Consider the following 54,585-nt stretch of genomic DNA (forward strand, 5'->3'; position numbering starts at 1 on the left):
ACCCCTGCCGCTCTGGGCTGAAAACCGATAAGATCGCCGTAACCTGTCAGGAAAACTCACAGATGAGCCGAGACCTTCCACCACTCAATGCGCTGCGCGCCTTTGAAGTCACTGCCCGCCTCAGCAGCGTCAGCCAGGCTGCGGAGCACTTGCATGTCACCCATGGCGCAGTCAGTCGCCAATTGAAAGTGCTGGAAGAACACTTGGGCGTCAGCCTGTTCGTCAAGGAGGGCCGCGGCCTTAAACTCACAGATGCAGGGGCAAGGTTACGCGATGCCAGCGCCGAGGCGTTCGAGCGTCTGCGCGATGTGTGTGCCGAACTCACCCAGCGCAGCGCCGACGCGCCCTTCGTACTGGGATGCTCGGGCAGCTTGCTGGCGCGCTGGTTGATACCGCGTCTGGGGCGCTTGAATGCTGACTTGCCGGACTTGCGTCTGCACCTGTCTGCCGGTGACGGCGACCTCGACCCCAGGCGCCCCGGCCTTGATGCCCTGCTGGTATTCGCCGAGCCGCCTTGGCCGGCGGATATGCAGGTATTCGAGCTGGCCAGCGAGCGCATCGGCGCCGTCATGAGTCCACGCTTCGCCGGCTATGAGCGCCTGCGCCAGGCACCGGCCCAAGCCTTGCGTGGCGAACCTCTCTTACACACCACGTCGCGTCCGCAAGCCTGGCCCAGTTGGGCGCAGCAACACGGGATCGAGCCCGACGCGCTGAAACTCGGCCAGGGTTTTGAACATTTGTATTATTTGCTGGAAGCGGCGGTGGCAGGACTGGGCGTGGCGATTGCGCCACAACCGCTGGTGGCGGAGGACCTGCGTGCGGGTCGCCTGGTGGCGCCGTGGGGCTTCAGTGAAACCCCGGCGCACCTGGCGTTGTGGCTACCCAAGCGCGCCGCAGATGGGCGCGCTGGGCAATTGGCGCAGTGGCTCAAGGCTGAGCTGGCGCGCCAACCTGTTTAGTCGCCGCGTTTGCACAGCAGGTAGGCTGCCAGCAGACCCAGAGCACCGACGGCAACGCCGGCGGTGGTCCATGGGTGCTCTTGTGCGTAATCGCGAGTGGCAACGCCGGTTTCGCGGATTTTGACTTTGCTTTCTTCGTACGCGTCGCTGATCAGGTGGCGCGAGTGCTTGAGGGCATTCTCGGCATTGCTTTTCAGGGCCTTCAGCGTTTTGCGCGACTCATCGGATGCGTCGTCCTTGAGGCTCTCGAGGGATTTGAGCAGGCTCGAAATCTCGGCTTCCATGCTTTCCAGCGACGCTTTGCGTAAAGAAGTGTTGGCCATTTGGACATCTCCTGAAGTGATTGAGTGGCGTGTGTAGATACCGACTGCGGCCGTTTCAGAAAGTGCATTAAATCTGAACTTTCGTGGCCGAGCGGTCGCCTCAAGCAGTACGAATATTCACTGCTAGTCTTGATTGACGACCTACAGGAGAAACACCATGAGCGAACATCACACCTACAAGAAAGTCGAATTGGTGGGCTCATCCACCACCACCATCGAAGATGCGATCCAGAATGCCCTGGCCGAAGCCAGCAAAAGCCTCAAGCATCTGGAATGGTTTGAAGTGACTGAAACCCGTGGGCATATCGAGGATGGCAAGGTCGCGCACTATCAGGTCACCCTGAAGGTGGGATTCCGAATTGCCAGTAGTTGATCGGGCGCGCGGAACTTTGACCGCTGGCCGATTGCCATAACCTGCGCTACACCCAATGCATGCCGACGCCCTGAGCGTCGGCATGCTCTTTTCGACCAGCGCAAGGAAAGTATCGGATGAAGAAGTTTCTGTTGGCGGTAGGTTTGTTGAGCATTGCAGGCACGGCCCTGGCGGCGGGCAAGCCTTGTGAAGAGCTCAAAGGCGAACTCGCGGCAAAGCTTGATGCCAAGGGCGTTCAGCACTATTCGCTGGATGTTGTGGATAAAGGCGCTGCCGCCGATGGCCAAGTGATTGGCAGTTGCGAAGGCGGCACCAAGGAAATCGTCTACAAGCGCGGTTAATCCCGTGTTGCAGACATAAAAAACCGACGCAGGCGCGTCGGTTTTTTTTCGCCTGGGGTTTAGCCCTTCATCACCTGCGCCAGCAGCTCGTAGGAATGAATCCGGTCGGCGTGCTCATACAGGTCGCAGGTAAAGATCAGTTCGTCGGCGCCGGTCTGTTCGATCAGCACCTCCAGTTTGGCGCGGATCTTCGCCGGGCTGCCCACCATCGCCAGGCCGAGGAAACTGCCCACCGCTTCTTTCTCGTGGGGCAGCCACAGGCCGTCCATGGTTTTTACCGGTGGGCGCTGCACCAGGCTTTGCCCGCGCATCAGCGCGAGGATGCGCTGGTACACCGAGGTGGCCAGGTAGTCGGCCTGTTCGTCGGTGTCAGCGGCGACCAGAGGAATGCCGAGCATCACGTAGGGCTTGTCCAGCACCGCCGAAGGCTTGAAGTGATTGCGGTACACCCGAACCGCCTCATGCATCAGGCGCGGTGCGAAATGTGAGGCGAAGGCGTAGGGCAAGCCACGTTCACCAGCCAATTGCGCACTGAACAGGCTCGAGCCCAGCAACCACACCGGCACATTGGTGCCGGTGCCCGGGACTGCGATCACCCGCTGATCGGGCGTACGCGGGCCGAGATAGGCCATCAGTTCGGCCACGTCTTGCGGGAAGTCGTCCGCGCTGCCGGAGCGTTCACGGCGCAGGGCGCGGGCGGTCATTTGATCGGAACCGGGCGCGCGGCCCAGGCCCAGGTCGATACGGCCAGGGTACAGGCTCTCCAGGGTGCCGAACTGCTCGGCGATCACCAGCGGCGCGTGGTTGGGCAGCATCACCCCGCCGGAGCCGACGCGGATAGTCGAGGTCCCACCGGCCAGGTAACCCAGCAATACCGAGGTAGCCGAGCTGGCAATACCGTCCATATTGTGGTGCTCAGCCACCCAGAAACGGTTATAGCCGAGCTTTTCCACGTGCTGGGCAAGGTCCAGAGAATTGCGTAACGATTGCGCCGCACTGCCGTTGGCGCGTACGGGCACCAGGTCGAGGGTCGAGAACTTCACGTCGGACAGCGATTTCATAGCCTGCTTCTCCAATAGGGGCGCAGGCTTCTTAGACGAACCAAAACCTGCCGCTTCATGTGCATGGTCTATGCAATGAGGGCATATACCCGAGATTCAATAGCAGCCATGAAATTTCCTACTTATTTGGTAGGTCTTTCCGACAAGATGAACTTTGCGACGGCGTCTATCCTCAGAACCTTACTGACGCAAAATCACCGTTCGAGGAGAAAGCTATGAGTATCGTTAAAAAGGCATCCGCGCATTGGGAAGGCGATCTGAAGACTGGCCTGGGTTCGATTTCCACCGAGACCGGCGTGCTGCGCGAAGCGCCCTATGGCTTCAAGGCCCGCTTCGAAGGCGGCAAGGGCACCAACCCTGAAGAACTGATTGGTGCGGCCCACGCCGGCTGCTTCTCCATGGCGTTCTCCATGATTCTCGGCGACGCAGGCCTTAAGGCTGACAGCATCGACACCGAAGCCCAGGTGACGCTCGACCAGGTCGAGGGCGGTTTTGCGATTACCGCTGTGCACCTGGTGCTTAAAGCCAAGATTCCAGGCGCCAGCCAGGCGCAGTTCGACGAACTGAGCAAAAAGGCCAAGGAAGGGTGCCCAGTGTCCAAAGTGCTGAATGCAACCATCACCCTGGATGCCACGCTCCTGAACTAACCCCTGGACAGTGTGGAAGGGGGCTTGCCCCCGATAGCGGTGGGTCAGCCGAAGAAATTTAGCTGATCCACCGCTATCGGGAGCAAGTCCCCTCCTACATTTTGTTCTGCGTTAAATCAGAACTCGTGTTTCATAAATGTGGTCCTATAGCCTATGCAGCCTAGACGCACACCCGTGCGCAATGCATTCAGGGAGCTACACACATGAAACGTTTTGCTTTGGCGGTCATCTGCGGCGTATTGGCCACTTCGGCCATGGCCGCGCCAAAAGACTGCGAAGAGCTGCGCAAAGAAATCGAAGTCAACATCCAGGCCAAGGCGATCCCGTCCTACACCCTGGAAATCATCACCGCCGAAGAAGCCAAGAATCATGACAGCGCCATGATTGTCGGTTCCTGCGAAAACGGCACCAAGCGCATCATCTACCAGAAGAACAACGACTGATCAGATGCAGTTCACGCTGCGCTCTTCGGCCAGCAATTGCCGCGCCGGGTCGTACAGGCGGATGTTGGGCGTGAAGGCCAATGAGCGCCCTTCCAGTATGTAGCGTTGGCCGGCCTGGAAATGGTCGTACTGCAAGGTCATGAAGCAGGTTCGATACATCATCTGGCTCAGCCCCCCCAGCCCTCCTCCGGCGGGCACTTCGAAGTCGAAGCGCACCATCAGTTCGTGGGCCCCGGGCGGCATTTGGAAATAGCGCCCGTCTTCGAGGTATTTCCCGTCCAGGCGCTGAGCCATGACCAGTTTGGCGCCCGGGGTTGGCGTGGTGAAATCGACCCAGGCCTGTTGCGGGTCGACGGGCGGGATCGGCGTCGATGCGCAAGCGCTGAGCAACAGGGCGGCGACGGGGTACAAAAGCTGGCGCATGGCAGGAACTCAACGCGAGAAGATATTTTGAGTATAAACACGCCATCACGTGGAACCTTCAAATTCGATTCAAGCGTACCCAGGAGCGGTCGCGGCATGATCAGGCGTTTTCTTCCTGGGTTGCTGGTGATGCTGCTCAGCGGCTGCTCCAGCGTCAGTTACTACGGCCAGTTAGCCAGTGGCCAGTGGCAACTGCTGCGGGCGCGGGAACCGGTGGCCGAAGTCATCGCCGATCCGGCTCGTCCTCAAGGGTTGCGTGAGCATCTGCTTCAGTCCCAGAAGGCCCGTGCGTTCGCCAGCGAACAGCTGCACTTGCCCGACAATCAAAGCTACCGGCTGTATGCCGATATTGGTCGACCCTATGTGGTGTGGAATGTCTTCGCCACGCAGGAATTTTCTCTGTCAGCGCAAAACCACTGCTTCCCCATCGCCGGTTGCGTGGCCTATCGCGGCTACTACAGCCAGGGCGCCGCGCGTGGCGAAGCGGCATTGCTGCGCCAACAAGGCATGGACGTGTCGATTGGCGGCGTCGAAGCCTATTCCACACTGGGCTGGTTCAATGACCCGATCATCAGTTCGATGATGAACTGGGGCGATGAACGTCTGGCCACCCTGATCTTCCACGAGCTGGCGCATCAGCGCTTCTATGTGAAGGACGACACCGAGTTCAATGAGTCATTTGCCAGCTTTGTCGAGCAGGAAGGTACGCGACAATGGCGCGCCGCCCGTGGCCTGGCGCCGCTGAGCGATGCGACGTTGCAGCAGCGCGACCAGTTTACCCAGTTGATTCTCGCTACCCGCAAACGCCTGGAAAACCTTTACGCCCAGCCATTGGCGGCTGAGGTGATGCGCCAGGCCAAGGCCGCGCAGTTCGAGCGCCTGCGCCGTGAGTACCGTCACCTGCGCGACAGCCAGTGGGGCGGTGACAAGCGTTATGACGCGTGGATCAACCAGCCGATGAACAACGCGCGGCTGCTGCCGTTCGGGCTGTACGACCAGTGGGTGCCGGCGTTTGCGGCGTTGTTTGCGCAGGAAGGGCGGGATTGGGTGAAGTTCTATCGGGCGGTGGAGACGTTGGGAGGGCTGCCGGTGGAGCAGCGCAGGGCGGCGTTGAGGCGGTTGGAGAAGGTTGACCAGTAGGGCCTCATCGGGGCATAGGTATCTACACAACTCTGTAGCGCTCAACCGTAACCACGATGCGAAGCGAGTCGCTCTTGATCTGCTTTTGATCTTGATCTCAGGCGCCCCGTTAAACCACGCTGGCCGAACGCAGGCTTGAATCCGTGGGTAACCCGGCAGGACGCCGGGTTAGCCGCACTGGGCCATGGATGGCCCATTGCGGCGGCCCACGGATTCAAGCCGGAGAGAGGGCACACCGAGCCCAAGCGAGGTGCCGAGTGGTGGGGCAAGAGCCCTTTGGTTACTTTGGGGCTTTTCCAAAGTGACCCGCCGTCAGGGCGGAACCCTAAGTGGCCGTTACCGCAGAAACGGATATGTACTCAATCTGATCCAACATCCTGGTCGGCCCTGAGGCCGCCATCGGGGGCAAGCCCCCTCCCACATTTTGAGCGGTGTACACAGGTCAATTGTGGGAGGGGGCTTGCCCCCGATGGCGGCCTCAAGTCCGCCGCAAAAACGCCTGATGCATTTCTGCCAACGTCTCAAAATGCCAGGTCGGCGCTTCGGCATTCAGCTCTTCAAAGCTGCCAAACCCATAACCCACTGCCACCGAGTCGAGCCCATTGCTGCGCGCGCCGGTCAGGTCATGCTTGCGATCACCGATCATCAAGGTGGTGTCCGGGTCCAGCCCTTCTTCACGCATCAGGTGGGCGATCAGCTCGACCTTGTTGGTGCGTGTGCCATCCAGCTCGCTGCCGTAAATCACCTTGAAGTGCTTGGCAAAGTCGAAATGCCGCGCGATCTCACGGGCGAATTCCCACGGCTTGGAGGTCGCCACATACAGTTGGCGGCCCTGGCTGTTCAGTTCTTCGAGCAGTGGCATCACGCCGTCGAATACCTGGTTTTCATACAGCCCCGTGACCTTGAAGCGCTCGCGATAGAAATTCACCGCTTCCCAGCCTTTGGCCTCGTCGAAGCCATAGAACTGCATGAACGCTTGCAGCAACGGCGGGCCGATGAAGTGTTCGAGCCGGGTCAGGTCCGGCTCGTCGATGCCCAGTTTGCCGAGGGCGTACTGGATCGAACGGGTAATGCCCTCGCGCGGGTCGGTGAGGGTGCCGTCCAGGTCGAACAGCACGGTCTGGTGGTGCAGGGTCATTGGTCGAATCCTTGCGCGATGTGCAGGTCTTTTAGCTTCACGTAGTTCGCCGCGCTGTAGGTGAAAAAGGCACGCTCCTTGTCGGTCAACGGGCGGACCTGTTTAACCGGACTGCCGACATACAAAAAGCCGCTGTCGAGTTTCTTGCCCGGCGGCACCAGGCTGCCGGCCCCGATGATCACGTCATCCTCCACCACGGCGCCGTCCATGACGATGCTGCCCATGCCGATCAGGATGCGGCTGCCCACGGTGCAGCCATGCAGCATGACTTTATGGGCGATGGTCACGTCGTCACCGATCAACAGCGGGAAACCGTCCGGGTTGAACGGGCCGGCGTGGGTGATGTGCAGCACACAGCCGTCCTGCACGCTGGTGCGCGCACCGATACGGATGCGGTGCATGTCGCCGCGAATCACCGTCAATGGCCAGACCGAGCTGTCGGCGCCGATTTCGACATCGCCGATCACCACCGCCGAAACATCGACAAACGCCCCGGTGCCCAGGGTTGGCGTGTGATTCTGATAGGTGCGAAGGGTCACGATAGCCTCTCTCTGTTGTACTGATAGCTGCGGTGGGTGTTGATTGTAATTAAGATGGCCCCATCTTTGTCTTATCTGTTTCTTCAGCCAAGGTGCCAACCGTGAGCGCGAACAACCCTCTTCTGCAGCCCTACGACCTGCCGCCGTTCTCGGCGATCCGTGCCGAGCATGTCCAGCCGGCCATCGAACAGATCCTGGCCGACAACCGTGCAGCGATCGCAGACATCCTGCAAAGCCAGGGCAAAAATCCGACATGGGCGGGCCTGGTCCTGGCCATGGACGAGCTTAATGATCGCCTGGGCGCGGCCTGGAGCCCGGTCAGCCACCTCAACGCCGTGTGTAACAGCGCCGAGTTGCGCGAAGCCTATGAGGCTTGCCTGCCGGCATTGAGCGCCTACTCCACCGAGATGGGGCAGAACCGTGAACTGTTCCAGGCCTTCGAAGCCCTGGCCAACAGCCCCGAAGCCGCCGGTTTCGATGTGGCGCAAAAGACCATTCTGGAACACGCCCTGCGCGACTTCCGCCTGTCGGGTATCGATTTGCCGCCCGAGCAGCAGAAGCGCTACGCCGACGTGCAAAGCAAGCTGTCGGAGCTGGGCAGCAAATTCTCCAACCAGTTGCTGGACGCCACCCAGGCCTGGACCAAACACGTCACCGACCAGGCCACCCTCGCCGGCCTGACCGATTCGGCCAAGGCGCAAATGGCCGCCGCCGCCCAGGCCAAAGGTCTCGATGGCTGGCTGATCACCCTCGAATTTCCAAGCTATTACGCGGTAATGACCTACGCCCAGGACCGTGCCCTGCGTGAAGAAGTCTACGCAGCCTACTGCACCCGCGCGTCGGACCAGGGCCCGAATGCCGGTCAGAACGATAACGGCCCGGTGATGGAACAGATCCTCGACTTGCGTCAGGAACTGGCTCAATTGCTGGGCTACGCGTCGTTCGCCGAACTGAGCCTGGCCACCAAAATGGCCGAGTCGAGCGATCAGGTGTTGAGTTTCCTGCGCGACCTGGCCCGGCGCAGCAAGCCGTTCGCCACCCAGGACCTGCAGCAGCTCAAGGCCTACGCCGCTGAACAAGGTTGCCCTGATCTGCAAAGCTGGGACAGCGGTTTCTACGGCGAAAAACTGCGCGAGCAGCGCTACAGCGTGTCCCAGGAAGCCTTGCGCGCCTACTTCCCGATCGACAAGGTATTGGGCGGCCTGTTCGCCATTGTGCAGCGCCTGTACGGCATTGAAATCGCCGAACAGAAAGGTTTCGACGCCTGGCACCCGGACGTGCGCCTGTTCGAGATCAAGGAAAACGGCCAGCACGTCGGCCGCTTCTTCTTTGATTTGTATGCCCGCGCCAACAAGCGTGGCGGTGCCTGGATGGACGGCGCCCGCGACCGCCGCCGCACCATCGATGGCGTGCTGCAAAGCCCGGTGGCCAACCTGGTGTGCAACTTCACTCCGGCCGACAGTGGCAAGCCTGCCCTGCTGACTCACGATGAAGTCACCACCCTGTTCCACGAGTTCGGTCATGGCCTGCACCACCTGCTGACCCGCGTTGAACACGCCGGCGTATCCGGTATCAATGGCGTGGCCTGGGATGCGGTGGAGCTGCCGAGCCAGTTCATGGAGAACTGGTGCTGGGAGCCTGAAGGCCTGGCGCTGATTTCCGGTCACTACGAAACCGGTGAACCGCTGCCCCAGGACCTGCTGGAAAAAATGCTCGCGGCGAAGAATTTCCAGTCCGGCCTGATGATGGTGCGCCAGCTCGAGTTCTCGCTGTTCGACTTCGAACTGCACGCCACCCACGGCGACGGACGCAGTGTGGCGCAGGTACTCGACGGTGTGCGCGATGAAGTCTCGGTGATGCGTCCGCCGGCCTACAATCGTTTCCCCAATAGCTTTGCGCATATCTTTGCCGGCGGTTATGCGGCGGGTTACTACAGCTACAAGTGGGCCGAAGTGCTCTCGGCGGATGCCTTCTCCAAGTTCGAAGAAGACGGCGTGCTCAATGCCCAGACCGGTCGCGCCTTCCGGGAAGCGATCCTGGCACGGGGCGGTTCCCAGGAGCCGATGGTGTTGTTCGTCGACTTCCGCGGACGGGCGCCGTCGATTGACGCACTCTTGCGCCACAGCGGCCTGAGTGAGGACGCGGCAGCATGAGTGAAGGGCCTGTGATTACCAAAAAGCAATTTATCGCCGGGGCGGTCTGCCCGGCGTGCAGCGAGCCAGACAAGCTGAAGATGTGGACCGAGGACAACGTGCCGCACCGCGAATGTGTGGCCTGCGGCTATACCGATACGCTCAATGATCAGGGGCTGTCAGTGCCCAGGGAGTTGGGCACGCGGGTCAATACCTCGGCGTTGAAAGCGCCGGCGGACCCGAAGGTGCAAGCGGTGCAGTTCTTTCCTAACCCGAAGCTGAAAAAAGACTAAAGCGGCACTTAACTGTAGGAGCGAGCTTGCTCGCGAAAAACGTTAACGATAACGCGTGTTTCCTGGATAAACGTGGCGTAATCGAGTTTTTCGCGAGCGAGCGCGCTCCTACAATTCTTTCTCTTCCTTGCCCGTTGTGGTGATCCAATCTTTCATCGAGCACAGCGCAAACGCGCTGGTGCTGCAATCGCCATTCGCCAAGGCTGTGCGCAACTTGTCGATATCGGCTTTCATCATGTAACGAACGCCATCCTTGAAGCCGTTACTGCTGCCATAGCCGCCCAGAGTCATCTCGTTGAGTGCGTCTTCCTTGCTCCATCCCTGAATCACTACCCGATACATCGCGGCCATCAGCCCGGTGCGGTCAGAGCCGTGTTTGCAATGCATCAACACCGAGCCGTTGGCCTGAGCCTCTTGAATCGCTCGCAGTGCCGCCAGCACATCGGAATCGTCGACATGGTTGGTACGATAAATAATTTGCACCTGCTTTATATCCGCTGACTTCAGCCAAGCCGAATCGGACTCCGGCAAAAAGTTGATCACCGTGCCAATCTTCAGTTTTTCCAGCACGGGCACTGCATCACTGTCTGGCAACGCGCTGCGATAGAGCGTGGGCGTCATCTGGTGCAGATTGTATTGATCACCCACTGGCTGGGCCCACTCAGGCGAGCGAATGGAAGAGGTGGTGCTATCGGCGTGGACATTAACGGCAGTGATCAGGGCCATCAGTGCCAAGCCGAAGGCCGGCAACAGTCGAATCTTGAACATTTTTAACGTAACCGAATTGGGCAATGTGGATGATGTCCAGAGTCGTACGCACGGGGTGAATGGGGCGTGAGGTGCTCGTCAAAGAATTGTGAATCATCAGATCTGATCCGCTGTTTTTGTTATTGAAGAGATTCTTCCCAATTCTTAGCCTGCTATCATTTGTAAATATTGTTTGCGAAAGTGTTCTGTCTTTGGATCCCACTCGTTGGCAAACCTTCACGCTGCTCCCAGAAGCGGCTGATATACCCGTGACCACATGATGAGGTGCACCCATGTCTGATCAAGATCAAGACAACCCCCGGCGTGATTTTTTGCGCAAATCCTTGACCTTGATCCCGGTGGTCACGGTTGCCAGTACCGGCCTTGGCGGTTCGATGCTGATGGCCACGCCCGAGCCTGTCCAGGCCGCGCCAGTCCAGCCGGCTCCCAGTGACAAGGCGTATGAACCGACTTATTTCACCGCCGAGGAATGGGCGTTTATCAACGCTGCCGTCGAGCGTTTGATTCCCGCCGATGCCCAGGGCCCAGGCGCTCTGGAAGCCGGTGCGCCGGAATACATCGACCGTCAGATGAACACCCCGTACGCCAGTGGCGCGCTGTGGTTCATGCAAGGCCCCTTCAATGCCGACGCCGCGCCGGAGATGGGCTGGCAGAGCAAATTGGTGCCCAAGGAGATCTATCGCCTGGGTATCGCCGCGACGGATGCCTGGTCGAAGGCGTTCAACGGTAAAGCTTTTGCTGCGCAAGACAGCGCTACCCGAGACGACATGTTGCGCCGCCTTGAGGCGGGTGGCAGTGAAGTGAGCGCTCACTTCGCGGCAGTGCCGCCAAAGATGTTCTTCAACCTGCTGTTGCAGAACACCAAGGAAGGCTTCTTCTGCGACCCCATCCACGGTGGCAACAAAGGCATGGTCGGCTGGACCATGATCGGTTTCCCCGGCGCCCGCGCCGATTTCATGGATTGGGTGGAGCGCAACGAGCAATACCCCTTCCCGGCTGTTTCCATTCGCGGCGAGAGGGCATGAGCGTGGCGACCATCATGAAGAAAGTGGACGCGGTGATCGTGGGCTTCGGCTGGACCGGTGCGATCATGGCCAAGGAACTGACCGAGGCCGGCCTCAACGTGGTAGCGCTGGAGCGCGGCCCGATGCAGGACACCTACCCGGACGGCAACTATCCCCAGGTCATCGACGAATTGACCTACAGCGTGCGTAAAAAGCTCTTCCAGGACATTTCCAAAGAAACCGTGACCATTCGCCATAGTGTGAATGACGTCGCCCTGCCCAACCGTCAGCTCGGCGCCTTCTTGCCGGGTAACGGCGTCGGCGGTGCAGGCCTGCACTGGTCGGGCGTGCATTTTCGCGTCGACCCCATCGAGTTGCGCATGCGCAGCCACTACGAGGAACGCTATGGGAAGCACTTCATTCCCAAGGACATGACCATCCAGGACTTCGGCGTCAGCTACGAAGAACTGGAGCCGTTTTTCGACTACGCGGAAAAAGTCTTTGGCACTTCCGGCCAGGCCTGGACCGTCAAGGGTCAATTGGTCGGTGAAGGTCGCGGCGGCAACCCCTATGCACCGGATCGCTCCAACCCCTTCCCGCTGGAGGCGCAGAAAAACACGGTCTCCGCGCAGTTGTTTCAGAAAGCGGCTGCTGATGTGGGTTACAAACCCTACAACCTGCCGTCGGCCAATACCTCCGGGCCCTACACCAACCCTTACGGCGCGCAGATGGGGCCGTGCAACTTCTGCGGCTTTTGCAGTGGCTACGTGTGCTACATGTACTCCAAGGCGTCGCCGAACGTGAACATCCTGCCGGCGTTGCGCCAGGTGCCGAATTTCGAGTTGCGGCCCAATTCCCATGTGCTCAAGGTCAACCTCGACAGCACCGGGAAGAAAGCCACCGGTGTGAGCTATGTCGACGGCCAGGGTCGGGAGTGCGAACAACCGGCGGACCTGGTGATCCTCGGCGCATTCCAGTTCCACAATGTGCGCCTGATGCTGCTGTCGGGCATCGGCAAGCCTTACGACCCGATTACCAATGAAGGCGTGGTCGGCAGGAACTTTGCCTACCAGAACATGGGCACCATCAAGGCGTTCTTCGACAAGGACACCCACACCAACAACTTTATCGGCGCGGGCGGCAATGGCGTGGCCATCGACGACTTCAACGCCGACAACTTCGACCACGGCCCCCACGGCTTCGTGGGCGGCTCGCCGATGTGGGTCAACCAGGCGGGCAGCCGGCCGATTGCCGGCACTTCCAACCCGCCGGGCACGCCGGCCTGGGGCAGCGCGTGGAAGCGTGCCACCGCCGATTACTACACCCACCAGGTGTCGATGGATTCCCACGGTGCGCATCAGTCCTACCGCAGCAATTACCTGGATCTGGACCCGGTTTACCGCGATGCCTACGGCCTGCCGCTGTTGCGAATGACCTTCGACTGGCAGGAAAACGACATCAAGATGAACCGCTTCATGATGGAAAAAATGGGCAAGGTCGCCCAGGCGATGAATCCCAAGGCAATTGCCGTTCTCGGCAAAAAGGTCGGTGAGCATTTCAATACCGCGTCGTACCAGACCACGCACCTCAACGGTGGCGCGATCATGGGCACCGACCCGAAAACCAGCGCGTTGAACCGCTACCTGCAGAGCTGGGATGTACACAACGTGTTTGTCCCGGGGGCGTCTGCTTTCCCACAAGGTTTGGGCTACAACCCTACCGGTCTGGTGGCAGCTTTGACCTATTGGTCGGCTCGGGCAATCCGCGAGCAGTACCTGAAAAACCCCGGCCCGCTGGTTCAGGCATAAGGAGCGATGACCATGAAAGCACTCGTTATCGCCTCTCTGGCGCTGCTGAGCAGTTGCTCGGTCAGTGCGGCTGAAACCGACCTGATCAAGCAAGGTGAATACCTGGCCCGCGCCGGTGATTGTGTGGCTTGCCACACCGCCAAGGGCGGCAAGCCATTCGCCGGCGGCCTGCCGATGGAAACCCCCATTGGCGTGATTTACTCCACCAACATCACACCGGACAAGACCGGCCTGGGTGACTACAGCTTCGAAGACTTCGACAAGGCCGTGCGCCATGGCGTCGCCAAGAGCGGTAGTACGCTTTACCCGGCAATGCCCTACCCGTCTTACGCACGCGTCAGCGACAGCGATATGCAGGCGCTATATACCTACTTCATGAAAGGCGTCGAGCCGGTCGCCCAGCAGAACCGGGACAGTGATATTACCTGGCCGTTGAGCATGCGCTGGCCCCTGGCGGCATGGCGCTGGATGTTCGCGCCATCGGTCGAGGAGCATCAGGTACCGACCACCGCCGATCCGGTGGTCAGTCGTGGCGCCTACCTGGTCGAAGGCCTCGGCCATTGCGGTGCGTGCCATACACCGCGCGCCCTGACCATGCAGGAAAAAGCCCTGAGCGCCGCCGACGGCAGTGCATTCCTGTCCGGCAGCGCGCCGCTGGAAGGCTGGATTGCGAAAAGCCTGCGCGGCGACCACAAGGACGGCCTCGGCAGCTGGAGCGAAGAGCAACTGGTGCAATTTCTCAAGACCGGTCGCAGTGATCGCAGCGCGGTGTTCGGCGGCATGAGCGATGTGGTGGTCCACAGCATGCAATACATGTCCCAGGACGACCTGACCGCTATCGCTCGCTACCTCAAGAGCCTGCCGGCGGTGGACCCCAAGGACCAGCCGCACCAGTACGACCAACAAGTGGCCCAGGCGCTCTGGAAAGGGGATGACAGCAAGCCGGGCGCCTCGGTGTACATCGACAACTGCGCGGCCTGCCACCGTACCGATGGGCATGGCTATACCCGGGTGTTCCCGGCGCTCGCGGGCAACCCGGTGCTGCAGACGGCGGATGCCACGTCGTTGATCAACATCGTGCTGAACGGCGGCACCTTGCCCGCCACCCACGCTGCGCCATCGACCTTCACCATGCCGGCATTCGCCTGGCGCTTGTCGGACCAAGAAGTGGCGGATGTGGTCAGTTTCATCCGCGGCAGCTGGGGCAATCAGGGCGCACCCGTGAGCGCAAGCGACGTGGCCGACCTGCGCAAGAGCGATATGCGCACCACCTCGGGTGACGATCTGGGGCAGGTCACGCAAAAGCACTGACCGCCAAACGGCACTGGTCAGATAGCGCGCGCCTCGATACTGTATATAAAAACAGTATCGAGGCGTTTTCATGACCACTGCACTGCCACCCCGTGGCCGGGGCACGGCCACCAACCTGCACAACCGTTTCGCCCCCACCGTCAGCGTGGCCGAGGACGACGGCTGGTTCCAGGAAGTGCCGCCCACCCAGGGCACCGAAGTGCGTATCGAAACGGCCAAGACCATCATCACCCGCAATAACTCGCCGGACTTGCCGTTCGATCGCTCCATCAACCCCTATCGCGGCTGCGAACATGGCTGCATCTACTGCTATGCACGGCCCAGCCATGCCTACTGGGACATGTCACCGGGGCTGGATTTCGAAACCCGGTTGATCGCCAAGAGCAATGCCGCCGACGTGCTGGAGCAGCAACTCTCGAAGCCGGGATATGTGTGCGCGCCGATCAACCTGGGCTCCAACACCGACCCGTACCAGCCTATCGAGCGTGAATACAGGATCACCCGGCAAACCCTCGAAGTGCTGCTGCGCTATCGGCACCCGGTGACTATCATCACCAAGGGCTCATTGATCCTGCGCGACCTGGACCTGCTCGCCGAACTGGCCCGCCAACGGCTTGTGGCGGTGATGATCAGCCTCACCAGCCTCGACGATGAGCTCAAGCGCATCCTGGAGCCGCGTGCGGCGGCACCCAAGGCGCGGTTGCGGGCGATACGGGTGATGCGGGAGGCGGGTATTCCGGTCGGCGTGCTGTGCTCGCCGATGATTCCGATGATCAACGACAGCGAGTTGGAAAGCCTGCTCACCGAGGCCCATGCCGCCGGTGCGCAAAGTGCCGCGTACATGATGCTGCGCCTGCCGCTCGAGGTGGCGCCGCTGTTCGAGGAGTGGCTGGCGGCGCATTACCCGCAGCGCGCGGCGCATGTGATGAGCCTGGTGCGTCAGGTGCGTGGTGGCGAGGTGTATGACAGCCGCTTCGGGGTGCGCATGCGCGGTGAGGGCCCGTTTGCCGATCTGCTGGCACAGCGTTTCAGCAAGGCGATCAAACGCCTGGGGCTCAATCGCCGGGAAGGCTTCAATCTCGATTGCACCGCATTTTGCCCACCGGGCAGGCAAATGGCATTGTTGTAGGAAGAAGACAAATGGGAAACTACCGTAGGAATAGTCGCGTTTTAATATCACTGAAACCCTCGATCTAGAGCGGTTCATTCAGTTTGAGTTAAGTTTCGACGGGTACCTTGTTCGACGAGTGACTAATGAGTCGGCGCCCTGGTCGGTGGAGTTTCCCAACTATTTCACCGCCCGAGCGTCGAACTGACTTGAACACTTCCCCTGCATTGATCAAGAGGTTGAATCATGAGTGATAAGGATAAACAGCCGTTGGCTGCGTCGGCTTCAGCCCCTCAAGTGGCGGAAACCGCCGATGCAGCGCTGCAGCACATCGTCGACGGTTTTTTGCATTTTCATCACGACGTCTTCCCCCAGCAGGAAGAACTCTTCAAGAAACTCGCCACGGCCCAGAGCCCGCGCGCGATGTTCATTACCTGCGCCGACTCGCGCATCGTGCCCGAGTTGATTACCCAAAGTTCGCCCGGCGACCTGTTCGTGACCCGCAACGTGGGTAACGTGGTCCCTCCTTATGGTCAGATGAACGGCGGTGTTTCCACGGCCATCGAGTACGCGGTACTCGCCCTTGGCGTACAGCACATCATCGTGTGCGGGCATTCCGATTGCGGCGCCATGCGCGCGGTGCTCAATCCCGACAGCCTCGAGAAGATGCCGACGGTCAAGGCCTGGTTGCGTCATGCCGAGGTCGCCAAGACGATGGTCCACGACAACTGCGACTGCGCCAATGAAGGCGAGAGCATGAAGGTACTGACCGAAGAAAACGTCATCGCCCAGTTGCAGCACTTGCGCACCCACCCTTCCGTGGCTTCGCGCATGGCCAATGGCCAATTGTTTATTCATGGCTGGATCTACAACATCGAGACCAGCGAAATCCGGGCTTACGATGCGGATCAGTCGGCGTTCCGACCGTTGGGCGGCGAAGGCCCGATTCCATCCGCGACGCCTAAAGCGCGCTTCTAACACACTTCCCTGCCGGGTAATGCGGTGGCTGCCATGGATGCAGCCAGGCTTTACCGCGCCCGGCGAATGCCTCGGGAGAGTCATCATGCGTGCTGCTCAATTAAAAGCTGTTCTGCCTCGGGAGCTGCTTGCCTCCGTGGTGGTGTTCCTGGTCGCCCTGCCCTTGTGCATGGGGATTGCAATCGCGTCCGGCATGCCGCCGGCCAAGGGCTTGATCACCGGTATCATCGGTGGTCTGGTGGTGGGCTGGTTGGCGGGGTCTCCGCTGCAAGTCAGTGGCCCGGCAGCGGGCTTGGCGGTGTTGGTGTTCGAGTTGGTGCGCCAGCACGGCATGATGATGCTGGGACCTATCCTGCTGCTGGCGGGTTTCCTGCAATTGGTGGCCGGGCGTCTGCGCCTGGGCTGCTGGTTCCGCGTGACGGCGCCGGCGGTGGTATACGGCATGCTGGCGGGGATCGGCGTATTGATCGTGCTGTCGCAGATCCATGTGATGCTCGACGGTGCCCCCAAACCGTCGGGGTTGGATAACCTGGCGGGCTTTCCGGCCGCGTTGGTCGACGCGATTCCCACCCTCGGCGGCGGGCTCGGCTGGCAGGCGGGCCTGCTCGGTGTGTCGACCATGCTGGTGATGTACCTGTGGGATAAATTCCGGCCGCAAAAACTGCGCTTTGTGCCAGGCGCTCTGCTGGGCGTGGGCCTGGCGACGGTGACCAGCCTGGTGCTGGCATTGCAGGTCAAGCGTGTGGAAGTACCGGCGAACCTGTCCGATGCCATCGATTGGTTGCGCCCCAGCGACCTGCTCAACCTGGCTGACCCGCAACTGCTGATCGCCGCATTTGCCGTCGCGTTTATCGCCAGTGCCGAGACGCTGCTGTCCGCCGCAGCGGTCGACCGCATGCACAGCGGGCAGCGCTCGGATTTCGATAAGGAGTTGTCCGCCCAGGGCGTGGGCAACATGCTGTGCGGATTGGTCGGTGCCTTGCCGATGACCGGTGTGATTGTGCGCAGTTCGGCCAACGTCCAGGCGGGCGCCACCACGCGGTTGTCGGCGATGTTCCATGGCGTGTGGTTGCTGGGCTTCGTGCTGTTGCTGTCGAGTGTGCTGCAAAGCATCCCGGTGGCGAGCCTGGCCGGCGTGCTGGTGTATACCGGGATCAAGCTGGTGGACGTGAAGGCGTTCAAGGCCTTGGGACGTTATGGCCGGATGCCGATGTTCACCTATGCCGCCACGGCGTTGGCGATCATCTTCACCGACCTGCTGACGGGGGTGCTGGTGGGCTTCGGGCTGACGCTGGTCAAGCTGGCCTTCAAGGCATCACGGCTGAAAATCAGCCTGGTCGATTTGCCTCAGGACGGTGAGATGGAGTTGCGCCTGACCGGAGCGGCGACGTTCCTCAAAGTACCGGCGTTGACGCAGGTGCTGTCGACCGTGCCGACCGGAACCACCGTGCATGTGCCGCTCAATAACCTGAGCTATATCGACCATTCCTGCCTGGAGTTGCTGGAGGAATGGGGACGGGCCAATGCGGCCAAGGGCTCCAAGCTGGTGATCGAAGCGCGTGGTTTGAAGCGTCGGTTGGAAGGTCGGGTAAGGACAACGGTGGGGATTGGCTCGGCGCCGTCCACCACCTGACGAAACCGGGTAAAAAAATGTGGGAGGGGGCAAGCCCCCTCCCACATTGGAGTTTTATCGGACTCGAGATTCAGGCAGGCTGATCCAGTGCCAGCTCAACGCCCAACTGGCGCGACAGGCATGGCCAGCGCTTCCACGCGGCTTCTGTGTTCGGGCTTTTGAGCGTTTCGCGATAAGCCTCGACCGACTCCAGCGCAAAGCTCTCCTCGTTAAGCATCTCATCCACCGCCAGGTGCACGGCTTCATCCAGCTGGTTGGCGAAACCTTCACCGATCAATTGATGGGCAATCAGGTTGGCGACGGTGGTATCGGCCGGAATCAGCGGCTGGCCGAAATGCTTGATGTACAGATCGTTGACCTCTTCCACCAGACGATGGGCCAGGTAGGCCTCGTCCAGCAGGCCGTCCAGGCCTTCGTGGCCGGCCAGAATCGCCGGCGGCTGCAGGAAGAAATGCTCGGCGATCTTCAGCACGGGCTTTATCTGGCTTTCGATCCCGGCTTCGCGTGCCACGTCATTGGCAGCGTCGAGCAACTCGGGGACAAGGTTGATGTAGGCGGTGACAAAGCGGGTCATGACAATGTTGCGATCACCGTCAGCCAGGGAAATGGCCGAATGCAGGTGCGGCAATTGTTTTTCCAGTCGCCGGGCAAGCTGGCCCGTCGTGGCTTCGTGTTGATGGGCACGGGAAATCTGCTCGCGCAATGCGGCGGTGTTCATGAAGGCTCCAGTCATGCAGGTGTAGGAAAAGGGAGAGGATAAGGTAGCTCGTTTATACGAGCGCCTAAGACGCATTTGTCATAATTATTTCATGGTTATACGTAGACGTTATATCGAAATACCAGCCTTGGCCGGATAAACGATTCTGCCGCCCATTGCATTGGGCCTCGGTCCGTCTGTTTTCACTCATTTGCCCCTACACATTGCGGGGTCGCTACGGCTGTCTATACTCGGATCTGTACGCAATTAGCTGATGACGCCCAACTGCAGAAGCAGGCAAGGCTTGGCGGTTGTAAGCAGTCTGGAAGCCGCTCCCTTGGCCGCAGGTGCAAACCGGCGGGATAACAAGAAACATAAAGGGGAACCCGCAATGACGCGACATCCACACGTTTGGATGGGCTTACTGTTGTGGTCGGTATTCGGCCAGGCCCACGCGGCCTGGACAACGAATATGGCGCCAGGGGCCACTGAAGTCAGTCACGCTGTGTTTGACCTGCACATGACCATTTTCTGGATTTGTGTGGTGATCGGCATCGTCGTGTTTGGCGCGATGTTCTGGTCGATGATTCTGCATCGCCGGTCCACGGGCCAGGTAGCGGCCAAATTCCATGAGAGCACCACCGTAGAAATTCTTTGGACCGTGGTGCCATTGCTGATCCTGGTGGCCATGGCCATTCCAGCGACCAAGACCCTGATCAACATCTACGACAGCAGTGAGTCGGATATCGATATCCAGGTCACCGGCTATCAGTGGAAGTGGCATTACAAATACCTGGGCCAGGACGTGGAGTTCTTCAGCAACCTGGCCACGCCCGCCGAACAGATCCATAACCAGGCCACCAAGGGCGAACATTACCTGTTGGAAGTCGACCAGCCGCTGGTGTTGCCGGTGGGCGCCAAGGTGCGCTTTCTGGTGACCGCCGCTGACGTGATCCACTCCTGGTGGGTGCCGGCCTTTGCCGTCAAGCGTGACGCCATCCCCGGCTTCGTCAACGAGGCCTGGACCCGTGTCGAGAAGCCCGGCATCTATCGCGGCCAGTGCGCCGAATTGTGCGGCAAGGACCATGGGTTCATGCCCATTGTGGTCGAAGTCAAATCCAAGGCTGACTACGACACCTGGCTCGGTGAGCGCAAACAAGAGGCGGTCAAGCTCAAGGAGCTGACCTCCAAGGAGTGGACGCTGGAAGAGTTGGTCGCGCGCGGCGACAAGGTCTACCACACCACCTGTGTGGCCTGTCACCAGGCCGAAGGCCAGGGCCTGCCGCCGATGTTCCCGGCGCTCAAGGGCTCGAAAATCGCCACCGGCCCGGCCGCCGATCACCTGAACATTGTCTATCACGGCAAACCCGGCACCGCGATGGCGGCCTTCGGCAAGCAACTTTCGGAAGTCGATATCGCCGCTGTCGTGACCTACGAGCGCAATGCCTGGGGCAATAACAAAGGCGACATGGTCACGCCCAAAGACGTGCTGGCTCTGAAACAGGCGCAAAGCAAATGACTACCTTCATTGCACATGCACTGAATCGCCCCGCTTACTCGCTTGCAGGAGAACGGCCATGAGCACTGTGATCGATGACCATGGTCACGCCGACCACGCCCACGGCCCCGCCAAAGGGTTGATGCGCTGGGTGCTGACCACTAATCACAAGGACATCGGCACGATGTACCTGTGGTTCGCCTTCACCATGTTCCTGCTGGGCGGTTCGTTCGCCATGGTGATTCGCGCCGAACTGTTCCAGCCCGGCCTGCAGATCGTGGAGCCGGCGTTCTTCAACCAGATGACCACCATGCATGGCCTGATCATGGTGTTTGGCGCCGTAATGCCGGCCTTTGTCGGCCTGGCCAACTGGATGATCCCGCTGATGATCGGCGCGCCGGACATGGCCCTGCCGCGCATGAACAACTTCAGCTTCTGGCTGCTGCCGGCGGCGTTCCTGCTGCTGGTGTCGACCCTGTTCAGCCCCGGCGGCGGGCCGAACTTCGGCTGGACCTTCTACGCCCCGCTCTCCACCACCTATGCGCCGGAAAGCGTGACGTTCTTCATCTTCGCCATTCACCTGATGGGCATCAGTTCGATCATGGGCGCGATCAACGTGGTCGCAACCATCCTCAACTTGCGCGCACCGGGCATGACCCTGATGAAAATGCCGCTGTTCGTGTGGACCTGGCTGATCACCGCGTTCCTGCTGATTGCGGTGATGCCCGTGTTGGCCGGTTGCGTGACCATGATGCTGATGGACATCCACTTCGGCACCAGCTTTTTCAGTGCGGCGGGTGGTGGTGATCCCGTGCTGTTCCAGCATGTGTTCTGGTTCTTCGGCCACCCCGAGGTGTACATCATGATCCTGCCGGCCTTTGGCGCCGTCAGCTCGATCATCCCGACCTTCTCGCGCAAGCCGTTGTTTGGCTACACCTCGATGGTCTACGCCACGGCCAGCATTGCGTTCCTGTCGTTCATCGTGTGGGCGCACCACATGTTCGTGGTCGGCATTCCGTTGGTGGGCGAGCTGTTCTTCATGTACGCCACCCTGCTGATTGCGGTGCCTACCGGGGTCAAGGTGTTCAACTGGGTCAGCACCATGTGGCAGGGCTCGTTGACCTTCGAGACGCCGATGCTGTTTGCGGTGGCCTTTGTGATCCTGTTCACCATCGGCGGCTTTTCCGGGCTGATGCTGGCGATTGCGCCGGCGGACTTCCAGTACCACGACACCTACTTTGTGGTGGCGCATTTCCATTACGTACTGGTACCCGGCGCGATCTTCGGCATCTTCGCGTCGGCGTACTACTGGCTGCCGAAATGGACCGGCCACATGTATGACGAAACCCTCGGCAAGCTGCACTTCTGGCTGTCCTTCGTGGGCATGAACATGGCGTTCTTCCCGATGCACTTCGTGGGCCTGGCCGGGATGCCGCGCCGGGTGCCGGACTACAACCTGCAGTTCGCCGACTTCAACATGGTGTCCTCGATTGGCGCCTTCATGTTCGGCGCCACGCAGATTTTCTTCCTGTTCATCGTGATCAAGTGCATCCGCGGCGGCCCGCCCGCACCGGCCAAGCCGTGGGATGGCGCCGAAGGGTTGGAATGGAGCGTGCCCTCGCCCGCGCCGTACCACACCTTCACCACGCCGCCGGAGGTCAAATGAGTACGCTCGTGATCCTCTGTGGGAGGGGGCTTGCCCCCGATAGCTATCTCACAGCCAGTGATAGTGTCGACTGGTACACCGCCATCGGGGGCAAGCCCCCTCGCACATTGATTGTGTTCGCTTTGGGTGGGTGTCATGGCTGACTCCGTGCCGCTCAAACGCCTGGTCACACGCCTGCTGATCCTGGTGCTGGCCATGTTTGCCTTCGGCTTTGCCCTGGTGCCGATTTACGACGTGATGTGCAAGGCGTTCGGCATCAATGGCAAGACTGGCGGGCAATACGAAGGCGAGCAGGTCGTCGACCCGTCGCGTCAGGTGCGGGTGCAGTTTTTGTCCACCAACGCCATCGATATGGTCTGGGATTTCCATGCCAAGGCCGACGAAGTCGTGGTCAATCCGGGCGCGGTGACCGAGATGCTGTTTGTGGCCTACAACCCCACCGACAAACCGATGACCGCCCAGGCAGTGCCCAGCATTTCCCCGGCCGAAGCGGCGATGTACTTCCACAAGACCGAGTGCTTTTGCTTCACCCAGCAAGTGCTGCAGCCGGGCGAACGTATCGAGATGCCGGTGCGCTTTATCGTCGATCGCGCGATGCCCAAGGATGTGAAGCATTTGACCCTGGCGTACACGCTGTTCGATATCACCGCGCGCCAGCCGCCAGGGGCGGCCCGCAGCGGCGGCTAGCTACTGTTTGCCCGCTCAATCAGGAGAGCGAATACATGTCGACTCATGATACGTACTACGTACCGTCGCAAAGCAAATGGCCGATAATTGCCACGATTGGCCTGTTGGTGACCGTGTATGGACTGGCCGTGTGGTTCAACGACCTCAAGGCCTTGCGCGCGGAATCCCACGGCCCGTGGATCTTTTTCGTTGGCGGACTGTTGCTGGCCTACATGCTGTTCGGCTGGTTCGGCGCAGTGATCAAGGAGAGCCGCGCCGGTTTGTACAGTGCGCAAATGGACCGTTCGTTTCGCTGGGGCATGAGCTGGTTCATCTTTTCCGAAGTGATGTTCTTCATCGCGTTCTTCGGCGCGCTGTTTTACGTGCGCACCTGGTCGGGGCCATGGTTGGCGGGCGAGGGGCCCAAGGGCATCGCGCATATGTTGTGGCCCAATTTCGAGTTTGCCTGGCCTTTGCTGAACAACCCGGACCCCAAGCTGTACCCGGCGCCCAAAGGCACCATCAGCCCGTGGGGCCTGCCGCTGGTCAACACCATCCTGCTGGTCAGCTCCAGCGTGACCATCACCATTGCCCACCATGCCCTGCGCAAAGGGCATCGCGGTGCGCTGAAGCTCTGGCTGGCGCTGACCGTTTTGCTGGGCCTGGCGTTTCTCGGGTTCCAGGCCGAGGAGTACATCCACGCCTATAAAGAGCTGGGCCTGACGCTGGGTTCGGGCGTGTACGGCGCGACCTTCTTCATGCTCACCGGGTTTCACGGCGCCCACGTGACCATCGGCACGATCATTCTGTTTGTGATGCTGATGCGCATCCTGAAGGGGCATTTCAATGCCGAGCACCAGTTCGGTTTCGAGGCGGCCAGTTGGTATTGGCACTTCGTGGATGTGGTGTGGATTGGGCTGTTTTTCTTTGTGTATGTGCTGTAAGCCGTTCTACCACGGCGCATGCGAGACCAACTGGCCGCTGAAAAAGCCCCAGGCGATCAGTCCCACGGTGATTGCGGCCAACACCACACGTACGGTCAGGGCAGTGACGAGGCGGTTGGAACGACCCTCGTCCTTGACCAGGAAGAACAAGCCACTGAACAGGCTCGCAACGGTCGCGATCAGCATCAGGGCAATCAGTGCTTTGAGCATGGTCTGGCTCCGGGCCATACGGGGAGGGGCAATGAAATCCAGTATAGCCAGTGCCCGACAGTGCTTCAGGCCCGGTATCGCACCGACGTTGGTGGTGCTGATGCTGCTGCCGTTGATGATTGGCCTGGGCTTCTGGCAGCTGTCGCGCGGTCAGGAAAAACAGCAGTTGGTCGACATCTACGCCGAGCGGCGTGCCGCCGAGCCTATTGGCAGCGAGCAGCTTGAGACGAGCGCCGATCCAGCCTTTCGCCGGGTGCATCTGCGCGGCAGCTTCGATGCCGACCACAGTGTGTTGCTCGACAACCGTATGCGCGACGGCAAGGCCGGTGTCGAGTTGCTGCAACCCTTTCATGATCAGGCCAGCGGCCTTTGGGTGCTGCTCAATCGCGGCTGGCTGCCCTGGCCGGATCGCCGTACGCCACCGGCGTTCGCCACGCCGGGTCAACCGGTGAATCTGGTCGCCTGGGTGTACGTCGCTCCCGGCGAAACCTTCCAGTTGCAGGTTGATCCCGCGACGGTGCAATGGCCGCGCCTGCTGACCGCGTTGCATCCCGTCGCCCTGTGGGCCGAGTTGGGCCGCAATGGGTTCGCCTTTGAACTGCGCGCCGAAGCCGGCCCCGGTACGTACGACACCCACTGGCCTGTGGTCGCCATGGGGCCGGAAAAACACCTGGGGTATGCGGTGCAGTGGTTTGCCATGTCACTGGCGCTGCTGGCGCTTTACCTCTACCTCGGATGGCACAACGCAAAGGAGAAGCGCCATGGGAGCCGCCATGAATCCACTCAACGTGTCTGAAGCGCCGGACCGGCGTAAGGGCCGCTGGCAGTTGATCCTGATCCTGCTGATGGTGGTGGGCCCGATGGTGCTGGCGACCTTTATGTACAAACTGCAATTCTGGGTGCCGGACAGCCGCAGTTATCACGGTGAACTGATCGGAAACGGTCAGACCCGCGCAGACATAGGCGTGCAGGCCGCTGAGGATCGCTGGCAGTTGCTGGTCACCGCGCCCGCCAGCTGCGCCGCCGAGTGCCAGCAACTCGTGTACCTGGCGCGCCAGCTGCAGATCGGCCTGGGTCGCGATGCGTCCCGCGCCAGCCACGCGCTGGCCAGTGCGCAGCCGGTCGGCACCGACTACGACACCCGGCTCAAGGCCGAATACCCGCAATTGCAGCGCTATTCACTGGACCTGTCGACCTTCAACCGCAACGCCGCCGCGCCTGGCGATGCGCAACTGTGGATCGTCGACCCCCACGGCAACCTGGTGCTGCGCTACGACGCCAAGGTCAACGGCAAGGACTTGCTCAACGACCTGCGCCTGCTGCTGAAACTGTCGAACATCGGATAAGGGCATCGTCATGGCCAAGCCTGGATTTCGCCTCGCGCTGTTTGCCACCCTGCTCGCGCTGATTGTCGTGTTGCTCGGTGCCTATACCCGCCTGACCCATGCCGGCCTTGGTTGCCCGGACTGGCCGGGGTGCTATGGCTTTATCGGCGTGCCGCAAAGCGCAGCCCAGTTGGCCCATGCCGAACTGCACTTTCCTGATACGCCAGTGGAGGCCGACAAGGGCTGGGCCGAGATGACCCACCGCTACTTTGCCGGCACCCTCGCCATCCTCATCGCGCTGTTGGCGGCGCGGGCCTGGAGCCACCGGCGTGATCCGGGCCAGCCGGTGAAATTGCCGCTGTTCGTATTGGTAGTGGTGTGCGCCCAGGCGGCGTTTGGCATGTGGACGGTGACGCTGAAGCTGTGGCCGCAGGTGGTGACGGGCCACTTGCTGGGCGGCTTTGCCACCTTGAGCCTGCTGTTCCTGCTGAGCCTGCGTCTGTCCGGCGTGCTGCCCGCATTGATCGTACCCAGGCGCCTGCAATATTGGGCGACGGCGGGGCTGGTGCTGGTGATCGGGCAGATTGCCTTGGGCGGTTGGGTCAGCGCCAACTATGCGGCGGTGGCCTGTGTCGATTTGCCGACGTGTCACGGTCAATGGTGGCCGGCGGCGGACTTCGCCAATGGCTTTCACCTGACCCAGCATATCGGCCCCAATTACCTGGGCGGTCAGTTGGACAGCGATGCGCGCACCGCCATTCATCTCACCCATCGCGTGGGTGCGGTGCTGGTCACGCTGGTGCTGCTGGGCCTGGCCTGGCAGTTGCGCGCGGTGGGCATGACGCGCCTGGCGGGCTTGCTGTTGATCGCCCTGGCGGCGCAAATCAGCCTGGGCCTGAGCAATGTGGCGTTCGGCTTGCCGCTGCCGGTGGCGGTGGCGCACAACGCCGGGGGCGCAGCGCTCTTGCTGACCCTGGTGCTGGTCAATTATCACGCGCGCACCAGCCTGGTTCGGGTGCGCTATCCACACCCAATCACCTGGCGGTTCATTGCGCGAAAACCGGCATCGGGCTTGATAACCCTTAAAGGAGAGATGCCATGGCGTCCTTGATCGGCGCGCGTCACGGCCAGGCGGTCTGGCGTGACTATCTGGAGCTGACCAAGCCGAAAGTGGTGGTGCTGATGCTGATCACCTCGCTGGTGGGCATGTTCCTCGCCACCCGCGCCGGGGTGCCGTGGACGGTGCTGGTGTTCGGCAACCTGGGCATTGCCCTGTGTGCGGGCGCGGCGGCGGCGGTCAACCATGTGGTGGATCGGCGCATTGATGCGCTGATGGCGCGCACTCACAAACGACCACTGGCCGAGGGGCGGGTCTCAGCCGTTGCGGCGCTGGTATTTGCGTTGGTGCTGGCGGTGACGGGCCTGGCGCTGTTACTGGCGTTCACCAACCCCCTGGCGGCCTGGCTGACCCTGGCTTCGTTGCTGGGCTACGCGGTGATCTACACCGGGTTTCTTAAGCGCGCAACGCCTCAGAACATTGTCATCGGTGGCCTGGCCGGTGCCGCGCCGCCGTTGTTGGGCTGGGTCGCCGTGACCGGGCATGTCAGCGCCGAGCCGCTGCTGCTGGTGCTGATCATCTTCGCCTGGACGCCGCCGCACTTCTGGGCGCTGGCCATCCATCGCAAGGAGGAGTACGCCAAGGCCGACATCCCGATGCTGCCGGTCACCCACGGCGAGCATTACACCAAAGTGCATATCCTGCTCTACACCTTCGCCCTGCTGGCGGTGAGCCTGATGCCCTATGTGATCCATATGAGCGGGTTGTTGTACCTGGCCTGTGCGACGGTATTGGGCGGGCGCTTTCTGCAATGGGCCTGGGTGCTGTACCGTGGCAGCCAGCCGCACGCGGCGGTCAACACCTTCAAGTACTCTATCTGGTACCTGCTGTTGCTGTTTATCGCCCTGCTCGTAGACCACTACCTACTGTTGAACCTATGACTCGAACTCAAAAAACTGTCTTCATTCTGGTGGCCCTGGTGGCATTGATCATGGGCCTGACCGTCAACAAGGTGCTCTCGGGCAAAGGCCAGGGCGATCCGACCGCGCTGATCGATGCCGGCATTATCCTGCTGCCGCAAAGCCGCCAGCTGCCTGCGGTGAGCATGACCAACCAGGACGGCCAGCCGGTGCTGGTCAATGAGCTCAAAGGCAAGTGGAGCCTGCTGTTCTTCGGCTACACCTTCTGCCCGGACATCTGCCCCACCACCCTCGCCCAACTGCGCCAGATCAAGAGCGAACTGCCCAAAGAGGCGGTGGACAAGTTGCAAGTGATCCTGGTCAGCGTCGACCCGAACCGCGACACCCCGACCCAGCTCAAGCAGTACCTGGGCTACTTCGACCCGCAATTCCAGGGGTTGACCGGCACCAATGTGCAGGAGGTGCAGAAGGTCTCGAATGCCGTGAGCATTCCCTTCATTCCTGCGGACACCAGCAAGCCGAACTACACCGTCGACCACAGCGGCAACCTGGCGCTGATCGGCCCGGACGGTACCCAGCGCGGGTTCATTCGTGCGCCGTTGAACAACCAGAAGCTGGTGGCGCAGCTGCCGGGGTTGCTGCAGCGTAAATAGCTCACGCCAAAAAACAAATGTGGGAGGGGGCAAGCCCCCTCCCACATTTTGATCTCCAGTGTGTTGGAGATCGTTGATCGTTCCCACGCTCTGCGTGGGAATGCCGCCCTGGACGCTCTGCGTCCGCTTTGAATCAGAACGCCGGCTTGATCGCGCCTTTGTACTTCTCTTCGATAAATTGCTTCACTTCAGGCGTGTGCAGGGCGGCAACCAGCTTCTTCACGGCGTCCGAATCCTTGTTGTCTTCGCGGGTCACCAGGATGTTGACGTAAGGCGAGTCGCTGCCTTCGATCACCAGGGCGTCCTTGGACGGGTCCAGCTTGGCTTCCAGCGCGTAGTTGGTGTTGATCAGCGCCAGGTCGACCTGGGTCAGTACGCGCGGCAGGGTGGCGGCTTCCAGTTCGCGGAATTTCAGGTTCTTGGTGTTACCGGTAATGTCCTTGATGGTCGACAGGATGTTGGTCGGGTCCTTCAGGGTGATCAGGCCGTTGTTGGCCAGCAGCAACAGGGCACGGCCGCCGTTGGTGGCGTCGTTTGGGATCACCACATTGGCGCCGTCCGGCAGGTCGGCCAGCTTTTTGTATTTGCTCGAGTACGCGCCCAGCGGTTCCAGGTGCACGCCGCCGACGCTCACCAGGTGAGTGCCCTTGGCCTTGTTGAACTCATCCAGGTACGGCTGGTGCTGGAAGAAGTTGGCGTCCAGGCGCTTTTCAGCCACCTGCACGTTCGGCTGTACATAGTCGGTGAATACTTTGACCTGCAGGTCTACGCCTTCTTTGGCCAGCGCAGGTTTCACGAATTCGAGGATTTCCGCGTGCGGCACCGGCGATGCGGCGACCGTGATGGTCTCGGCATGGGCGGAAAACGCGGCAACGGCGGCGAAAGCAACCAGTAGTTTTTTCATCCAGCAAGCTCCTTGTTCGGGCATCTGCCGGCAGAAGGCCGGCAATGGCCGTTATTTTCGAGAAAAGTGCACCACCAGCCTGTCGCCGACGGTTTGCAGAATTTGCACCAGGATCAACAGCATTACCACGGTGACCACCATTACATCGGTCTGGAAGCGTTGGTAACCGAAGCGGATCGCCAGGTCGCCCAGGCCACCGGCACCGACTACCCCGGCCATCGCCGTGTAGGACACCAGTGTAATCGCCGTCACCGTAATCGCTGCGAAGATGCCGGGGCGGGCTTCGGGCAGCAGGGCGTTGGTGATGATCTGACGCGTCGTTGCGCCCATCGACTGGGTGGCCTCGATGATGCCGCGGTCGACTTCACGCAAGGCGGTTTCCACCAGGCGGGCAAAGAACGGTGTGGCGCCCACGACCAGCGGCGGAATCGCACCTGCCACACCCAGCGATGTCCCGGTGATCAACACCGTGAACGGAATCATGACGATCAGCAGGATAATGAACGGCAGCGAGCGCAGGATGTTCACGACCAGCGACAGCAGCGCATATAGGCCCTTCTGTTCGAACAGTTGGCGCGGGCTCGTCAGAAACAGCAGTACGCCCAACGGCAGGCCGAGCACGACCGTGAAGAACAGCGAACCGAACAGCATGATCATGGTATCGCCAGTGGCGAGCCAGATTTCGGACCAGTCGATGTTGGCAAAGAAACTCAGGAAAACGTCCATTAGCGCAGCACCTCCATATGAACGTCGGCGGCGGTGAAGCGCGCAAACGCGGCGTCCATGTCACCGCCGGTGACGGCGAGGGTCAATTGCCCGTAGGGAATGTCTTTGATGCGGTCGATACGACCGGCGAGGATGCTGTAGTCCACCCCCGTTTCCCGGGCGACGGTACCCAGCAATGGCGCGTAGGTCGCGTCCCCCTGGAAGGTCAGGCGCACGATACGGCCCGGCACGTGGGCGAAGTCGTCGCGTTGCTCGCCTTCGTCGACCTGTTCAGCTTCCTGGACGAAGCGCTTGGTGGTCGGATGCTCTGGATGCAGGAACACGTCGGCCACCGAGCCTTGCTCGACGATCACGCCGGCGTCCATCACGGCCACCTGGTCGCAGACGCGGCGAATCACATCCATTTCATGGGTGATCAACACGATGGTCAGCTTGAGTTCGCGGTTGATCTCGGCCAACAGTTGCAGGACCGAGGCGGTGGTCTGCGGGTCGAGGGCGCTGGTGGCCTCGTCGCACAGCAGGATCTTGGGTTTGGTGGCCAGGGCGCGGGCGATGCCGACGCGCTGTTTCTGGCCGCCGGACAATTGCGCCGGGTACTTCCTGGCGTGGTCCGACAGGCCGACGCGGGCGAGCAGTTCAGCCACGCGCAGGTCGATGTCCTTGCGCGACAATTCGCCGGCCAATGTCAGCGGCAGCGCCACGTTGTCTGCAACGGTCTTGGACGCCAGCAGGTTGAAGTGCTGGAAGATCATCCCGACCTGCTGGCGAAAACGGCGCAGGCCGTTGGCATCCAGCGCGGTGACTTCTTCACCGTCAACCGTGATCTTCCCGCCACTGGGTTCTTCGAGGCGGTTAATCAGGCGCAGCAGGGTACTTTTTCCCGCACCCGAGTGGCCAATCAGGCCAAACACCTGGCCGTTTTCGACGCGCAGGCTGGTGGGGTGCAGGGCGGGAATATCCTTACCGGCGACGCGGTAGGTTTTATGGACGTTTTGAAACTCGATCACGTAGCGAACCTTGTGGGGCGCATGGAAAAGGGATCAGCGGTTAGCCGGGCGCGCATTTTAGCCTGTCCGTATAGCGTTTCTTAGCATTTATTTCGCATCCATCCAGCGATTTGGCAATAACGAGACCAAAGGTCATAAAAAAGGAACGGCTCAAAACCCTGTCAGTCACTACTTAAGCAATTCGATCTCCCGGGTGCCGTGTCCGGGGTTTCGCTCAAATGAGCCGGGGACCGCTCTGGCCACTTTGACTAAGGAGTTTTGACTGATGAGTACCAAGAAGCCAGCCACCCCGCCGAAGAGTGAACTCGCGGGCACTGATACCCTGGACCGAGGCAATACCAACGCCAAACTGCAGGCGCTGGAAGAATTCCGTTCCGATGCGACCGGTCAGGCCCTGCGCACCAACCAGGGCGTGAAGATCTCTGACAACCAGAACACCCTGAAGGTCGGCGCGCGTGGCCCGTCGCTGCTGGAAGACTTCATCATGCGTGAAAAGATCACGCACTTTGACCATGAGCGTATTCCGGAGCGCATCGTGCACGCCCGTGGTACGGGCGCCCATGGCTATTTCCAGAGCTACGGCGACCATTCGGCGCTGACCAAGGCCGGTTTCCTACGGACTCCAGAACATAAAACGCCGGTGTTCGCGCGTTTTTCCACAGTGCAGGGCCCGCGCGGTTCCGGTGACACCGTGCGTGACGTACGCGGTTTCGCCGTGAAGTTTTTCACCGAGGAAGGCAACTTCGACCTGGTGGGCAACAACATGCCGGTGTTCTTCATTCAGGATGCGATCAAGTTTCCTGACTTCGTGCATGCCGTTAAGCCTGAGCCGCACAACGAGATTCCTACCGGCGGGTCGGCGCACGATACGTTCTGGGATTTTGTCTCGCTGGTGCCCGAGTCGGCGCATATGGTGGTGTGGGCAATGTCTGACCGCGCCATTCCAAAAAGCCTGCGTGCCATGCAGGGCTTTGGCGTGCATACCTTCCGTTTGATCAACACCGAAGGCAAGTCGAGCTTTGTGAAGTTTCACTGGCGGCCAAAAGTCGGCACCTGCTCGCTGGTATGGGACGAAGCGCAAAAGCTGGCCGGTAAAGACACCGACTACCACCGTCGCGACCTGTGGGAATCGATCGAAAGCGGCGATTACCCCGAGTGGGAGCTGGGTGTTCAGATCGTTGCAGAAGAAGACGAGCATAAGTTCGACTTCGACCTGCTCGACCCGACCAAGATCATCCCCGAGGAACTGGTACCGATCACTCCGCTGGGCAAGATGGTGCTCAACCGAAACCCGGACAACTTCTTTGCCGAGGTCGAGCAGGTTGCGTTCTGCCCGGGCCATATCGTGCCGGGTATCGACTTCACCAACGACCCACTGCTGCAAGGTCGTCTGTTTTCCTACACGGACACCCAGATCAGCCGTCTCGGCGGCCCGAATTTCCATGAGATCCCGATCAACCGCCCAGTGGCGCCGTTCCATAACGGCCAGCGCGACGCTCAGCATCGCACGGTGATCGACAAAGGGCGTGCGGCTTATGAGCCCAACTCCATCGATGGCGGCTGGCCGAAGGAAACACCTCCCGGTCCTACGGATGGTGGCTTCGAGACTTACTACGAGCGCGTGGATGCCAACAAGGTGCGTGAGCGCAGCGAATCGTTCGGCGACCATTTTTCCCAGGCCACGCTGTTCTTCAACAGCATGAGCCATCACGAGAAAGAGCACATCATCGCCGCCTACAGCTTCGAGTTGGGCAAGGTCGAGCGCGAACATATTCGTGCCCGCCAGGTGAATGATATTCTGGCCAACATCGACCTGGAACTGGCCAAGCGCGTTGCGCAGAACCTGGGCTTGCCGGCGCCGACGAAAGGCACGGTGCCTGTGCGTGAAACGTCGTTGAAGGAATCGCCGGCCTTGAGCCAGGTGAACTTGCTGTCGGGCGACATCAAGACGCGCAAAGTGGCAATTCTGGCGGCGAACGGCGTGGACGGTGCGGCGATTGCTGCACTCAAGGCAGCCCTGGAGGCTGAAGGTGCGCATGCCAAGTTGCTCGGGCCGACGTCGGCGCCTGTGACCACGGCCGATGGCAAGTCGCTGCCGGTGGATGCGTCGATGGAAGGCTTGCCGTCCATTGCGTTCGACGCGGTGTTTATCCCGGGCGGCAAGGAGTCGGTCAAGGCCCTGAGCGGCGACGGCGTGGCATTGCATTACGTGCTGGAAGCGTACAAGCACCTGAAGGCCATTGCGGTCGCCAGCGACGTGAAGCCATTGCTCGACCTGTTGAAGCTGGAAGCGGATGCGGGGTTGATCGTGGGGGCGGATGCCAAGGCGTTCAAGGCGTTCTTTGCCGCGATTGCTCAGCACCGGGTATGGGAGCGGGAGCCGAAGGCTAAGGCGATTCCGGCTTAATTTGTTGGTTGTTTGTTAGATCGTCATCGGGGGCAAGCCCCCTCCCACACTTGAATGTATTCACAGTTCAAATGTGGGAGGGGGCTTGCCCCCGATGCTTTTAGTCCGCTTTACGCGGAATCAGCACAACCTGCGCCGGAATGTGCTTCAGAATCTGCCGGTGAATCTTCAGGTCATACCCCGAATCAATTCGCTTCACCCGTTTGGTCAGCAATGTGGCCAGCCACGGGTAATCCTCGGTGCGTGGCACCTGGATGCTGACGTCGCACTGGTAATTCACCACGTCGGTGGCGATGGCATCCAGCTGATGGCGCATGGCTTCGACATCCGCCAAATTCAACGCCACGGTGGTGCTCGGCGCCGCCGGGTCGATGACCTTGGCGGCGGGCTTGGCTTCGGCCGCTTTCAGGGCGGCCTCGGCCTGATCCAGCTCGGCTTTGCGCGCATGACTGATGGCGCTGTTGACGCCGCCGGTCAGGGCCGGGGCCTTGGGCATCAGCGCGCGGGCACGGCTTAGCGCCGTGGCGGCGGCGTTGACGTCACCCTTTTGCAGCACGATCTGGCTGCGCTGCAAGTAGGCTTCGGCCAGCTGGCGCTGGTAAGCCTCGAGCGCCGGGTCATTGGGCGATTGGGCCTGCAAGGTGGCGAGCTGGTCTTCGGCCGTGGCCAATTCGCTGCTGGCCAGGTTTTGCTCCAGCTGCGCGATGGCCGCAGCGCGCGGGTCCGGCGCTTCGGGGGCGGCGGGCGGTGTGCTTTGACAGGCGCCCAGCAGCAGGGAAAATGCGGCAAGGAGCAGATAACGGAAAGTGAACGGCTTCATTCCTGCGACTCTCTATTTGCGCAAAAAGCGAGCAAGTCTACACCCCTCGACGGGGCAGGACAAAACTCAGCAGAAACAGGGCGGCCGCCGACACCACAATCGACGGCCCGGCCGGCGTGTCTTTGAACCATGACAAGGCCAGGCCCCCACACACTGCCAGCATGCCCAGCAGACTGGCGCCGATGGCCATTTGCTCCGGCGAACGGGCATGGCGCTGAGCGGCGGCGGCTGGAATGATCAGCAGCGAGGTGATCAACAATACGCCGACAATCTTCATCGCGACAGCGATCACCACCGCGATCAACAGCATCAGCGCCAGGCGCAGGGCCGGCACGGGCAAACCTTCGACCGTTGCAAGCTCCTCGTGCACGGTGATTGCCAGCAGCGGGCGCCACAGGCTCACCAGCAGCACCAGCACCGCCGCGCTGCCACCGAGGATCCATGCCAGGTCGGTAGGACTGATCGCCAGCAGATCGCCAAACAGGTAGGCCATCAGGTCGATGCGCACTTCATGCATGAAGCTCAGCACCACCAGGCCCAGGGACAGGGTGCTCGGCGCCAGGATGCCCAGCAGCGTGTCGGACGCCAGCGGCTGGCGCTGCTGCAGCGTCACCAGTAACACCGCCAGCAGCAGGCAGCCGACGGTTACGGCGATGGTCGGGCTCACGTCGAGCAGGAAGCCCATGGCCACGCCAAGCAGTGCGGCATGGGACAGGGTGTCGCCAAAGTACGCCATGCGCCGCCAGACCACGAACGAGCCCAGCGGGCCCGCCACCAACGCCAGAGCCAAGCCTGCCAGCAGGGCGTAGAGCAGAAAATCAGCCATGCTTGCAGCTATCTCCATGAACGTGGGGGGTAGAAGTGTCATCGACAACGGCGCCATGCAGATCGTGGGCGTGGTCGTGATGGTGGTGATAAATCGCCAGGCTCTGAGCGTTCTTGCCGAACAGCTCGACGAACGCCGGGTCGCCGCTGACCTGTTCCGGGTGGCCGGAGCAGCACACGTGACGGTTGAGGCAGACCACTTGATCGGTGGTGCTCATCACCAGGTGCAAGTCGTGGGAGACCATCAGCACGCCGCAGCCATGGCGGTCGCGCAAACGGGTAATCAGGCTGTATAGCTCGGCCTGGCCGGCGACGTCGACGCCTTGCACCGGCTCATCGAGCACCAGCAACTCCGGCTCGCGCAGCAGGGCGCGGGCCAGCAGCACGCGCTGCATTTCACCGCCGGAGATGCTCTGCACCGGGCTGTCGATCACCTGTTCAGCGCCGACCTCCTTGAGCGCCGCCTGGGCGCGGGCGCGGTCTACACCCGGCACCAGGCGCAGAAAGCGCAATACCGACAGCGGCAATGTGGGGTCCACGTGCAGCTTCTGCGGCATATAGCCCACGCGCAGCCGGGGCTTGCGCCATACGCTGCCGCGGTCGGGCTTGAGCAGGCCGAGCACGGCGCGCACCAGGGTGGTCTTGCCGGCGCCATTGGGGCCGATCAGGGTCACGATCTGCCCCGGCTCCACGCTCAGCGCAATGTTGTCCAGCACGTGTTGCCCGGCGAACGTGACCCCGACCTGCTCCAGGCGGATTAACGGGTTGCTCATCAAGCCCCCTGACAACCCGAGCACAGGCCGACCACTTCGACCGTTTGCCCTTCGACGCTGAAGCCAACTCCGGCGGCGCTTTTGACGATGGCATCACTGATGCTTTTCTGTTCAAGCTCGATGGCGGCGTGGCACTCGCGGCAAATCAGGAACTGGCCCTGGTGCGCGTGCTCCGGGTGGTTGCAGCCGACAAATGCGTTGAGCGAGGCGATGCGGTGCACCAGGCCGTTTTCCAGCAGGAAATCCAGCGCGCGGTAAACCGTAGGCGGCGCGGCGCGACGGCCGTCCTGTTCGCTGAGGACGCCAAGGATGTCGTACGCGCCCAGCGGCTTGTGGCTTTGCCACACCAGCTCCAGCACGCGTCGACGCAGCGCGGTCAGGCGCAAGCCCTTCTGCGCGCATAGGGTGTCGGCCTCCGACAATGCGGTGTGAACGCAGTGAGAGTGGTCATGGGGACGGCTGGCAAGCGGTGTTATAGGCATGAGCGGCGACAGATATTTGATAGAGACGTTATTATGTTACCTGTTCCTATGCCATTGAGTGGTCATCGTGTCCCGACTTTTTCCCGTTTTTGTCGTATTTGTCACCAGTTTGTTCGTGGCTGGCGCCGCTCAGGCCGACGTCAAGGTGCTGACCAGCATCAAGCCGCTGCAACTGATCGCCGCGGCTGTGCAGGACGGAGTGGCCGTTCCGGAGGTGTTGCTGCCGCCGGGTGCGTCGCCGCATAACTTCGCCTTGCGCCCATCCGACGTACGGCGCGTGCAGTCAGTCGACCTGCTGTACTGGATCGGGCCTGACATGGAAACTTTCCTGCCGCGCGTGCTGAAAGGCCGTACCGCGGCGACGGTCGCCGTGCAGGACCTGCCAGGCATGAAGCTGCGCCGTTTCGGCGAAGATAGCCACTCCCATGCCGACGAAGCCGACGAGCATGATCACGATCATCGTCCCGGCAGCGTTGATGCGCATTTGTGGTTGTCGACGGTGAACGCGCGTGTCATCGCGGCGCGCATGGCGGCTGACCTCAGTGCGGCCGACCCGGCCAACGCCGAGCGTTACCAGAGCAACGCCAAAGCCTTTGCGGGTCGCCTGGATGCTTTGGATATACGCTTGAAGAAGCGTCTGGCAGGCGTTGAAGGCAAGCCTTACTTTGTGTTTCACGAGGCCTTTGATTACTTCGAAGACGCTTACGGCTTGAAGCACACCGGCGTGTTCAGCGTAGCCGCCGAAGTGCAGCCCGGCGCCCAGCATGTGGCGGCGATGCGTACGCGGCTGCAGGAAGTGGGCAAGACGTGCGTGTTCAGCGAGCCGCCGTTGCGGCCGCGATTGGCCGAAACATTGGTTGCCGGGTTGCCGGTTAAATTGGCAGAGCTGGATGCGCTGGGCGGCTACACCCCGGCCACTGCGCAGGGGTATGAGCAGGTGCTGGAGAAATTGGGCAACGACCTGGCCGGGTGCCTGGAGTCACTCTAAATGTGGGGCAAGCGTTAAGGCTTGTTGTAGGAGCGAGCTTGCTCGCGAAAAACTCACAGGCGCCGCGTTCATTCAGAAAGCACGCGTTATCGTTGACGTTTTTCGCGAGCGAGCTCGCTCCTACATTTGGAGCGAGCAGGTCTTTAGAGCGCGAACGGCAGATGCACAGCCACCTGTTGGCGCTGCAGCAGGCGATGCTCGAACTCGGCGGGGTCGTGAATAAGCACATCCTGCCCGGCAAACGACTCGGCTGCGATCAGCCGCGACAGCCAGAACCGTACGCACGCCACGCGCAACATGGTCGGCCATAGCTCGGCTTCCTTGGCGGTAAACGGCCGCAACCCCGCATAAGCACCCAGCAGCGCACGGGCGCGCGGCCCATCAATCACGCCGTCGGCGTTCGAACACCAGTCATTCAAGGCGATGGCGACGTCATACAGCATCGGCCCGGAGCAGGCGTTGTAGAAGTCGATCAGGCCGGTCAGGTGGGTGCCTTCGAACATCGCGTTGTCGCGAAACAGGTCGGCATGAACGTTGGCGCGTGGCAGGGCGAGAACCTGCGCCTTGTGGGCTTCTATCTCGTTCAATGCATCCTGCAACAGACGCTGTTGTGCGTCGTTCAGATGGGAAATCAACTGCGCGCCTTCACTGAGCATCCACTCCAGCCCGCGATCGGTCTTGCGCTCCAGGACCTTGTCGCCCTGGGTCGCCAGGTGCAGGTGGCCGAGCAGGTCGCCGACCTGGGCGCAATGCTGGGCGTTGGCGTGTGTGATGTGCTTGCCGGCCAGGCGCGGTTGCAGCAAGGCGGGTTTGCCCTTGAGTTCGCGCAAAGCGATACCGTCGGTGGTACGCAGGGCGTAGGGCACCGGCAGGTCGGCGTCGTGGAGCACGTCGAGCAGTTCGATAAAGAACGGCATTTCTGCCACGGGGCCGCGCTCGACCAGGGTCAGGACAAACTCGCCCTGCTCCAGGCTGATAAAGAAATTGGTGTTTTCGCTACCGGCGGCAATCCCCTGGAAATCAAGCAGGCGGCCGAGCCCATAAGGGGCAAGAAAGGTTTCCAGCTCGGACCGAGCCAGGGGGGTGAACACAGACATGGTTAAAACTGCCGTTACGGGCGCCGCTCAGGGCGGCGCCGGTTGAAATTAGGGAATCATTTCCATTCGAAGATCTTCCATGACGGGATCAGCATATCCGGCTGGTCAGAACGGATGAAGTTCGCGTCGGTTCCATCCGCGCGTACCAGGAAATACGGTGGAGCGCCTTTTGGCGTTACCTTGATGGCATACAGGAAGCCGTTTTGACGGTACTCCTGGATGGTCTTGTCGCCTTCCGTGCGAATGGTCACTTCCGGATCGCCCGATGGCGCATCGTCTGCCGCCATGGCAGCCATCGGAGCGAGTGCAATCAAGCCAGTCAACAGCAGGCGATTGAATGTACGCATGATAACCTTGTCCCTTTGTTTTCATTGGTCCGGCTATTCTAGCGCCTGACCCGCCGAAAAGGTTGATCCTGCTCATGAGCCAAGCGCCCCTCGTCCTGGTGGACGGTTCTTCTTATCTGTACCGCGCCTTCCACGCGCTGCCACCGTTGACCACCTCCAAAGGCCTGCCGACCGGTGCGGTCAAGGGCGTGTTGAACATGCTCAAGAGCCTGCGCAAGCAATACCCGGACAGCCCGTTCGCCGTGGTATTCGACGCCAAGGGCGGGACCTTTCGCGATGAAATGTTCGCCTACTACAAGGCCAATCGCCCGAGCATGCCCGATGACATGCGCCTGCAGATCGAACCCCTGCACCAGAGCGTGATCGCCCTGGGCTTCCCGTTGCTGTGCGTCGAAGGCGTCGAGGCCGATGACGTGATCGGCACCCTGGCCCGCAGCAGCGCCGCCGCTGACCGCCCGGTGGTGATCTCCACCGGCGACAAGGACATGGCGCAACTGGTGGACGGGCACATTACCTTGGTCAATACCATGACCGGTAGTTCGATGGACATCGAGGGCGTAAAGGAGAAATTCGGCGTCGCTCCGGAGCAGATCATCGATTATCTGGCGTTGATGGGCGATTCCTCCGACAACATCCCTGGGGTTCCCGGCATTGGTCCGAAGACCGCCTCCGGTCTGCTGGTGGGGGTCAATGGCGGTCTCAAAGAGCTGTATGAGCAGTTGGACATTGTGCCGACCCTGCCGATTCGTGGCGCCAAGACGCTGCCGGCCAAGCTGGAAGAGCACAAGGAGATGGCATTCCTGTCCTATCGACTGGCGACGATCAAAATCGACGTGCCCCTGGACATCGGCCTGGACGACTTGCACCTGATCGAGCCGGATCGCGAAAAGTTGCTGGAGCTGTACACGCTGCTCGAGTTCAAGAGCTGGTACGACGAGATCCAGCGCGATAGCAAGCGTGTCGAACTCAAGGCGACCAACGAAGTTGCACCTGCCGCCGAGCTGCCTGCCGAGGCGGTTCTCGCGGTGCCGGTGGAGACGGTGTACACCACTATTCTTGACCAGGCCACGTTTGATCTGTGGCTGAAGAAACTCAACGACGCGACGTTGTTTGCCTTCGATACCGAGACCACCGGGATCGACGCCCAACAGGCCCAATTGGTTGGGCTGTCGTTTGCGGTGCAGGCCCACGAAGCCGCCTATATCCCGCTGACGCATGCCTACACGGGCGCGCCGGAGCAATTGGACCGTGACACCGTACTGCTGGCCTTGAAGCCCTTGCTGGAAGATCCGGCCAAACTCAAGGTCGGCCAGCACGCCAAGTTCGACATGAACATCCTGGCCAACTGCGCCATCGGTGGCGACCCGGCGCAGGGCATCACCGTGCGCGGCATCGCCTTCGATACCATGCTCGAATCCTACGTGCTGAACTCCACCGCGACCCGCCATGACATGGACAGCCTGGCGAAGAAGTACCTGGACCACGCCACCGTCAGCTTCCAGGACATCGCCGGCAGGGGCGCCAAGCAGCTGACCTTCGACCAGATCGCTCTGGAGCAAGCCGGCCCTTACGCGGCCGAAGATGCCGACGTGACCTTGCGCCTGCATCAGGCACTGCACGCGAAGTTGACTGCGATCCCGAGCCTGGCCAGTGTGCTGACGGATATCGAAATACCGCTGGTGCCGGTGCTGGCGCGTATCGAGCGCCAGGGTGCCTTGGTGGACAAGGATCTGCTGGGCATCCAGAGCATCGAGCTGGGCAACAAGATGATCGAGCTGGAACGCCAGGCCTTCGAAATCGCCGGCGAGACATTCAACCTGGGCTCGCCCAAGCAGCTCGGGGCGATCCTCTACGAGAAGCTCGGCATGCCCGTGTTGAAAAAAACCGGCAAGGGCCAGGCATCCACCGCTGAAGAAGTGCTGGCCAAACTGGCGGAGGATGATTTTCCATTGCCCAAGGTACTCATGCAGTACCGCAGCATGAGCAAGCTAAAAAGCACCTACACCGACCGCCTGCCGGAACAGATCAACCCGCGTACCGGGCGTATTCATACGTCCTACCACCAGGCGGTGGCGGCGACCGGGCGTCTGTCCTCCAGCGATCCGAACCTGCAGAACATCCCGGTGCGCACCGCCGAGGGGCGACGCATTCGCCAGGCGTTTATCGCGCCCAAGGGTTACAAGCTGCTGGCGGCGGACTACTCGCAGATCGAACTGCGAATCATGGCGCACCTGTCCAAGGACGAAGGGTTGATGAATGCCTTTCGCAACGACCTGGACGTGCACACCGCCACGGCTGCCGAGGTGTTCAAGGTTGAGTTGAGCGAGGTCACCTCCAACCAGCGCCGCAGCGCCAAGGCGATCAACTTCGGCCTGATCTATGGCATGGGCGCCCAGAAGCTGGGCAAGGACATTGGCGTCGACACCAAGACTGCCAAGGCCTATATCGATGTGTACTTCGCTCGCTACCCCGGCGTGCGCGAGTACATGGAGCGCACCCGTGCCCAGGCGGCGGACCAGGGCTACGTGGAAACCTTCTTCGGGCGGCGCCTGTACTTGCCGGACATCAACTCCAACAAGCCCCAGGAGCGCGCGGCGGCAGAACGCACCGCGATCAACGCGCCGATGCAGGGCACTGCAGCGGACATCATCAAGAAGGCCATGGTGAAGGTGGACGACTGGCTGACTGAATCAGGCCTGGACGCCAAGGTTATCCTTCAGGTGCACGACGAACTGGTACTGGAGGTCCGTGAGGATCTGGTCGCCGAGGTCAGCGAAAGAATTCGCGAGCACATGAGCGCTGCGGCTCAGTTGGACGTGCCCCTGGTGGTGGACGTGGGCGTGGGCGATAACTGGGACGAGGCGCATTGATTCTGCGGTTTCGCCGTCACACCCGGTGATGGCGAAACGCTTTAGATCGGAAGCTACCGTCAGTTATTTCCAAGTGTTTTTTGAACCTGCCGGAACTTAACCTGTGAACTGCCACTCAGAGTTACTGAATGGGTGGTGAAGCCCTTCAATGCTCCTATGTTGTGTTAAGTGTTGGCAGATATCCGGACCCCGCCCTAGCGGTTCGGAACTTGGACCCCGAACTTCCCCTCCCCATACGAAGTCCGGGGTTTTTTTTGCCTGCGCAAAAGTTATTCGGCGATTTCCGCGCCCTTGTCCGCCAATTCCATCCAGCCGGCCAGTACGGTGTAGGCGTCTTCCAGGCCCATGCGCTTTGGCGCGGAGAACAATTGGATGGTGATGGCATCGCCCCAACCCTTGCGGATTTCGGACTGCACTTTGAGCAGGGTGTTCTTGGCCGCGCCGTAGGTCAGCTTGTCGGCCTTGGTCAGCAGGATATGCATCGGCATGCCGCTGGCGACCGCCCAATCGAGCATCAACAGGTCGAAATCGGTCATTGGATGACGGATGTCCATCATCAGGATCAGACCTTTCAAACTCTCCCGACCACCCAGGTAAGCCTCCAGGTGACGCTGCCAGTGCAGCTTCAACGGGATAGGGACTTTTGCATAACCGTAGCCCGGCAGGTCGACCAGACGCCGATCATCGTCTAGCTTGAAGAAATTGAGCAACTGCGTGCGACCCGGGGTTTTCGAGGTGCGTGCCAGGCTGGCATGGGTGAGCGTGTTCAGTGCGCTGGACTTGCCAGCGTTAGAACGGCCGGCAAAGGCGACTTCAAAGCCTTCGTCATCGGGGCATTGGTCCACTTTGGCGGCGCTGAGCATGAAGGTGGACTGTTGGCACAGGCCGAGGATGGGATTCTTGAGTTGCATGAGATTTCCGATGTGGGCGGTGCCGAAAAAGGGTGCGGCAAGCGGTGTCGTTTCCGTTTCAGTAGCGCCAGTATATAATGCCGCAGATTTTGTGTGTGCTTTGTCCCAGCGAAGGATGACGTTCACGGGAGCGAAAAGACCTTTATTGCGCATTAGAACGCAAAACGCTCTCAAACCCTGAATTGATCGCCACATGATCAAGTGATTGCCCCAGGGTTTCAAGGCAATGCCGCCGCGTGGTTTGTGCATGGACTGCAGTACCGAGGATTACCAGGCCATCAATGAGTTGATGGTGAGTAAACCCGGTAGATAACTCTTAAACCCTTAGCCGTAGTTGGATTAGCTGATGAACAAACTGATCGTGAGTCTGCTGTTGACCTTGGGCATCACCGGTATTGCCCATGCCGCAGGCGACGCTACCGCGGGGCAGGCGAAAGCCGCCGTGTGTGGTGCTTGCCATGGACCGGACGGTAACAGCCCGGCGCCGAACTTCCCCAAATTGGCCGGCCAGGGTGAACGTTACCTGGCCAAGCAGATGCGCGAAATCAAGGATGGCAAGCGCGTGGTGCTGGAAATGACCGGCTTGCTGGCCAACTCCAGCGATCAGGACATCGCTGACATCGCGGCGTATTTTGCCAGCCAGAAAGGCAGTGTGGGAGCTGCTGATCCGAAACTGGTCGCCCGCGGCGAGAGACTGTTCCGTGGCGGCGACCTGGACAAGGGCCTGCCCGCCTGTACCGGCTGCCATTCGCCAAATGGCGCAGGCAACGCCGCCGCCGGCTTCCCGCACTTGAGCGGCCAGCACGCTGCCTACATCGCCAAACAGCTGACCGACTTCCGCAAGGAAGACGCCGGCCGGGCCAATGATGGCGACGCAATGACCATGCGCACCATTGCCCGCAAACTGAGCGATGAAGACATTGCTGCAATCTCCAGTTACATCCAGGGCCTGCACTGACAGACGGCAACGTTAACGCTCGATTAATCCGTCGATGCAAGCATAAAAAGGGTGGCCACGGCCGCCCTTTTTTGTGGCCGCTGCCGTTACACTAACGAACTCATGTCCGCGTAGACCTGTCACACATAAAGGTCGCGTGAGGCGACTTTATTTGTCCAGGAGTAAAGCATGCGTAAACTGATCCTCAGCGCCGCTCTCGTCACTGCCAGTCTCTTCGGCATGACCGCACAAGCTGCCGACGTGCCGCTTGAAGCCGGTAAAACCTACGTTGAACTGACTAACCCGGTCCCGGTTTCGGTGCCCGGCAAAATCGAGGTGGTGGAGCTGTTCTGGTATGGCTGCCCGCATTGCTACGCCTTTGAACCGACCATCAACCCCTGGGCCGAAAAGCTGCCCAAGGACGTGAACTTCAAACGCATTCCGGCCATGTTCGGTGGCCCATGGGATGCCCACGGCCAGCTGTTCCTGACCCTGGAAGCCATGGGTGTGGAGCATAAGGTCCACAACGCGGTATTCAACGCGATCCAGAAAGAAGGCAAGCGCCTGACCAAGCCGGACGAAATGGCTGACTTCGTTGCCACCCAGGGTGTCGATAAAGACAAGTTTTTGGCCACCTTCAATTCCTTTGCCATCCAGGGCCAGATCAAGCAGGCCAAGGAACTTGCGCAGAAGTATGGCGTGCAAGGCGTACCGACCCTGATCGTCAACGGCAAGTACCGTTTCGACCTTGGCACTGCCGGTGGTCCTGAAGCGGTCCTCAATGTCGCCGACCAGCTGATCGCCAAAGAGCGTGCAGCCAAGTAAGGGGCTCGCCATGCGTCGTTGGGGTACCGAGCGTGTCGTCGGCCTGCATGATCCGCAGGTCAACGAACATCACCTGGAGTCCACAGGCCTGCCGGCGGACAGCCGCTTGCGCCTGCTCAGTTTCAATATTCAGGTGGGTAACAGTACCGAGAAATATCGGCACTACCTCACGCGTGGCTGGCAGCACTTGCTGCCGCACAAGGGGCGTACCGGCAACCTGCAGAAAATCGGCGACCTGCTCAGCGACTTCGACCTGGTCGCCCTGCAGGAAGCCGACGGCGGCAGCCTGCGCTCCGGCTACATCAATCAGGTGGAGCACCTTGCCCAGCTCGGTGCCTTCCCCTACTGGTACCAGCAACTCAATCGCAACCTCGGGCGCCTGGCGCAGCACAGCAATGGTGTGCTCAGTCGCCTGAAGCCGACAGTCATCGAGGATCACCCGTTGCCAGGCCCCAAGGGGCGCGGTGCGATCCTGGTGCGTTTTGGCGAAGGCCCGGAAGCCTTGGTGGTGGTGATGATGCACCTGGCCCTCGGCGGGCGTACGCGCAACCTCCAGTTGGCCTACGTGCGCGACTTGATTGGCAACTACAAGCATCAGGTGTTGATGGGGGACATGAACACCCACGCCAACGACCTGCTGCAGAATTCCCCGCTGCGTGACCTCGGCCTACTGGCGCCGCAAGTCGAAGCCACGTTTCCCAGTTGGCGCCCGCAGCGCTGTCTGGACCATATCCTGCTCAGCCCGAGCCTCACACTGGAAAGTGTGCAGGTGCTGGCGCACCCCATTTCCGATCACCTGCCGGTCGCGGTGGAAATTCGTCTGCCGGGCTCGCTGACGGCTGATGCGTTCCCCGCGTTGAGCCCTGGCCCCGGCGGACCTGTTGCATGAGCGACGACGCCCAGCGCTGGAAAGAAAAGTACCTTAAAGGCGTTGAGCAGCAAGACAAGCTCGAACGCCGCTGGGCCGCCCGCCTCGATCTGTTGCGTCGAGGGCTGGTGCGCAGCACGCTGGCGGCGGAAGGGACTGACCGCGCTGTCGATCAGTGCATGAAGGAAATGCGCGATGTCGTGCGCACTGACGACATGGACGCTGCCCTGGCCGCCCTGCTGCCGCGCCTGGAAAAGGCCGTGCTGGATTCCGAGCAGCGCCGCGAAACCCGGGTTGACCAAATCAGTACCGCCCTCACCGCTCTGGTCGCGCAGTTGCAGAAACTGCCGCTACCCCGTGAGGTGGCGCGCCCGCTGAAAACCTTCGCCAAGCAGCTTGACGGTCGAGTCGGGCAGGCACGGGAAATACCGCTGCTGCTCAGCGAGTTGAGCAGCCTGCAGGAACAGGCGCTGAATAACCTGGAGCCGGATGGCGAAACGCCGCGCTCCGGGCCCGGGTTATTGCAGCGCCTGTTTGGTGCCAAGGAGCACTCGAGCGAAGCGCCCGAGCCCGAGACACCCCCTGCGCCGCTCTCCGTCGCGCCCTCGCCTGAAGCCCCGGAGCCCGCGCAGTCCGAGGAACTGACCCAGGCATTGCGAGCTTTCGCGCCGTTGCCGCCGACAACGGACGTCTCTGCGCCTGAGCCTGCGGCCGCCGTCAAAGAGGCACCGGCCAGCGTAACGTCCGAGTTCCAAGTGCCTGCTCAAACGTCGCTCGCGCCCATGCCCGACGAAGCCTTCGATCGCGAGGCGACTGAAACGCCAGCCGAAGACGCCGCTGCCGAAAGCGCACTCGCGGCTTTTATCGAAGCGCCCCAAGACCCCGTCGATACGCCAGAGGAAACGCTGATCGGCAGCCTTTCACTCCCGCCCGTATTGGATACCGCAGAGCCTGACCCCGACGCCCTGCAGTCGGATGGTCTCTACGCCCTGCCCGATTCGCCCGAGCCTTCCTATAGCTCGGTTGCCAAGCATATTGAAGACACCTTGCTCGGCCTGCTGGAAGACCTGGCCCTGCCCGAGCGCCACCGACCACAGGCCGAAGCCATGCGCGAACGCCTGGCCGATGGCTTGAACTGGTACGAGCTGCTGCCGATCCTCGACGACCTGGCGGTGCTGATGCTGGCGGTTACCGACAGCGGCCAGCATGAATTCGAGGCTTATCTTAAACAGCTCAACGAGCGTCTTGAGGCATTCCAGGGTCACCTGCAGGTCGCCAGCGAAGGGCACGCCGACAGCCGCTCCGCCGCGCGGGAGCTGGACACGCAAATTCGCGAACAGGTAGACGGCCTGCAAAGCAGCGTGCAGGACGCCGCCGATCTGGACAGCCTCAAGCAGGTGCTGGAGAGCCACCTCGAGGGCTTGCTCGGCACCATGGACGAGCACCGACAACAGCGCGACCAGCGCGAGCAGGAAGTGGCCGCGCGGCTCCAGGGCCTGGCTGAACGGGTGGCGAACATGGAGCAGGAAGCCCAGGGCTATCGTGAGCATTTGGAGATACAGCGCCAGAAGGCGCTGATCGATCCGCTCACCGGCCTTCCCAACCGCGCGGCCTGGAGTGAGCGCCTGGATCATGAGGTCAATGCCTGGCACCAGCGTGGCAACAGCCTGTCACTGGCCATGCTGGACCTCGACCACTTCAAGCGTATCAACGACGGCTACGGCCACCTGGCCGGCGATAAAGTCCTGAAGATCATCGCCAATGTGCTGCGCAAACGCCTGCGCCCGACTGATTTCATTGCGCGCTTCGGTGGCGAAGAATTTGTGTTGTTGATGCCCGATTCAGCCCTGGCGGACGCCTTGGCTGTCGGTGACATGCTGCGAGTGGCCATCGAGGCTTGCCCGTTCCACTTCAAGGGCGAGCCGGTGACCATCACGGTATCCATGGGGGTGGCGCAGTTCCAGCCGGGCGAGCGCAGTGATCTGGTACTCAAGCGTGCCGATGAAGCGCTTTACAGGGCCAAGGCGGCGGGGCGTAATCGGGTGCAGGCGGCGTAAAAAATGTTCTGAATATGTAATTTGACCGCTTGCCCGCCAGCGGTACGTTACACTGTTGCATTATCGTCCTTTGTGTAATGCCTTCTCCTATGAAATCTTTCTTCATCGCCGTTGCCGTTGTTCTGCTTGCCGGCTGCTCCAGCGGCCCGCGCCTCAATACCAGCCATCCTTCCGTGAATCACGACAACCGCGTGCAGTTCGTGGTGGTGCATTACACCTCTGCCAACCTCGAGCGCTCCCTGGCGCTGCTGACCCACGGCCAGGTCAGCAGCCATTACCTGATCGGCGATGACGCCTCAGGCACAATTTACAAGCTGGTTGATGAAAGCCAGCGTGCCTGGCATGCGGGGGAAAGCGAGTGGATGGGGCGTACCTGGCTCAACTCCAGCTCCATCGGCATCGAGATCGTCAACCCCGGCTATAGCGATACCCCGACCGGCCGGGTCTGGTACCCGTACTCCGAGGCGCAGGTGAAGTCGCTGGTGGTGCTGCTCAAGGACATCAGCAAACGTAACGGTATCAACCCCAGGAACATCATCGGGCATAGCGATATCGCGCCGCTGCGCAAATTGGACCCGGGCCCGTTGTTCCCATGGAAGCGCCTGGCCGATGAGGGCCTGGGGGTCTGGCCGAATGCCCAGGCAGTGGCGCAATTGCAGCAGCAGTACGCCGCGCAGTTGCCGAGCATCACCTGGTTCCAGGAAGAACTGGCGCGTCTGGGCTACCCGACGCCGCAAACCGGTGAGCTGGACGTGGCCACGCGTCACGTGATCGCCGCATTCCAGATGCGTTTCCGCCCATCGTTGTTCGACGGAACGCCGGATGCACAAAGCGCGGCGATCCTGCGCGCCTTGAACCAACGCTGAATGGGTGCTTACAGAGGCAAGGCCATATAGAACTGTGTGCCCTGCCCCGGCCGTGAATACACGCCCATGCGGCCGCCGTGCAATTGCACGATCTCCTTGCACAGCGCCAGCCCCAGGCCGGCGCCGCCTTTCTTGCGCCCTACCTGCACGAAGGGCTCGAAAATGCGCCCTTGCTGGCCGTAGGCAATGCCTTCACCGTTGTCCTCGACGCTGATAATCACCCGTTCGCCATGACGTCGCGCCTGCAAGCGAATCTGCCCATCCTCGGCAGTATGCCGCAGGGCATTGCCCAGCAAGTTGTCGAGCACGCGCTCCAGTTGCGCCTGGTCGGCGTACAGGCGTGGCAGGCCTGACTGGGCTTCCACCAGCAGTTCGACGCGTTGCGCGTTCGCCGGTTCCGCGAACCGGGCCCGGGCATGTTCCAGCAGGTCGGTGACGTCGCACGGCCCCAGCGTGAGTTTCTGCAGGCCGTTCTGGTAGCGCGAGAAGTTGAGCAAATCGTTGATCAACTGCATCAACCGCTGCATTTCTTCGTTGACCGTATCCAGCAGGTCGGCTTCGCGCGACTCAGCCGGGAACTTGGCTCGCTCGCGGAAAAGTCCGAAGGCCATGTGCATGCCGGTCACCGGTGTGCGCAATTCATGGGAGGCGCGCAACACGAACTCGCTGCGCACCCGCTCAAAGGCACGTTGCTCGGTGACGTCATGCAGCACCATCACGGCGCCCAGAATATGCCCCTCGGTGTGGCTCACCGGGGTCAGGCTGTACGTCAGCAGGCGCAGCTCACCTTCGACTTCCACTTCCAGATCTTCCGGCGCCCGCTCCAGGTTGCCGCCGCGCAGCACCAGATGCAGTTGTTCATCCATTTCCGGGCGGCCCAGCGCTTCGCCCAGGCCCTGGCCGAGGCGTTCTTCGTCCCAACCCAGCTGGCGTTGCGCGACGGGGTTGAGGTGTTCAAGGCGGCCTTGGCGGTCGATCATCAGCAGGCCATCGTCGATGCTGTCGAGCACCGCCTGCAAGCGCTGCTGACCGGCGAGCAACTCATCGACATTGGTGGCCTGGTGTTGGCGCAAGGCCTCGGCCATGATGCCGAAGCGACGGGTCAGCAGGTTCATTTCCGCCGCCGTCGATATCGGTAATGTCACTTCGAAATCGCCTTGCCCGATTTTATCGGCAGCCTTGGCCAGCGCTTCGATGGGTGCACCGAATCGCCGGGCAATGCCATGGGCGGTCACGAAGCCGATGATCAACACCGCAAGGCCCACCAGCCCCAGCAAGCTGGCGACGAGCAGCGCACGTTCACGGGATTTATGCTCGCTGGTGCTGATATTTTCCAGCGCCAGCTTGTGGTGGACGATCAGCCCGTTGCGCAGGGTATTGAAGGCTTCAGTGAGCTTTTGCCTGCTGCTCGGCAGAGACGGGTTCTGTTGAGACTCGTCAAAAGCCTGCAGCAGGTTCTGATAGTCCTCGCGTGCCTGCTCGAAACCGTGGGTGTGACCGTCACTCTGTTCATGGGCTATGCCCTGGTCCAACAGGTCAAAGTAGCGCTGTTTGGAGGCTTGCAGGGCAGCCGGGTCAGGCCGCTTTTCGAGCATCATGATCAGTTGATCGCCCAGGCTCTGGCGCAACTTCACGCCCAGGTCGAGGGTGACGAAATTGCTGCGAATCAACGACTCCTGGGTCTTGGCCATCTGCATCACGCTGACCAGGCCCAGGATCAGCCCCAGCAGGGCCACGGTGATCAGCGCCGAGATGCTCAGGAATAACCGGGTGCGCAGTTTCATCGCGAGCTTCATGAAGTACAGCTCATAAGTTGTACTGTTTGCGTTTGCGATACAGGGTCGACGCATCGATGCCGAGGGTGCGGGCGGCTTGATCCAGCGTATCGCTGGTGGCAAGTACCGCGCCGATATGGGCTTTTTCCAATTCGTCCAGGCTCAGTGCCGCACCGATGCGTGGGGCGTTGTTGATCGGTTGCTCGGCCATGCCGAGGTGGCTGATCTCGACCTTCTCCTGAGGGCAGATGATGCTGGCGCGCTCCACCACGTTGCGCAGCTCGCGGATGTTGCCGGGCCAGCGATAGTTGAGCAGCGCTTCGCGCGCCTGATCGCTGAAGCCGCGCGCCGGGCGGGCATATTCCTTGACGAAACGCGCCAGGAAGCGGTCGGCCAGGGTGAGGATGTCTTCGCTGCGCTCGCGCAGCGGCGGCAGGTGCAACGTGATGACATTGAGGCGGTACAGCAAGTCTTCACGGAAGCGGCCGTCGCGCACCATGTCTTCCAGGTTCAGGTTGGTGGCGGCGAGAATGCGCACGTCTGCGCGGCGGGTAACCGGGTCGCCCACTCGCTCGTATTCCTTGTCCTGAATGAATCGCAGCAACTTGGGTTGCAGAGTCAGCGGAAAGTCGCCGATCTCGTCGAGAAACAGCGTGCCGCCGTCGGCCTGGTTGACGCGGCCCAATGTGCTCTCGCTGGCGCCGGTAAATGCGCCGCGGCTGTGGCCGAACAGTTCGCTCTCCATCAGTTCTGCGGTCAACGATGGGCAGTTGATGGTCACGCAGGATTTTTTCGAGCGTTTGCTCCAGCCGTGAATGGCCCGCGCCAACTCGCCTTTACCGGTGCCTGACTCGCCGAGGATCAAGATATTGGCATCGGTGCCGGCGACCTGCCGTGCGGTTTCCAGTACCACCATCATGGCCGGGCTATGGGAGTCGAGGCCGTCCTTGGGCTGGCGCACCGCGCCTTCCAGGGCTTCCAGGCGTGCCGAGAGCTGGCGTACTTCAAGCTGCTTGGCGGTGGCCAGGCGCAGTTGGTCCGGGCTGCAGGGCTTGACCAGGTAGTCGGCGGCGCCGGCCTGGATCGCATCGACTGCAGTGTCCACCGCCGAATGGGCGGTAACGATCACGACACGCATCCATGGCGCTTGAATACGCATATGCGCCAATACATCCAGGCCGTTGTCCTCGCCTAGGCGCAAGTCGAGAAAGCACAGGTCGAACACTTGGCGTTGCATCAAGGCATCGGCTTGGGCTGCGCTGTTGGCGGTGGCGACGGTGTAGCCTTCATCTTCCAGGCAATAGCGGAAGGTCCGGAGGATCGCGGACTCGTCATCCACTAAAAGAATGCGGCCTTGAAGTTCCTTGGCTGATTCCATCTGTCCCGCGCTCCTTAACTGTGAATGTTGGTGTTTAGTCCCGGAATAATCGGGCAAGTTGCATGGTTTATTCTGATCGATAAAAGGAAGCATCGCGTAGCTATCTGCACATCTTCCTACACGCCCTAGTAAAAGGCCCGATCTAGTGGCGTTTTCATAGCTTCTCGCCCCTTCGGCAATCGTCCATTCGCTTTCGATCCCTCGACCCGACCACTGACCATCGTGCATTTCGCACGGCCCCTGACAGTGCATCGTGCAGGATGCTGTGCTGTGTGCCGATAGATAATTCTTAAGTGTCTGATTTTATTGAGTTTTATTTTATAAAAAAGCTGGCATGAGCTCTGCAATAGTTGTTACTGCATAGAGCGTCATGACCGAATAATCAGAATGCGGGAGAAAGCAGTATGACTCGCCAAAGCCTCAGCCAATTGCGTGTATCGCCGCTTCACGTGCAGCAAGGTCTGTTCGCCAGCCTGGCGTTGATGGTCACGCTGATTGCCGGCCAGCAGATGCAGCATTGGCAGCAGAGTCAGCAGCAGGCCCCGCAGTTCGAACGCCCCGTCATGACCCAGACCCATTTCCGTTCCGTTGGCAGCACGACTGCTGATGCAACAGCCCCGCAACTGCGACTGGCAGACCAGGAGTCCACCCTGAGCGAACTGCCGGTTCAAGAACGCTGGGTGTTCTAAGCAACACATCGTCGCTCGCGTCGAGCGACTGCATGGCATCACCGCTGTTACCCCTATGAAAGCTTAAGGAGAATCACCATGTTGAGTTGGGCAATCACATTTCTGATCATCGCCATTGTGGCTGCAGTCCTGGGCTTCGGTGGTATCGCCGGCACCGCTACGGGTATCGCCAAGATTCTCTTCGTGGTCTTCCTGGTGATGTTTATCGCGTCGTTCTTCTTTGGTCGCAAAGGCCGAGGCTGAATATGACCACTGTGCCTTTTAAAGCCATAGCCGCCGCCCTGCTGTTGGGCGGCAGCAGCCTGGTGATGGCCGCCAACGACGGCCAATCCCGGGCCAATGAATTGCTCAGCACGGATGCGCAATACCGTGAAACCTGGCAAGGCGTGGTCAAGAAAGAGCAGCGCCTGCCCGAATGGGTGATGAACCTGTCGGGCGCGGCGGAGCAGATGAACGCTGTCGAAGAAGACGGTGAGAAGTACCTGGTAGGTCCGCTGTGTGAAACGGCAGATACCTGCCGGAACAAGCGCCTGATCGTCGCTTTCAGCTTCGATAAGGAAGATGCCTACGCCATGTTGGTGGAAGTCCCGGCCGGCCTGCCGGCGGACAAATCGCCGACGCGGCATGCCGATTACCGCTTTATCGGTAAGCCGGATGAAGGTATGCAGAAGCTGCTCATGGAGCAGCTGAAGAAAGATCCGAATTGGTACTAGGTTCCGTCTTACGGAGCCGGCGTCCATAGAAAGAAGCCAGTTCGCTTCTTTCTGTTTGCATCGCATACCAAATGCGATGCATGACCAGGGGGCCGGGTTGCTCTGATCGATCAGGATCGGCGTGACCTACGGGCACAGGGAGTGCCTGCGCAAGGGCCGGGTCAGGTGAAAAGCTGCGACGCAAGTTCACAAGTCCTCAAGCTTGCTGAACTTGCGGCGGGCTTATGACTCTCAAAGCCCGGGCATCATGCCGGCCATAGCTGGCATTCCTCGTTTTGCCTCTCGCCAATCATTACGTAGTGTGTCGGCGCGACCATCCATCGATAAATTTTTCCGAGCGCAATAGGCTATTTCTCACGCCATGCCGCGGATATTCCAAGCATTTCTACCCAACACCCCAAGTCCTCAGCTACCTCTGCGCAAGCCGGAATTGGCAGCTTCACGGCCGGTTCACCCGCTTCAATGGCATATCCGAACTGACCGTTCAGACAATTATTTTCAAAAAAAACCATGCCGATTCGGCATAGGGTAGGCGTTTACGGCATTAGACGTCGCCGCCTTGCATGGGAATAGTTGCGCCTTTTTTCGCCTGCCAGTAAGCCATTTCGGCCACGCTGCGGTGACCTTCCATGGAGGCAGATGCTCACACTTTTTCGCTTTCGAGCGGTCCAGCTGGCGCATTTGCCTTAAGTTCACTTGAAGTAAGGGTAATGACATGAAGAAGGCAAAGCTAAGCCTCGCCTGGCAGATCCTCATCGGTTTGGTGCTGGGGATCGCAATCGGTGCAGTGCTCAACCATTTCAGTGCTGAAAAAGCCTGGTGGATCAGCAACGTGCTGCAGCCGGCAGGCGATATCTTTATCCGCCTGATCAAGATGATCGTTATCCCAATCGTGATTTCGTCGCTGATCGTCGGTATTGCCGGTGTGGGTGACGCGAAAAAGCTGGGTCGCATCGGCGTCAAGACCATCCTTTACTTTGAAGTCGTCACCACCGTCGCCATCGTGGTCGGCCTGTTGCTGGCCAACCTGTTCCATCCGGGCGCGGGCATCGACATGAGTACCCTGGGTACTGTCGATATCTCCAAGTACCAGGCCACCGCCGCCGAAGTGCAGCATGAGCATGCGTTCATCGAGACTATTCTCAACCTGATCCCGTCGAACATCTTCGCAGCCGTCGCCCGTGGCGAGATGCTGCCAATCATCTTCTTCTCCGTGCTGTTCGGCCTGGGCTTGTCGAGCCTTAAGCCGGAACTGCGCGAGCCGCTGGTGACCATGTTCCAGGGCGTGTCCGAGAGCATGTTCAAAGTCACTCACATGATCATGAAGTACGCCCCTATCGGTGTATTTGCGCTGATCGCGGTGACGGTCGCCAACTTCGGCTTCGCCTCGCTGCTGCCATTGGCCAAGCTGGTGATCCTGGTTTACGTCGCGATACTGTTCTTCGCGTTTGCGGTGCTGGGCCTGATCGCCCGCCTGTTTGGTTTCTCGATCCTCAAGCTGATGCGCATCTTCAAGGACGAGCTGGTGCTTGCCTACTCCACCGCCAGTTCCGAAACCGTACTGCCGCGTGTGATCGAGAAGATGGAAGCCTACGGCGCGCCGAAGGCGATCTGCAGCTTCGTGGTGCCGACGGGTTACTCGTTCAATCTCGACGGTTCGACCCTGTACCAGAGCATCGCCGCGATCTTCATTGCCCAGCTGTACGGCATCGACCTGTCGATCGGCCAGCAACTGATGCTGGTGCTGACCCTGATGGTCACCTCCAAAGGCATCGCCGGCGTGCCGGGTGTGTCCTTCGTGGTGTTGCTGGCGACCCTGGGCAGCGTGGGCATCCCACTGGAAGGCCTGGCGTTTATCGCGGGTGTCGACCGTGTGATGGACATGGCGCGTACCGCGCTGAACGTGATCGGCAACGCCTTGGCCGTGCTGGTTATCTCGCGCTGGGAAGGCATGTACGACGATGCCAAGGGCGAGCGCTACTGGAATTCGCTGCCGCACTGGCGCAGCAAAGAGGTGCTGCCGGCCGGCGAGATCACTCGCGGCTGATCGCTCGAATGCTCTGACACAAACCCCGGATAATTCCGGGGTTTGTCGTTTCTGTCAGCCCCGTTATCATTCGCCCATCTTTCGGGGGATTCAACTGATGCTCAATGGCCTGTGGCTTGGCTTCTTTGTGGTGGCAATGGTGTCAGCACTGGCGCAATGGCTGGTGGGCGGTAACGCCGGAATTTTTGCGGCGATGGTGGAAAGCATTTTCGCCA

56 protein-coding genes and 1 pseudogene (1 of these 57 cut by a window edge) are annotated in these 54,585 nt (G+C 60.8%); 37 read left to right on the forward strand and 20 right to left on the reverse strand.

Annotation, left to right across the window (positions count from 1 at the left end; genetic code table 11):
• The first annotated feature begins 62 nt into the window (after window positions 1-62).
• On the forward strand, window positions 63-959 hold the full coding sequence (locus tag J1G34_RS07895; protein ID WP_065897844.1) for a LysR family transcriptional regulator: 897 nt from the start codon (window positions 63-65) through the stop codon (window positions 957-959).
• Here the strand turns inward: J1G34_RS07895 and J1G34_RS07900 are convergent.
• Window positions 956-1,282 (reverse strand): ElaB/YgaM/YqjD family protein, encoded by a 327-nt coding sequence (locus J1G34_RS07900; RefSeq protein WP_003170746.1) that lies wholly within the window; start codon window positions 1,280-1,282, stop codon window positions 956-958. The two genes, J1G34_RS07895 and J1G34_RS07900, sit on opposite strands and share 4 nt — an antisense overlap.
• A 157-nt stretch (window positions 1,283-1,439) precedes the next feature.
• Here J1G34_RS07900 and J1G34_RS07905 point away from each other — a divergent pair, with 157 nt between their 5' ends.
• Both J1G34_RS07905 and J1G34_RS07910 read left to right on the forward strand, forming a co-directional pair.
• Complete coding sequence (locus tag J1G34_RS07905; RefSeq protein WP_065886743.1) at window positions 1,440-1,655, forward strand: dodecin; 216 nt, start codon at window positions 1,440-1,442, stop codon at window positions 1,653-1,655.
• Window positions 1,656-1,771: 116 nt separating this feature from the next.
• Entirely contained in the window at window positions 1,772-1,996 is a 225-nt protein-coding gene (locus tag J1G34_RS07910; protein ID WP_065895256.1) for a DUF1161 domain-containing protein, read from the forward strand.
• A gap of 59 nt (window positions 1,997-2,055) precedes the next feature.
• Here the strand turns inward: J1G34_RS07910 and J1G34_RS07915 are convergent, their stop codons facing one another.
• A complete protein-coding gene (locus tag J1G34_RS07915) occupies window positions 2,056-3,057 on the reverse strand; it encodes an LLM class flavin-dependent oxidoreductase (RefSeq protein ID WP_065933608.1) in 1,002 nt (333 codons plus the stop codon).
• A gap of 215 nt (window positions 3,058-3,272) precedes the next feature.
• Here J1G34_RS07915 and J1G34_RS07920 point away from each other — a divergent pair, with 215 nt between their 5' ends.
• The gene (locus J1G34_RS07920) at window positions 3,273-3,704 is read left to right on the forward strand and encodes an OsmC family protein (protein ID WP_065886746.1); all 432 of its coding nucleotides are present in this window, start codon (window positions 3,273-3,275) and stop codon (window positions 3,702-3,704) included.
• A gap of 203 nt (window positions 3,705-3,907) precedes the next feature.
• Window positions 3,908-4,147 carry a DUF1161 domain-containing protein gene (locus J1G34_RS07925; protein ID WP_065886747.1) on the forward strand — a complete coding sequence of 80 codons (240 nt, stop codon included), beginning with the start codon at window positions 3,908-3,910 and terminating at the stop codon, window positions 4,145-4,147.
• Here J1G34_RS07925 and J1G34_RS07930 read toward each other — a convergent pair whose 3' ends face one another.
• Entirely contained in the window at window positions 4,148-4,570 is a 423-nt protein-coding gene (locus tag J1G34_RS07930) for a PA0061/PA0062 family lipoprotein (RefSeq protein ID WP_065895258.1), read from the reverse strand.
• Between the two features lie 96 nt (window positions 4,571-4,666).
• Between J1G34_RS07930 and J1G34_RS07935 the strand changes: the two genes are divergently transcribed.
• A complete protein-coding gene (locus J1G34_RS07935; RefSeq protein ID WP_065936514.1) occupies window positions 4,667-5,710 on the forward strand; it encodes an aminopeptidase in 1,044 nt (347 codons plus the stop codon).
• Window positions 5,711-6,188: 478 nt separating this feature from the next.
• On the opposite strand, the gene J1G34_RS07940 is transcribed toward J1G34_RS07935, so the two are convergent.
• Window positions 6,189-6,848, reverse strand: coding sequence for an HAD family hydrolase (locus tag J1G34_RS07940; protein WP_222993744.1), 660 nt, complete (start codon window positions 6,846-6,848; stop codon window positions 6,189-6,191).
• A complete protein-coding gene (locus J1G34_RS07945; RefSeq protein ID WP_065886751.1) occupies window positions 6,845-7,387 on the reverse strand; it encodes a gamma carbonic anhydrase family protein in 543 nt (180 codons plus the stop codon). Before J1G34_RS07945 ends, J1G34_RS07940 begins: the two co-directional genes overlap by 4 nt.
• Window positions 7,388-7,488: 101 nt before the next feature.
• Here J1G34_RS07945 and prlC point away from each other — a divergent pair, with 101 nt between their 5' ends.
• Together prlC and J1G34_RS07955 are read left to right on the forward strand one after the other, a co-directional pair.
• The gene (prlC, locus tag J1G34_RS07950) at window positions 7,489-9,540 is read left to right on the forward strand and encodes an oligopeptidase A (protein ID WP_065895261.1); all 2,052 of its coding nucleotides are present in this window, start codon (window positions 7,489-7,491) and stop codon (window positions 9,538-9,540) included.
• Window positions 9,537-9,812 carry a YheV family putative zinc ribbon protein gene (locus tag J1G34_RS07955; protein WP_065886753.1) on the forward strand — a complete coding sequence of 92 codons (276 nt, stop codon included), beginning with the start codon at window positions 9,537-9,539 and terminating at the stop codon, window positions 9,810-9,812. The genes prlC and J1G34_RS07955 overlap by 4 nt, the downstream gene beginning before the upstream one ends.
• 108 nt (window positions 9,813-9,920) lie before the next feature.
• Here J1G34_RS07955 and J1G34_RS07960 read toward each other — a convergent pair whose 3' ends face one another.
• The gene (locus J1G34_RS07960; RefSeq protein WP_065895262.1) at window positions 9,921-10,580 is read right to left on the reverse strand and encodes a dual specificity protein phosphatase family protein; all 660 of its coding nucleotides are present in this window, start codon (window positions 10,578-10,580) and stop codon (window positions 9,921-9,923) included.
• A 272-nt stretch (window positions 10,581-10,852) separates the two neighbouring features.
• Here J1G34_RS07960 and J1G34_RS07965 point away from each other — a divergent pair, with 272 nt between their 5' ends.
• From J1G34_RS07965 to J1G34_RS07990, 6 genes are all read left to right on the forward strand, one after another.
• The gene (locus tag J1G34_RS07965; protein WP_065895263.1) at window positions 10,853-11,605 is read left to right on the forward strand and encodes a gluconate 2-dehydrogenase subunit 3 family protein; all 753 of its coding nucleotides are present in this window, start codon (window positions 10,853-10,855) and stop codon (window positions 11,603-11,605) included.
• 2 nt (window positions 11,606-11,607) lie between these two features.
• Window positions 11,608-13,392, forward strand: coding sequence for a GMC family oxidoreductase (locus tag J1G34_RS07970; protein ID WP_065895305.1), 1,785 nt, complete (start codon window positions 11,608-11,610; stop codon window positions 13,390-13,392).
• Window positions 13,393-13,404: 12 nt separating this feature from the next.
• Window positions 13,405-14,703: a cytochrome c gene (locus J1G34_RS07975; RefSeq protein WP_222993746.1), complete on the forward strand. Its 1,299-nt coding sequence runs from the start codon at window positions 13,405-13,407 to the stop codon at window positions 14,701-14,703.
• Between the two features lie 70 nt (window positions 14,704-14,773).
• Entirely contained in the window at window positions 14,774-15,832 is a 1,059-nt protein-coding gene (locus J1G34_RS07980) for a PA0069 family radical SAM protein (RefSeq protein WP_065933603.1), read from the forward strand.
• Window positions 15,833-16,057: 225 nt separating this feature from the next.
• The gene (locus J1G34_RS07985; RefSeq protein WP_065895266.1) at window positions 16,058-16,789 is read left to right on the forward strand and encodes a carbonic anhydrase; all 732 of its coding nucleotides are present in this window, start codon (window positions 16,058-16,060) and stop codon (window positions 16,787-16,789) included.
• Window positions 16,790-16,874: 85 nt separating this feature from the next.
• Window positions 16,875-18,422, forward strand: a complete 1,548-nt coding sequence (locus J1G34_RS07990) for a SulP family inorganic anion transporter (RefSeq protein WP_065895267.1) — start codon at window positions 16,875-16,877, stop codon at window positions 18,420-18,422.
• 70 nt (window positions 18,423-18,492) lie between these two features.
• On the opposite strand, the gene J1G34_RS07995 is transcribed toward J1G34_RS07990, so the two are convergent.
• Window positions 18,493-19,140 (reverse strand): hypothetical protein, encoded by a 648-nt coding sequence (locus J1G34_RS07995; protein WP_222993748.1) that lies wholly within the window; start codon window positions 19,138-19,140, stop codon window positions 18,493-18,495.
• Between the two features lie 370 nt (window positions 19,141-19,510).
• Between J1G34_RS07995 and coxB the strand changes: the two genes are divergently transcribed.
• From coxB to J1G34_RS08015, 4 genes are all read left to right on the forward strand, one after another.
• Window positions 19,511-20,638 (forward strand): cytochrome c oxidase subunit II, encoded by a 1,128-nt coding sequence (coxB, locus tag J1G34_RS08000; protein WP_065895269.1) that lies wholly within the window; start codon window positions 19,511-19,513, stop codon window positions 20,636-20,638.
• Window positions 20,639-20,696: 58 nt separating this feature from the next.
• On the forward strand, window positions 20,697-22,283 hold the full coding sequence (gene ctaD, locus J1G34_RS08005) for a cytochrome c oxidase subunit I (protein ID WP_065895270.1): 1,587 nt from the start codon (window positions 20,697-20,699) through the stop codon (window positions 22,281-22,283).
• A 135-nt stretch (window positions 22,284-22,418) separates the two neighbouring features.
• Entirely contained in the window at window positions 22,419-22,970 is a 552-nt protein-coding gene (locus J1G34_RS08010; RefSeq protein WP_065895271.1) for a cytochrome c oxidase assembly protein, read from the forward strand.
• A gap of 35 nt (window positions 22,971-23,005) precedes the next feature.
• Window positions 23,006-23,893, forward strand: a complete 888-nt coding sequence (locus J1G34_RS08015) for a cytochrome c oxidase subunit 3 (protein ID WP_222993750.1) — start codon at window positions 23,006-23,008, stop codon at window positions 23,891-23,893.
• A 6-nt stretch (window positions 23,894-23,899) separates the two neighbouring features.
• Here the strand turns inward: J1G34_RS08015 and J1G34_RS08020 are convergent, their stop codons facing one another.
• The gene (locus J1G34_RS08020) at window positions 23,900-24,103 is read right to left on the reverse strand and encodes a twin transmembrane helix small protein (RefSeq protein WP_057725706.1); all 204 of its coding nucleotides are present in this window, start codon (window positions 24,101-24,103) and stop codon (window positions 23,900-23,902) included.
• A 31-nt stretch (window positions 24,104-24,134) separates the two neighbouring features.
• Here J1G34_RS08020 and J1G34_RS08025 point away from each other — a divergent pair, with 31 nt between their 5' ends.
• Genes J1G34_RS08025 through J1G34_RS08045 form a run of 5 tightly spaced genes read left to right on the forward strand, consistent with a single transcriptional unit; the run spans window position 24,135 to window position 28,058 of the window.
• Window positions 24,135-24,899 carry an SURF1 family protein gene (locus J1G34_RS08025; protein WP_222993752.1) on the forward strand — a complete coding sequence of 255 codons (765 nt, stop codon included), beginning with the start codon at window positions 24,135-24,137 and terminating at the stop codon, window positions 24,897-24,899.
• Window positions 24,865-25,449 (forward strand): hypothetical protein, encoded by a 585-nt coding sequence (locus J1G34_RS08030; RefSeq protein WP_130138619.1) that lies wholly within the window; start codon window positions 24,865-24,867, stop codon window positions 25,447-25,449. The genes J1G34_RS08025 and J1G34_RS08030 overlap by 35 nt, the downstream gene beginning before the upstream one ends.
• 10 nt (window positions 25,450-25,459) lie before the next feature.
• Window positions 25,460-26,539, forward strand: coding sequence for a COX15/CtaA family protein (locus tag J1G34_RS08035; protein WP_122463161.1), 1,080 nt, complete (start codon window positions 25,460-25,462; stop codon window positions 26,537-26,539).
• Window positions 26,527-27,426, forward strand: coding sequence for a heme o synthase (gene cyoE, locus J1G34_RS08040; RefSeq protein WP_065886766.1), 900 nt, complete (start codon window positions 26,527-26,529; stop codon window positions 27,424-27,426). Before J1G34_RS08035 ends, cyoE begins: the two co-directional genes overlap by 13 nt.
• Entirely contained in the window at window positions 27,423-28,058 is a 636-nt protein-coding gene (locus tag J1G34_RS08045) for an SCO family protein (protein WP_065897854.1), read from the forward strand. Before cyoE ends, J1G34_RS08045 begins: the two co-directional genes overlap by 4 nt.
• A gap of 133 nt (window positions 28,059-28,191) precedes the next feature.
• Here J1G34_RS08045 and J1G34_RS08050 read toward each other — a convergent pair whose 3' ends face one another.
• From J1G34_RS08050 to J1G34_RS08060, 3 genes are read right to left on the reverse strand one after another with little or no spacing between them, the layout of a single operon-like run.
• The gene (locus tag J1G34_RS08050) at window positions 28,192-28,962 is read right to left on the reverse strand and encodes a MetQ/NlpA family ABC transporter substrate-binding protein (protein ID WP_065886768.1); all 771 of its coding nucleotides are present in this window, start codon (window positions 28,960-28,962) and stop codon (window positions 28,192-28,194) included.
• A 51-nt stretch (window positions 28,963-29,013) separates the two neighbouring features.
• Window positions 29,014-29,688 carry a methionine ABC transporter permease gene (locus J1G34_RS08055; protein ID WP_065886769.1) on the reverse strand — a complete coding sequence of 225 codons (675 nt, stop codon included), beginning with the start codon at window positions 29,686-29,688 and terminating at the stop codon, window positions 29,014-29,016.
• Window positions 29,688-30,695, reverse strand: coding sequence for a methionine ABC transporter ATP-binding protein (locus J1G34_RS08060; protein ID WP_065895278.1), 1,008 nt, complete (start codon window positions 30,693-30,695; stop codon window positions 29,688-29,690). Before J1G34_RS08060 ends, J1G34_RS08055 begins: the two co-directional genes overlap by 1 nt.
• A 265-nt stretch (window positions 30,696-30,960) precedes the next feature.
• On the opposite strand from J1G34_RS08060, the gene katE reads away from it, so the two are divergent.
• On the forward strand, window positions 30,961-33,102 hold the full coding sequence (gene katE, locus J1G34_RS08065; protein WP_222993754.1) for a catalase HPII: 2,142 nt from the start codon (window positions 30,961-30,963) through the stop codon (window positions 33,100-33,102).
• Window positions 33,103-33,202: 100 nt separating this feature from the next.
• On the opposite strand, the gene J1G34_RS08070 is transcribed toward katE, so the two are convergent.
• From J1G34_RS08070 to zur, 4 genes are read right to left on the reverse strand one after another with little or no spacing between them, the layout of a single operon-like run.
• Window positions 33,203-33,922, reverse strand: a complete 720-nt coding sequence (locus J1G34_RS08070; protein WP_065895280.1) for a PA5502 family lipoprotein — start codon at window positions 33,920-33,922, stop codon at window positions 33,203-33,205.
• A gap of 37 nt (window positions 33,923-33,959) precedes the next feature.
• Window positions 33,960-34,748 (reverse strand): zinc ABC transporter permease subunit ZnuB, encoded by a 789-nt coding sequence (gene znuB, locus J1G34_RS08075; RefSeq protein WP_065886772.1) that lies wholly within the window; start codon window positions 34,746-34,748, stop codon window positions 33,960-33,962.
• Window positions 34,741-35,520, reverse strand: coding sequence for a zinc ABC transporter ATP-binding protein ZnuC (gene znuC, locus J1G34_RS08080; RefSeq protein WP_065895281.1), 780 nt, complete (start codon window positions 35,518-35,520; stop codon window positions 34,741-34,743). The genes znuB and znuC overlap by 8 nt, the downstream gene beginning before the upstream one ends.
• Entirely contained in the window at window positions 35,520-36,002 is a 483-nt protein-coding gene (gene zur / locus J1G34_RS08085) for a zinc uptake transcriptional repressor Zur (RefSeq protein WP_065895282.1), read from the reverse strand. Before zur ends, znuC begins: the two co-directional genes overlap by 1 nt.
• Before the next feature lie 58 nt (window positions 36,003-36,060).
• Between zur and J1G34_RS08090 the strand changes: the two genes are divergently transcribed.
• Window positions 36,061-36,990: a zinc ABC transporter substrate-binding protein gene (locus J1G34_RS08090; RefSeq protein ID WP_065895283.1), complete on the forward strand. Its 930-nt coding sequence runs from the start codon at window positions 36,061-36,063 to the stop codon at window positions 36,988-36,990.
• Window positions 36,991-37,133: 143 nt separating this feature from the next.
• Here the strand turns inward: J1G34_RS08090 and J1G34_RS08095 are convergent, their stop codons facing one another.
• Both J1G34_RS08095 and J1G34_RS08100 read right to left on the reverse strand, forming a co-directional pair.
• Complete coding sequence (locus J1G34_RS08095; protein ID WP_222993756.1) at window positions 37,134-38,087, reverse strand: homoserine kinase; 954 nt, start codon at window positions 38,085-38,087, stop codon at window positions 37,134-37,136.
• Window positions 38,088-38,143: 56 nt separating this feature from the next.
• Complete coding sequence (locus J1G34_RS08100; RefSeq protein ID WP_017528747.1) at window positions 38,144-38,434, reverse strand: DUF2782 domain-containing protein; 291 nt, start codon at window positions 38,432-38,434, stop codon at window positions 38,144-38,146.
• A 74-nt stretch (window positions 38,435-38,508) separates the two neighbouring features.
• Here J1G34_RS08100 and polA point away from each other — a divergent pair, with 74 nt between their 5' ends.
• Window positions 38,509-41,304, forward strand: coding sequence for a DNA polymerase I (polA, locus tag J1G34_RS08105; protein WP_222993757.1), 2,796 nt, complete (start codon window positions 38,509-38,511; stop codon window positions 41,302-41,304).
• A 269-nt stretch (window positions 41,305-41,573) separates the two neighbouring features.
• On the opposite strand, the gene yihA is transcribed toward polA, so the two are convergent.
• A complete protein-coding gene (gene yihA, locus J1G34_RS08110; protein WP_042943980.1) occupies window positions 41,574-42,215 on the reverse strand; it encodes a ribosome biogenesis GTP-binding protein YihA/YsxC in 642 nt (213 codons plus the stop codon).
• A 211-nt stretch (window positions 42,216-42,426) separates the two neighbouring features.
• Here yihA and J1G34_RS27140 point away from each other — a divergent pair.
• The 6 genes and pseudogenes from J1G34_RS27140 to J1G34_RS08135 form a co-directional block, all read left to right on the forward strand.
• Window positions 42,427-42,528, forward strand: a pseudogene (locus tag J1G34_RS27140) (cytochrome); the annotation flags it as partial.
• Window positions 42,529-42,561: 33 nt separating this feature from the next.
• The gene (locus tag J1G34_RS08115; protein WP_222993759.1) at window positions 42,562-43,173 is read left to right on the forward strand and encodes a c-type cytochrome; all 612 of its coding nucleotides are present in this window, start codon (window positions 42,562-42,564) and stop codon (window positions 43,171-43,173) included.
• A gap of 168 nt (window positions 43,174-43,341) precedes the next feature.
• Window positions 43,342-43,977, forward strand: a complete 636-nt coding sequence (gene dsbA, locus J1G34_RS08120; protein ID WP_122463149.1) for a thiol:disulfide interchange protein DsbA — start codon at window positions 43,342-43,344, stop codon at window positions 43,975-43,977.
• A 10-nt stretch (window positions 43,978-43,987) separates the two neighbouring features.
• Window positions 43,988-44,866, forward strand: a complete 879-nt coding sequence (locus J1G34_RS08125; RefSeq protein WP_065936526.1) for an endonuclease/exonuclease/phosphatase family protein — start codon at window positions 43,988-43,990, stop codon at window positions 44,864-44,866.
• Complete coding sequence (locus J1G34_RS08130; RefSeq protein ID WP_222993761.1) at window positions 44,863-46,902, forward strand: diguanylate cyclase; 2,040 nt, start codon at window positions 44,863-44,865, stop codon at window positions 46,900-46,902. Before J1G34_RS08125 ends, J1G34_RS08130 begins: the two co-directional genes overlap by 4 nt.
• Window positions 46,903-46,991: 89 nt before the next feature.
• On the forward strand, window positions 46,992-47,768 hold the full coding sequence (locus J1G34_RS08135) for an N-acetylmuramoyl-L-alanine amidase (RefSeq protein ID WP_065897861.1): 777 nt from the start codon (window positions 46,992-46,994) through the stop codon (window positions 47,766-47,768).
• An 8-nt stretch (window positions 47,769-47,776) separates the two neighbouring features.
• Here the strand turns inward: J1G34_RS08135 and J1G34_RS08140 are convergent, their stop codons facing one another.
• Together J1G34_RS08140 and algB are read right to left on the reverse strand one after the other, a co-directional pair.
• Window positions 47,777-49,564, reverse strand: coding sequence for an ATP-binding protein (locus J1G34_RS08140; protein WP_065895291.1), 1,788 nt, complete (start codon window positions 49,562-49,564; stop codon window positions 47,777-47,779).
• 10 nt (window positions 49,565-49,574) lie between these two features.
• Window positions 49,575-50,921: a sigma-54-dependent response regulator transcription factor AlgB gene (gene algB / locus J1G34_RS08145; protein WP_222993763.1), complete on the reverse strand. Its 1,347-nt coding sequence runs from the start codon at window positions 50,919-50,921 to the stop codon at window positions 49,575-49,577.
• A gap of 404 nt (window positions 50,922-51,325) precedes the next feature.
• On the opposite strand from algB, the gene J1G34_RS08150 reads away from it, so the two are divergent.
• The 5 genes from J1G34_RS08150 to J1G34_RS08170 form a co-directional block, all read left to right on the forward strand.
• Window positions 51,326-51,610 carry a hypothetical protein gene (locus J1G34_RS08150; RefSeq protein ID WP_065895292.1) on the forward strand — a complete coding sequence of 95 codons (285 nt, stop codon included), beginning with the start codon at window positions 51,326-51,328 and terminating at the stop codon, window positions 51,608-51,610.
• Window positions 51,611-51,688: 78 nt separating this feature from the next.
• Window positions 51,689-51,853 (forward strand): DUF1328 domain-containing protein, encoded by a 165-nt coding sequence (locus tag J1G34_RS08155; RefSeq protein ID WP_003187386.1) that lies wholly within the window; start codon window positions 51,689-51,691, stop codon window positions 51,851-51,853.
• 2 nt (window positions 51,854-51,855) lie between these two features.
• Entirely contained in the window at window positions 51,856-52,323 is a 468-nt protein-coding gene (locus tag J1G34_RS08160; protein WP_065886785.1) for an inhibitor of vertebrate lysozyme family protein, read from the forward strand.
• Window positions 52,324-53,038: 715 nt separating this feature from the next.
• Entirely contained in the window at window positions 53,039-54,370 is a 1,332-nt protein-coding gene (gltP, locus tag J1G34_RS08165) for a glutamate/aspartate:proton symporter GltP (RefSeq protein ID WP_222993765.1), read from the forward strand.
• A gap of 97 nt (window positions 54,371-54,467) precedes the next feature.
• Window positions 54,468-54,585 carry the 5' end (the start) of a nucleoside recognition domain-containing protein gene (locus J1G34_RS08170; RefSeq protein WP_065895293.1) on the forward strand. It continues 1,112 nt past the right edge of the window, so only the first 118 of its 1,230 coding nucleotides appear in the window; it begins with the start codon at window positions 54,468-54,470; its stop codon lies beyond the right edge, outside the window.

It is taken from the genome of Pseudomonas sp. Wu6 (assembly GCF_019891515.1).
GTDB lineage: Bacteria > Pseudomonadota > Gammaproteobacteria > Pseudomonadales > Pseudomonadaceae > Aquipseudomonas > Aquipseudomonas orientalis_A.

Excerpts from the sequence above, each read along its gene's own strand:
- J1G34_RS07910 (WP_065895256.1), top strand. The coding sequence starts at position 1,772 with ATGAAGAAGTTTCTGTTGGCGGTAGGTTTGTTGAGCATTGCAGGCACG.
- J1G34_RS07990 (WP_065895267.1), top strand. The coding sequence starts at position 16,875 with ATGCGTGCTGCTCAATTAAAAGCTGTTCTGCCTCGGGAGCTGCTTGCC.
- J1G34_RS07960 (WP_065895262.1), bottom strand. The coding sequence starts at position 10,580 with ATGTTCAAGATTCGACTGTTGCCGGCCTTCGGCTTGGCACTGATGGCC.
- ctaD (WP_065895270.1), top strand. The coding sequence starts at position 20,697 with ATGAGCACTGTGATCGATGACCATGGTCACGCCGACCACGCCCACGGC.
- J1G34_RS08135 (WP_065897861.1), top strand. The coding sequence starts at position 46,992 with ATGAAATCTTTCTTCATCGCCGTTGCCGTTGTTCTGCTTGCCGGCTGC.
- coxB (WP_065895269.1), top strand. The coding sequence starts at position 19,511 with ATGACGCGACATCCACACGTTTGGATGGGCTTACTGTTGTGGTCGGTA.
- J1G34_RS08055 (WP_065886769.1), bottom strand. The coding sequence starts at position 29,688 with ATGGACGTTTTCCTGAGTTTCTTTGCCAACATCGACTGGTCCGAAATC.
- J1G34_RS08030 (WP_130138619.1), top strand. The coding sequence starts at position 24,865 with ATGGGAGCCGCCATGAATCCACTCAACGTGTCTGAAGCGCCGGACCGG.
- znuB (WP_065886772.1), bottom strand. The coding sequence starts at position 34,748 with ATGGCTGATTTTCTGCTCTACGCCCTGCTGGCAGGCTTGGCTCTGGCG.
- J1G34_RS08050 (WP_065886768.1), bottom strand. The coding sequence starts at position 28,962 with ATGAAAAAACTACTGGTTGCTTTCGCCGCCGTTGCCGCGTTTTCCGCC.
- znuC (WP_065895281.1), bottom strand. The coding sequence starts at position 35,520 with ATGAGCAACCCGTTAATCCGCCTGGAGCAGGTCGGGGTCACGTTCGCC.
- J1G34_RS08100 (WP_017528747.1), bottom strand. The coding sequence starts at position 38,434 with ATGCGTACATTCAATCGCCTGCTGTTGACTGGCTTGATTGCACTCGCT.
- dsbA (WP_122463149.1), top strand. The coding sequence starts at position 43,342 with ATGCGTAAACTGATCCTCAGCGCCGCTCTCGTCACTGCCAGTCTCTTC.
- J1G34_RS07935 (WP_065936514.1), top strand. The coding sequence starts at position 4,667 with ATGATCAGGCGTTTTCTTCCTGGGTTGCTGGTGATGCTGCTCAGCGGC.
- gltP (WP_222993765.1), top strand. The coding sequence starts at position 53,039 with ATGAAGAAGGCAAAGCTAAGCCTCGCCTGGCAGATCCTCATCGGTTTG.
- J1G34_RS08155 (WP_003187386.1), top strand. The coding sequence starts at position 51,689 with ATGTTGAGTTGGGCAATCACATTTCTGATCATCGCCATTGTGGCTGCA.
- J1G34_RS07940 (WP_222993744.1), bottom strand. The coding sequence starts at position 6,848 with ATGACCCTGCACCACCAGACCGTGCTGTTCGACCTGGACGGCACCCTC.
- polA (WP_222993757.1), top strand. The coding sequence starts at position 38,509 with ATGAGCCAAGCGCCCCTCGTCCTGGTGGACGGTTCTTCTTATCTGTAC.
- J1G34_RS08010 (WP_065895271.1), top strand. The coding sequence starts at position 22,419 with ATGGCTGACTCCGTGCCGCTCAAACGCCTGGTCACACGCCTGCTGATC.
- J1G34_RS08070 (WP_065895280.1), bottom strand. The coding sequence starts at position 33,922 with ATGAAGCCGTTCACTTTCCGTTATCTGCTCCTTGCCGCATTTTCCCTG.
- J1G34_RS07895 (WP_065897844.1), top strand. The coding sequence starts at position 63 with ATGAGCCGAGACCTTCCACCACTCAATGCGCTGCGCGCCTTTGAAGTC.
- J1G34_RS08130 (WP_222993761.1), top strand. The coding sequence starts at position 44,863 with ATGAGCGACGACGCCCAGCGCTGGAAAGAAAAGTACCTTAAAGGCGTT.
- yihA (WP_042943980.1), bottom strand. The coding sequence starts at position 42,215 with ATGCAACTCAAGAATCCCATCCTCGGCCTGTGCCAACAGTCCACCTTC.
- J1G34_RS08045 (WP_065897854.1), top strand. The coding sequence starts at position 27,423 with ATGACTCGAACTCAAAAAACTGTCTTCATTCTGGTGGCCCTGGTGGCA.
- J1G34_RS07955 (WP_065886753.1), top strand. The coding sequence starts at position 9,537 with ATGAGTGAAGGGCCTGTGATTACCAAAAAGCAATTTATCGCCGGGGCG.
- J1G34_RS07930 (WP_065895258.1), bottom strand. The coding sequence starts at position 4,570 with ATGCGCCAGCTTTTGTACCCCGTCGCCGCCCTGTTGCTCAGCGCTTGC.
- J1G34_RS08015 (WP_222993750.1), top strand. The coding sequence starts at position 23,006 with ATGTCGACTCATGATACGTACTACGTACCGTCGCAAAGCAAATGGCCG.
- cyoE (WP_065886766.1), top strand. The coding sequence starts at position 26,527 with ATGGCGTCCTTGATCGGCGCGCGTCACGGCCAGGCGGTCTGGCGTGAC.
- zur (WP_065895282.1), bottom strand. The coding sequence starts at position 36,002 with ATGCCTATAACACCGCTTGCCAGCCGTCCCCATGACCACTCTCACTGC.
- J1G34_RS07980 (WP_065933603.1), top strand. The coding sequence starts at position 14,774 with ATGACCACTGCACTGCCACCCCGTGGCCGGGGCACGGCCACCAACCTG.
- J1G34_RS08140 (WP_065895291.1), bottom strand. The coding sequence starts at position 49,564 with ATGAAGCTCGCGATGAAACTGCGCACCCGGTTATTCCTGAGCATCTCG.
- J1G34_RS07915 (WP_065933608.1), bottom strand. The coding sequence starts at position 3,057 with ATGAAATCGCTGTCCGACGTGAAGTTCTCGACCCTCGACCTGGTGCCC.
- J1G34_RS07905 (WP_065886743.1), top strand. The coding sequence starts at position 1,440 with ATGAGCGAACATCACACCTACAAGAAAGTCGAATTGGTGGGCTCATCC.
- J1G34_RS07900 (WP_003170746.1), bottom strand. The coding sequence starts at position 1,282 with ATGGCCAACACTTCTTTACGCAAAGCGTCGCTGGAAAGCATGGAAGCC.
- J1G34_RS07995 (WP_222993748.1), bottom strand. The coding sequence starts at position 19,140 with ATGAACACCGCCGCATTGCGCGAGCAGATTTCCCGTGCCCATCAACAC.
- J1G34_RS08160 (WP_065886785.1), top strand. The coding sequence starts at position 51,856 with ATGACCACTGTGCCTTTTAAAGCCATAGCCGCCGCCCTGCTGTTGGGC.
- J1G34_RS08115 (WP_222993759.1), top strand. The coding sequence starts at position 42,562 with ATGAACAAACTGATCGTGAGTCTGCTGTTGACCTTGGGCATCACCGGT.
- J1G34_RS07920 (WP_065886746.1), top strand. The coding sequence starts at position 3,273 with ATGAGTATCGTTAAAAAGGCATCCGCGCATTGGGAAGGCGATCTGAAG.
- J1G34_RS08150 (WP_065895292.1), top strand. The coding sequence starts at position 51,326 with ATGACTCGCCAAAGCCTCAGCCAATTGCGTGTATCGCCGCTTCACGTG.
- J1G34_RS08035 (WP_122463161.1), top strand. The coding sequence starts at position 25,460 with ATGGCCAAGCCTGGATTTCGCCTCGCGCTGTTTGCCACCCTGCTCGCG.
- J1G34_RS08095 (WP_222993756.1), bottom strand. The coding sequence starts at position 38,087 with ATGTCTGTGTTCACCCCCCTGGCTCGGTCCGAGCTGGAAACCTTTCTT.
- J1G34_RS07975 (WP_222993746.1), top strand. The coding sequence starts at position 13,405 with ATGAAAGCACTCGTTATCGCCTCTCTGGCGCTGCTGAGCAGTTGCTCG.
- katE (WP_222993754.1), top strand. The coding sequence starts at position 30,961 with ATGAGTACCAAGAAGCCAGCCACCCCGCCGAAGAGTGAACTCGCGGGC.
- J1G34_RS07985 (WP_065895266.1), top strand. The coding sequence starts at position 16,058 with ATGAGTGATAAGGATAAACAGCCGTTGGCTGCGTCGGCTTCAGCCCCT.
- J1G34_RS08020 (WP_057725706.1), bottom strand. The coding sequence starts at position 24,103 with ATGCTCAAAGCACTGATTGCCCTGATGCTGATCGCGACCGTTGCGAGC.
- J1G34_RS07925 (WP_065886747.1), top strand. The coding sequence starts at position 3,908 with ATGAAACGTTTTGCTTTGGCGGTCATCTGCGGCGTATTGGCCACTTCG.
- algB (WP_222993763.1), bottom strand. The coding sequence starts at position 50,921 with ATGGAATCAGCCAAGGAACTTCAAGGCCGCATTCTTTTAGTGGATGAC.
- J1G34_RS08125 (WP_065936526.1), top strand. The coding sequence starts at position 43,988 with ATGCGTCGTTGGGGTACCGAGCGTGTCGTCGGCCTGCATGATCCGCAG.
- J1G34_RS08025 (WP_222993752.1), top strand. The coding sequence starts at position 24,135 with ATGAAATCCAGTATAGCCAGTGCCCGACAGTGCTTCAGGCCCGGTATC.
- J1G34_RS07965 (WP_065895263.1), top strand. The coding sequence starts at position 10,853 with ATGTCTGATCAAGATCAAGACAACCCCCGGCGTGATTTTTTGCGCAAA.